Genomic DNA, 53,840 nt, shown 5'->3' on the forward strand with positions numbered 1-53,840 from the left:
ACTCGCCGGCAGATGGCTACCATCGACAATGCGCAGCCGATAACCCGGCACCATGGGCGGTTCGTTCTTCATCATCGGCGCCAGTACATCGCTTAGGCGCGCTGCACTACCGCTCACCAATGCACGCACCAGGCCCGGTTCGGTGTGCTTGACCTTGTCATAGAGTGCCTGGACCGATACTGACAACTCCGGGCATGCCCGCGCAGCAGCATGAAGCGATGGACTTGATCCAACCGCTACCAATGACATCAGCTCTACTGTCGTCGAAAACAACAGTTCCCTTTGATACTGGGTACCGCGCTCGCGCTCGAATAACTCATCGATCCAGGCTGGTTCCAATGCATGCTGTAGCGCTAGCCGCGCCATTACCGTTAAAGGACTATTCCGCGCGCAATGCGCTATCAATGCATTCATCACCATGGCACATTCCTCCTGTACCACTTGGATGTCGTCCAGGGACGATAGTGCCGCTCAGCTGTAGTTGCTCTACAGAGACACCTTTAAAGAACTGGCATGAATGCCCACCCTACAAAAAAAACGGCGGTCCGAAGACCGCCGCAAAATACGGAAACCCGGGCGTGCTCCCCGCCCGCTCGCGGATCAGTAGATCGCACCGCCCGACGCGTCCTTCAGCTGCGCTTTCCACGCGCCCTGCACCAGCTTGACGACCGATTCCGGCATTGGCACGTAGTCCAGCTCGGCCGCGGCGGCATCGCCGTTCTTGAAGGCGTAGTCGAAGAACTTCACGACTTCCTTGCCCTTGTTGGCGTCGGCCTGCGACTTGTGCATCAGGATGTAGGACACGCCCGTGATCGGCCAGGCGTTCTTGCCGCCGGCGTCGGTCAGGATCACGGAGAAGCCCGGGGTCTTGGTCCACTCGGCGTTGGCGGCGGCGGCCTTGAAGGCTTCGTCGTCGGGCTGCAGGAACTGGCCTTCCTTGTTCTTCAGCTGGGTGTGCGACAGCTTGTTTTTCTTGGCGTAGGCCCACTCGACGTAGCCGATCGAACCCTTCACGCGCTGGACGTAGGCGGCGACGCCTTCGTTGCCCTTGCCGCCCATGCCGGTCGCCCACTTCACGGTGGTGCCGGCGCCGACCTTGTCCTTGAATTCCGGGTTCACTTTCGACAGGTAGTCGGTGAACAGGAAGGAGGTGCCCGAGCTGTCGGCGCGGTGCACGACGGTGATGTCGGCGTCAGGCAGTTTCACGCCCGGGTTCAGGGCGGCGATCGGCTGCGCGTTCCACTTGGTGATCTTGCCGAGGTAGATGTCGGCCAGGACCGGGCCGGTCAGCTTCAGCTGGCCCGGGGTCACGCCTTCCAGGTTCACCACGGCGACCACGCCGCCCATGATGGCCGGGAACTGCATCAGGCCCGATTCGTCCAGGTCGGCGGCTTTCAGGGGCATGTCCGAGGCGCCGAAGTCGACGGTCTTGGCCTTGATCTGCTTGATGCCGGCGCCCGAGCCGACCGACTGGTAGTTCATCCCGGTGCCGGTGGCGCCCTTGTACATCTCGGCCCACTTGGCGTAGATCGGGTACGGGAAGGTCGCGCCCGCACCGGTCACGTCGGCGGCGAACGAAGAGGACATCACCATCGCGGCAGCAGCGCCGGCGATCATCGTTTTGAACATGTGCTTGATTTTCATTTTGTGGTAGCTCGGGGTTGGCGAGGTTGGTTGAGTGACGAGCGCAGTCTAGCGAGCCAGTGTGACGGCTGTGTGACCGCCGGATGACGGTTGTATGACTGGCATTTGCGCCGCGGCCGTGGCGTTTTTGCTATGCTCGCCACACCTCCCCTTCCCTCTCGAATCCATGACCCGATCCGCCACCGTCCTCGCTTGCGGCCTCACCCTCTCCATCGTCCTGCACGCGCCGCTCGCGCTGGCGAAAACCCCGGTCGCCACCGGCACCGGCGGCGCGGTCGCCACCATCAGCGAGCAGGCCTCGCAGTCGGCACTGGCCATCCTCAACAAGGGCGGCAACGCGGTCGACGCGGCCGTCGCCGCGGCAGCCACGCTGGGCGTGACCGATCCCTTCAGCTGCGGCATCGGCGGCGGCGGCTTCATGGTGATTTATCTGGCGAAGGACAAGCGCGTGGTCACGATCGACAGTCGCGAAACGGCCCCGGCGTCGTTCACGCCGGCGGTATTCCTCGAAAACGGCAAGGAGATCGATTACGAAAAGGCGATCGCCAGCGGTGCGGCGGTCGGCGTGCCCGGCACCGTGCGCGGCTGGCACGAGGCGCTCGAGCGCTACGGCACGATGGGCTTCAAGACGGTGCTGGCCCCGGCCATCGACGTCGCCACCAGGGGCTTCAAGGTGAGTGAAACTTTCTATCATTTGACGCAGCAAAATGAAAGGAAATTTCAGCAGTTCAGCACGACCGGCGCCCTCTACCTGAGGGGCGGCAAGGCCGTCAAAGCGGGCACCCTGCTGCGCAACCCGGACATGGCCAGGGCCTATCGCGAAATCGCCGCCCGCGGCCAGCGCGCGTTCTACGAAGGCCCGATGGCGCGCGCCATCGTCGACGCCGTCAACCGGCCGCCGATGGCCGCCAACGCGACGGTGCGCCCCGGCCGGATGACGCTGGCCGACCTGGCCAACTACGAGGCGCGCATCCGCCCGCCGGTGATGAGTACCTACCGCGGCTACGAGATCGCCGGCATGCCCCTGCCGAGCAGCGGCGGCGTCACGGTGGCCGAGGCACTTAACATCCTCGAAGGCTATGACCTGAAAGCCATGCCGCGCGCCCAGGCCGAGCACCTCTACCTGGAAGCGAGCCGGCTCGCTTTTGCCGACCGCAACGCCTACCTGGCCGACCCGGAATATGTCGAGGCGCCGGTCGCCGGGCTACTGTCGAAGGACTATGCCAAACAGCGCCGCGCGGCGATCGACCTGCGGCGCGCTGCCCTGAACGTCCCGGCCGGCGACCCGTACGCATACCAGCAGGATCCGAGCGTGCCGCTGCGCCCTCAACCCCCTCGTGCACAACCGCGCCCCCTCGGCCAGGAAAGCGCCCACACGACCCACTTCACCGTCTCGGACAAGGACGGCAACGTCGTCTCCTACACCTTCACCATCGAGTCCTGGGGCGGCAGCGGCATCGTGGTGCCGGGCTACGGCTTCCTGCTGAATAACGAGATGACCGACTTCGACTTCTCAAGCCCGCACCCGAACGTGCCAGAAGCGGGCAAGCGCCCGCGCAGCAGCATGGCGCCCACCATCGCCTTCAAGGGCGGCAAGCCCGCCTTCACCATCGGCAGCCCGGGCGGCTCGACCATCATCACGACGGTGCTGCAGACCATCGTCAACCACCTCGATTTCGGCATGCCCATGGACCAGGCGCTAAACGCGCCGCGCCTGTCCGAGCGCAACGGCGCGACCACCTCGGTCGAGCCGGGCTTTACGGGCACGCCGCAGGCCAAAGCGCTCGAAGCCTTCGGCCACAAGTGGGGGAATGCACCCGACAACCCGCCGGAGGAAATCGGCGCGGCGAACGCCATCGTGTTCAACCCGGACGGCACCGTGACGGCGGTCAGCGAAGGACGCCGGCACGGCGTGGGCAGCGCGCTGGTGCAGAAGCGCGCTCACTGATCAGGCAAAGCGCCCGGCCGGGAAGGCGTGCGGGGCGGCGACGGCGCTACGCCAGCGCCATACGGTGACGATCAGCGCCAGCACGATGCTCGCGCTCGCCGCGACAGGCAGCACCGGCGTACCCGCCAGCTCCCGCGCCAGCAGGGCCGAACCCAGGCTCGTTGCCACGGCCGCCAGCAGGCCACCGACCAGGCGCAATAGACCGGAGCTGCGGTGGCGCGCATGATCGCGCACATTCGCGGCAACCAGCGGCAGCGTCAGGCAGCATAGCTGCGCCGTGAGCAGCAAGCCCTCCCGGGGGATCCCGGCAAACGCCGAGATGCCCAGCAGCGCCGCCACGAGGGCCGCCCAGTCGAGCAGCGCCATGCGCAGCAGCGATGCGTTCAGTTGCCGGTTGAAGCGATCGGCCGCTGCCGGCGTTGGCGGCGCCATCCGCAACAGGGCCTGCTCGGTGCGGGTATCGGACAGGCGCACGTTGCGCTGTTCGTAGGTGAACAACTGGGCGAACAGCATTCCCTGGCAGAGCAGGACCAGCCACTTGGTTTCGGCGACCGCATCGCCGACGAAGACCCGGACCAGGGTCAGCACCGCCGCCACGAACATCACCAGCACCAGCAGCGGCAGGTAGCGCTGCGACCAATGCATGGCCGGACCGAGCACGGAAAGCTGGAAAGCCGGTGCGCGCGGCGTCGTGGAATGGCGGCGCAGCGCGGCTGCATACAAGGCTCCCCCGAAGCGCATGCCGGATGCCTGGCGCATCAGCCCCTCCGGTTTGGTGCGCTCCAGCGCGCGTGCCTGTGCACCGCGCCGTTCCCAATGCCGGTCGCCCCCGTTCGGGAACATCAGGCCGAGCGTACGTGCCGCCAGCGCCAGCAGCAGCAGGGCAATCCCGTTCGCCATCGGCTGTTCGAACAGGCTGGCCGGTACGTGCATCCTGAAGATGACGCCAAACAGCAGGCTGACCTGGACGATCATGCCGGCCTGATAGCCTGCCGATGCCAGCCCCAGCCCGGCCAGCCATGCCAGGGTCGCCATCGCAACCAGCGCGGCCGGCAGCGGCGTGCCCCATGCCATCAGTACGGCAGCCGCCGTGAAGACCACCCACACCAGCAGCGTGAGTTCGACCAGGCGGCGGCGCATGCGCGGCACCAGGCGGGCATTGGCCGGCGTATTCAGGCGGATGGCGCCGGGCACGTAAAAGGTCAGCGCCGCGAACATGAAGATCGCGACGGGCACGCGCACCGCAAAGCCGAAGGCCTCGAACACATCGCCGGTGCGATTCCAGACGAGAAAGCCGACGGTCAGCGGGACGACGACCGCAAGCAGGCGAAACGCCCATGCGGCGCGCGCATCGCGCGACGCCAGGGCCGTCGACCACAGCAAGGCATAGTCGCGCAGGGCCGGCATCATTGCGTCACCTCGATGAACAGGTCTTCCAGGCTGAGGCTCTCCAGGCGCACGCCCGGCGTCGCCTGCAGGGCCGCGATGCCGGGCCCGCCCTGGGTCACGACGCTGGTGAACCCGTCGCCGCTGCGCTGGCGGCGCACCTCGCCGGCGACCTTCATCGAGTCGAGCACGGCGCTCGGGCCGACGACCCGGCGCGCGCCTTCGAGGAGTTCGTCCAAGGGGCCCTGCAGGGCGATCCTGCCGCCCTTGAGGAAAGCGACGTCGAGCGCCACCCGTTCCAGGTCGGACAGGATATGCGTCGAGAACACGACCGTGGTGCCGTGCTCGATCACGCCGTCGATCAGCTCGCGCAGGAAGTCGCGCCGGCCGACCGGGTCGAGCGCGGAGACGGGTTCGTCGAGGATCAGCAGTTCCGGGTCGGACCCGAGCGCGCGGATGATCGACAGGCGCTGCTGCTCGCCGCCCGACAGCTTGCTGATCGCCTTGGCCTGCATGAGCGCGTCGAAGCCCCAGCGCTCGAGCAGCGCATCCACCTTGGCGTCGTTCCAGCGCGGGTACAGGGCCTTGAAATAGTCGAGCATCTGGCGCGGCGTCAGCCAGTCGAACAGGTCGCATTTCTGCGGCACGTAGCCGATGCGCGCCCGGGTCGCTTCCGACAGCGCGGCCACGTCTTCGCCGAACACGGTCACGCTGCCCCCGTCCGTCTCGCGCAGGCCAAGCAGGCATTCGAGCAGGGTCGACTTGCCGGCGCCGTTGCGGCCCAGCAGGCCGATGACCTGGCCCGGCATCACCTGCCAGTCCAGCCCATCGAGCACGGACTGGCTGCCAAAACGTTTGCTGGTCGACGACATGCGGATGATCGGAACTCTCATGGTTGCTCTTTCAGGATTTGGATGAAAAGGGAAACAACGGTATCGGGGTCAAGTTCGAGCTGGCGTGCTTCGAGGGCGGCACGTTCCAGGGTCGGGCGCAGCAGCGCGGCGCGGTCGGCGGCAGCGGCGCCGCTGCGTTCGGCAACAGTCATGCCCATCCCGCGCCGGCGCGCCAGCAGCCCTTCCATCTCGAGCAGGTTGTAGGCCTTCGAGACGGTCATCGGGTTCAGCGCCAGCGCCTGCGCAACCTCACGCACCGAGGGCAGCGCATCGCCCGGCGCCATCTGGCCGGCGGCGACCAGGCGGCGCACCTGCTCGACGAGCTGGCGGTAGATCGGCTCGGGGGAGCCGGTGGTGATCGAAAACAGCTGGGCGGTGTGGGAGGTCATGGTGTCTACTGTATTAGTTAATTAATACAGTAGATGCATTTTGATGTGATGTCAACAAGAAAATTTAGACATGCTTGTTCCGGCACAGCCCATCAGGCGTATGCTGGGCAAGCCATTTCCCTGACGGAGACGACCGACATGACCCGACTGACAGCACACGATTTCGATCCCGAGGTATTGCAGCTCTTCGACGGCTACGTCCATGGCCGCCTGTCGCGCCGCGAATTCCTGGCCGGCGCTTCGCGCTATGCCGTCGGCGGCCTGACGGCGGCGGGTTTGCTGGCGCAGCTGTCGCCCTCTTTCGCCGCACCCCTGGTCCTGCCTGACGACAGCCGGCTGAAGACGAGCCGCGTACAGTTTCCGTCGCCGAAAGGCTACGGCACGGTCAGCGGCTACCTGGCCCTGCCTGCGCATGCCAGGGGCAAGCTGCCGGCGATCCTGGTCGTCCACGAAAACCGCGGCCTCAATCCCCATATCGAAGACGTGACGCGCCGGCTCGCGCTGGAAGGGTTCATGGCCTACGCGCCGGACGCGCTGCATCCGCTGGGCGGCTATCCGAAGAGTGAGGACAATGCGGAAGACAAGGCGCGCGCGCTGTTCCAGACGCTGGACCAGGCGAAATCGCGCGCCGATTTCGTGGCCGCGGCGAACGCGCTGAGAACCCATGCGCAGTCGACGGGCAAGGTCGGCGTGGTCGGCTTCTGCTATGGCGGCGCCATCGCCAATTACCTGGCTACCGTGATGCCCGACCTGGCGGCCGCCGTGCCCTTCTACGGCAGCCAGCCGAACGCCGCCGACGTGCCGAACATCCGTGCGCCGCTGATGATCCACGATGCCGGCAAGGACGCGCGCATCCTGGCCGGCTGGCCGACCTACGAGGCCGCGCTCAAGGAGAGCAAGGTGGATTACCAGCACTTCGTGTACGAAGGCGCCGAGCATGGGTTCAACAACGACACGACGCCGCGCTACGACGAGGCGGCAGCGAAGCTGGCCTGGGGGCGGACGGTAGGGTTTTTCAAGGCCAAGCTGGGGTAAAACCACACTGTACGGCTGCGCTGGCTTTCCAAACGCGTGGAGTCAGGAGGCTCGGCGCCCCCCTCACACCCTACGATTCGCGCCAGATGTAGGGTGGAGTCCCGACTCCACGCGTTGCAGTTCCTCGCCCAGCAGAGCTACGCAGGCCGCCGGCGATGGAAGGTCAATGGGCTGTACGCCACGGCGGACGGCGGCGGCGAGCGCAGGATGCCCGGCTTCATGGCCCCGACGACGTGCATCTCGCACGGCTTGCAGTCGAAGCGCAGCGTGTAGGTGTCGTCGCCCGTGCTCAAGGTCATCGGCTCGGCCTTCACCTGCCCCTGCACGCCCTGCACGCCCTTGGCCTGTTTCGGGCACAGGTTGAACGAGAAGCGCAGGCAGTGCTTGGTGATCATCAGCGACACCTCGCCCGCCTCCTGGTGCGCCTCATACGCCGCGTCGATCAGGCCCACGCCATGCTTGTGGTAGAACGCGCGCGCCTTCTCGTTATAGACGTTGGCCAGGTAGGACAGCTGGGTCGCCGGATACACGGCGGGCGGCTCTGCCGGCGCCTTGCGCTCCGGTCGCTCCCAGGCAGCCAGCCGGGCCGCCTCGTGCGCCGCCACGGCGTCGCGCCGCAAGCCGTTGATGGCGGCGGCGGGCACGAACCAGGGCTGCGACAGCGCCAACTCGATGCCGTCGGCTTCGAACATCGTGTTGCCGAGTTTGGTCAGGCTGGTGCGCAGCGCCGCGTCGGCCTGCTCGGCGTTGTGCGCGGGTTGCAGGGCCAGCTGCGCGTGCGTCACGGTCTCGATGCCGTCCTCGTCGCGCAGGGTCAGCGCGAGGCCGCCATCGGTTTCCCGCAGGCTCAGGTGCAGCGCCACCTTGCGGTCGGCTGAGCGTTTCGTGAGCGCCGCTTCCCACTGGTGGTCGCGGTTGCGGTGGATCCGGGTGCCCGGCTTCAGGCCGGGCAAGGCGCTGACCGGCTCGTTCGGAAAGACGCGCCAGCGCTGGCCTTCGTCGCTCTCTCCCAGCTTCTGCACCGTGTTGACCCCGATGCCGACGGTCGTGCGCTTGTTCATGTAGTTCAGGCCGTCGCCATTGGCCAGCGGCGCCTCGGTCAGCATGTCGAAGTGGTCCGCGCCCACCTTGCTGACACCCCCTACTTCCACGCCCAGGTACTTCGGCGAATCGAAGGCGCCGATGTCTTCCTGGCGGCCCTGGGCGAAATAGTCGGTGTGGCCGCGGTTGAAATTCTTGTCGACGTCCGGCGTGAAGAAGATCTGCGTGTGTCCGCTGGCCGCCCGCACGAAGCCCGCGCGACGCTCGAGTATCTCGTCGAGCAGCAGGCGGTAGTGGGCCGTGATGTTCTTCACGTAGCCCATGTCCTTGTAGCGGCCCTCGATCTTGAACGAGCGGATGCCGGCGTCGATCAGCGCCTCCAGGTTGCGGCTCTGGTCGTTGTCCTTCATCGACAGCAGGTGCTTGTCGTAGGCCACGACGCCGCCCTTGCCGTCCGTCAGCGTGTAGGGCAGCCGGCAAGCCTGGGAACAGTCGCCGCGGTTGGCGCTGCGGCCCGTGTCCGCATGCGAGATATAGCACTGCCCGGAAAACGCGACGCACAGGGCGCCATGAATGAAGTACTCGAGCGGCGTATCGACTTCCGCGCGGATCTTGCGGATTTGCTCGATCGTCAGCTCGCGCGCCAGCACCAGCTGGGAGAAGCCGACGTCGCCCAGGAACTTCGCCTTCTCCACGGTGCGGATGTCGCACTGCGTGCTGGCATGCAGCTGGATCGGCGGCAGGTCGAGCTCCAGCAGCCCCATGTCCTGGACGATCAGGGCATCGACACCCGCCTCGTACAGCTGCCGGATCTGCTGCTGCGCAAGCTCGAGCTCGGCGTCGTGCATGATCGTGTTCATCGTCACGAAGATGCGCGCGCGGTAGCGGTGGGCAAACTGCACCAGGCCGGCGATATCTTCCAGCGTGTTGCTGGCATTGTGGCGCGCACCGAAGGCGGGGCCGCCGATATAGACGGCGTCGGCGCCATGCAGGATGGCCTCGCGGCCGATCTCGGCGGTTTTGGCGGGCGACAGCAGTTCGAGCTGGTGGTCAAGTAGAGACATCGCGCATTCCTCTGGGACGAAGGCGCAAATTATAGCTTTGCAGTTCGCGCGTGTCATGGTTGCCGGGACGGGGCACTGGCGCTTGCGATGACCTGGCCGACTCTACTCTATTTGAGCATTGAGAATTGCTAGTTAATAGCAATTGATGTGCTATTCTTACCCTACTTCTTTGCCTTATTGATGAAGTGATTGTTTCTGATTTGCCGATCGAACATTAAAACCGTGTGCCGCACTCAGAGGAAAAAAATGAACAAGAAATGGATTGTCATACCGTCTTTGCTGATGCTAACTGTGACAGGAGCAATCGCCAGCCCGCCGGCCGTAGAGCCGAATCGCGCCACCCAGGTAGAGGTCGTCGATACACTCATTGCCAAGCTCAATGCCCACTATGTTTTCCCAGACAAAGCGAAACAAGTCGAGTCTGTCCTGCGCCAGCGCCAGCGCGAGGGCAAGTACGACGGGATCACGGACGGCAAACAGCTGGCGAAACAGCTGACGGATGACATTCACGGCGTTGTTCAAGACAAGCATATGATGGTAGGCTTCAGCGCCCGGCCGGTGCCGTCCGAGGATGCACTGCCGCCGCCGCCCGAGACGCGGGCAGAGTGGGAAAAACGGGCGCCGCCTGCGGTGCGCGACAAGGTCCTCGCATCGAAACTTGGCGTGGAAAAGATTGAACGCCTGAGCCCGAATATCGGCTACCTGGAGATTTCCTCGTTCGCGCCGGTCTTCTTCGCGTCCGACAAGTTTGCCGCGGCGATGAATGAACTCGCCGACACGGATGGCCTCATCATTGATATGCGCAACAACGGCGGCGGCGGGGGAGACTCATCGGCGCTACTGGTCAGCTATTTTTTTGACGAGCGCACCCGCCTGAACGACACCTGGGAGCGTACGACGGGCGTCACCAGGCAGTACTGGACGATGGATAAGCTCGACGGCAAGCGCTATGGCGGCAAGAAGCCGGTCCTCATCCTGGCAGGCCCCGAAACGAAGTCGGCCGCCGAAGCATTCGTGTACACGATGCAAGCGTTGAAACGCGCGACGGTGATCGGTGAGCGGACCTGGGGTGGAGCCCACGGCGGGCGCCTTTATCGGCTCGGCGACCATTTTTTTGCCGCGATACCTGACCGGCGCACCATCAGTCCCATTACCGGTACGAACTGGGAGGGGGTAGGCGTCGTTCCAGACATCGCAGCGGCTCCGGACAGCGCGCTTGCGGTGGCGAAGGACCTGCTGCAGCGCCGATTTCAAGGCACCGCTTCGCGGGGCGCCGGGGAACATTGACGGAGTCGCTGCGCTCTTCCGTTTTCATAACAAGCAGGCACTCCTCGGACGCCTGGATTCAAAACGAAAAAACCGGGGACGCATCCCCGGTTCTTCTCCAACGCCTGCGAACAACGATTACAGGTGCGGCGTAATCGACGGCATCAGGTCGTCAAACGTGCGGCCGCTGGCGTTTTCGCCGATCGCATGCATCTTCCACTCGCCGTTGTGGCGGTACAGCTTGGCCATCACCTGGGCGGTGTGGGCGCCCTGCACCGACAGGTCGTAGCGCGCGACTTCCTTGTTGCCGGTGGCGTCCATCAGGCGGCAATAGGCGTTCTGCACTTGCGAGAAGTTCTGGCCCGTGAAGCTGTTCACGGTGAAGACCAGCGACTTGACGTTGCCCGGCACGGCGGACAGGTCGACGTTGATCTGCTCGTCGTCGCCGTCGCCGGCGCCGGTGCGGTTGTCGCCCGTGTGCTGGACGCTGCCGTCCTTGCTCTTCAGCTGGCGGAACCAGACCGTGTCGACCGGGCGGTTCGATTCGTCGAACATCACGACGGAGGCGTCGAGGTCGACCGTTTCGGTCTTGCCGCCGAAGCCGAAGAAGCCCTTCGACTTGATGGCGTCCCAGCCGAGACCCATCGTGACGCGGGTGAGCGCACCGCCGCCCTCTTTCGAGAGCGAGATTTTCTGGCCTTTTTGCAGGTTGACTGACATTGCGTTACTCCTTAGTGTTGGGCTTGACTCAGCGGACTTACTTGGCGGGCGTTTGCATCCAGGCCTTGAAGGCGTTGCGGTTACGCGAGCACACGTAGACCTTGCCCTTGCCCGAGAAGCGCAGGACCATGCCCTCGCCGCTGGTTTGGCTGTTGATCAGGTTACCCAGGAAGCCGCCGCTGGTGCCGGTCGTGATCGAGATCTCGTAACGCAGCGTGCTGTCCCAGCACACGACGTGCGCGTTGTCGATGATCGCGTCCTTGCCCGGCTCGACTTCCAGCATCGACATCGATCCGAAGCCCGACACCACCACCTGCCCCTGGCCGGACGTTTCCGTCACGAAGAAGCCGCCGCTGTTGGCGAAGAGCGCATTGCCGATGTTCTGGGTGCGCACGTTCAGGCCGACGTTGGACGAGGCGGCGACGAAGGCGCCGTCGCTGATGATGTAGTTGTTCGGGCCGACGTCGACGATCTGCATCGCGCCCGGCAGCGTCGGCGAGAGCAGGCAGTCGCCGGCGCCGCGCGTCGCTTCGATGTGCTGCTGGAAGAAGGACTCGCCGTTGGCGAAGGTGCGCATCAGAGCGCTGCCGAGCCCGCCCCGCATCTTGCCTTTCAGGTCGAGGGTCGATTCCATCATCACCATCGCGTCGGATTCGCAATAGATGGTCTCACCCTGCCGCATCGACACATGCAGGAAGGGATCGACGTCCCCGGTCACGGTAAAAGTAGGCATTTTTTAGTAGCTTCCCTTAGTAGCGGCCCCCGGTCGTGGGGACCGCGAACCTGTTGAATTAAACGTTGACGCCGTAGTTCTTGGCCAGTGGGCCCAGGCCGCCCTGGAAGCCCTGGCCGATGGCGCGGAATTTCCAGTCGGCGCCATTACGATACACCTCGCCGAAGATCATTGCCGCTTCGGTCGAGCCGTCTTCCGACAGGTCGTAGCGGGCGATTTCCGCGTCGCCGTTAGCGTTGATGCAGCGGATAAAGGCCTTGCCGACCATGCCGAAGTTCTGGCGGCGGGTCTCGGCGTCGTGGATGGTCACGGCCAGCACGATCTTGTCGACGTCGGCCGGCACCTTGGTCAGGTCGACCGCCACGACTTCGTCGTCGCCCGCGCCTTCGCCGGTCTTGTTGTCGCCCGAGTGCACGACCGAGCCGTCGGTCGACTTCAGGTTGTTGTAGAAGATGAAGTCGGCGTCCGAACGGACCTTGCCGGACGAGTTCAGCATGAAGACGGCACCGTCGAGGTCGAATGCGGCGCCGTCGGTGGCGCGGGTATCCCAGCCGAGGCCGACCTTCAGGTTGGTCAGGCCAGGAGCTTCTTTCGACAGGTTGACGTTGCCGCCTTTTTGCAGACTGATTGCCATGATGTGTTTCTCCTAAGTGGAAACTAAGTGGATAACTTATGGTTGAACACCGTTTTAACCACGCGCAGCGAGCTGGTGTTCTGCCGCTCGCCGTGCGGTTCGTTGTGCGGGGCGCTTGTGGCGCTGCCGCGAAATTTGTTATCGCGTCGTTGGGTGGACGGGTTTCCCGTCCACCCTACCTTGCTTACGCTACCTGCTTCTCGTGGCCTTCCAGCGCCGCATGCTTCTTCTTGTACTGGATCGACGACCACAGCGAAGCAATGATGAATGCCACGCCGGTCAGGCCGGTCACCAGCTCGGGCACGTGGACGTGCATACTGGCGAGCATGATCACGGCCAGGATACCGATCGCGTAGTGCGCGCCGTGCTCCAGGTAGACGAACTCGTCGAGCGTGCCCTTCTTGACCAGGTAGACCGTCATCGAACGCACGAACATCGCGCCGATGGCCAGGCCCAGCATGATGATCACGACGTCCGAGGTGATCGCGAAGGCGCCGATCACGCCGTCGAAGGAGAACGATGCGTCGAGCACTTCGAGGTACAGGAAGCCGCCGATGCCGCCCTTCTTGACCATGTCGCCGACGTCGCTGCCTTCTTCGGCCTCGCTCTTTTCGAGCAGGCTGCTGATCATGTCCACGCCGACGTAGACCAGGATGCCCCAAATACCGGCGACCAGGACGATCATGCGCTGCACGTCAGGGACGAAGGTCGAGGCGAACAGCAGGGCAGCCAGCGAGATCATCACCGAGATCGAGGAGACCTTGCCCAGCGAACCGAGCTTCTTCTCGAAGTTGCCCAGCCAGTGGGTTTCCTTTTCATCGTCGAGCAGGAAGTTCAGGAAGACCAGCAGCAGGAACATGCCGCCAAAGGCCGCCACTTCCGCATGGTGCTGGGTCAGGTGGCCCGAAAACTCCTTCGGATTGGTCAGCGCCAGGTTCCATACCTCGGTGACGCCCAGGTCGGCCGCGACTGCGACGATGACCAGCGGGAACACCAGGCGCATGCCGAACACGGCGATGATCATGCCCAGGCCGAGGAACAGCTTCAGCCAGAATTCGTCCCAGCCCTTCAGTACCGAAGCGTTCACCACGGCATTGTCGAACGACAGCGATACTTCCATGATCGACAGGATGGCTGCGACGCCAAGCGCCGTCATCGCGCCGGGCCAGCCGTTGTGCTCGTAACCCCACCAGGCCGCCAGACTCAGACAGACGATTGCGACGAGGAATGATCCCCTGAAGTGCTTCATATGTGATTCCCCTTTTTTGGTTATGAAATTGCTAGCGCGTAGTCTAAACGCAACCGAACTATTGAAAAAGCGAAGATAATGGGAGACTTACTTCGGAAAAACGGAAGACATGAAAAACGCCAGCACGAATTTTCGGCATCTATATTACTTCTGGGTGGTTGCCAAAGAGGGAAGTATTACGCGCGCGGCCGAACGGCTGGGCCTGGCCGTGCAGACGGTCAGCAGCCAGATCACCCTGCTCGAGCAGTCGGTCGGCAAGGTCTTGTTTACCCAGCAGGGGCGGCGCCTGGTGCTGTCGGACGCCGGAGAAGTGGCCCATAAATATGCCGACCAGATTTTTCTCCTGGGCGAACAGATGCAGGAAGCGCTCGACGGTTCCGGCAACCTGCGTACCAGGCTCACTGTCGGCATTGCCGACTCGCTGCCGAAACTGACCGCCTACCGCCTGTTGGAGACCACCACCCGGCTCGCGCTGCCGGTGCGCCTGGTCTGCTACGAGGACCAGCACGACGCCCTGCTGGCGGACCTGGCCCTGCATAAACTCGACGTGGTGCTGACCGACCGCGCCCTCTCCACCGGCAGCACCCTGCGCGTGTTCAGCCACCAGCTGTTCGAGAGCGAGATGACGGTGGTCGGGACCAGCGCCCTCGCCGCTGCGTACGCCGAGGGCTTTCCGAAAAAGCTGAACGGCGCGCCTTTCCTGCTGCCGACGCGCAATAACGCCCTGCGCACCCGGATCGACGAATGGTTCGAGCTGCAGGGCGTGCACCCGGACATCGTCGGCGAGTTCGAGGACAACGCTTTATTGACTACCTTCGGCCGGCGCGGCCTGGGCCTGTTCTTCGCGCCGGCGGCGCTGGCGTCCGACCTGCTTGAACAGCTGCAGGCGGTGGTGGTCGGGCGCGTGCCGCAGGTGCGCGAACAGTTTTATGCGATCTCGAACGAGCGCAAGATCCAGCATCCGGCGGTCGCCGCCATTCTCGCCTCGGTGCATCACGGGATGCTGGGAGGCGGTTGAGTTGTACAATGCACATCGCTGTGCCTTTTATCAACTCATCCTTTATATGGAAAATATTTTATTTGTCGTTCTGGCGCTCTTCCTCGTGGCGCTGAATGGCTTCTTCGTCGCAGCGGAATTCAGTATCGTCACGCTGCGCAAGACCCGCGTGCGCGCGATTGCCAAAACCAGCGGCCTGCGCGGGCGCATCCTGGCCAAGGTCCACGGCCAGCTCGACGAATACCTCTCGGCTTGCCAGCTCGGCATCACCCTCGCCTCCCTCGGCCTGGGCTGGGTCGGCGAGCCGGCCTTCGCCAGCATGCTCGAACCCGTCTTCGCCATGCTGGGCGTGACCTCGCCGCAGGTGATCCACGGCGTGTCCTTCATCGTCGCCTTCAGCGTCATCTCCTTCCTGCACATCGTCGTCGGCGAGCTGGCGCCGAAGTCGCTGGCGATCCGCATTCCCGAAGTGGTCGCGATGTGGTGCGCCCTGCCCCTGTATGGTTTCTACTGGATGATGTATCCGGCGATCTGGCTGCTCAATGCCAGCGCCAACGGCGTGCTGCGCCTGGCCGGGCTGGCCGGCGCAGGCAGCCACGACACGCATTATTCGACCGAAGAACTCAAGCTCATCCTGCGCACCAACACCAGCACCGGCAAGGAAAAATTCACCCACGACGAGCGCCACATCCTGGCCCAGTCGCTCGAGTTTTCCGAGATGGCCGTGTCCGACCTGATGCGCCCGATTAACGAAGTCATCGCCCTGCACGAAGACCAGACGATCGCGGAAAACCTTGAGACCGTGCGCCGCAACCGCTTCTCGCGCTACCCGTATTTCGACGAGGAAGGCGAGGAAGTGCTGGGCGTGATCCACCTGAAGGACCTGTTCTTCGCCCAGCAGTCGGGCAAGGACATCACCGACCTGACGCAATACCTGCGCCCGGTCGAGACGATCTCGGCGCGCACGCCGGCCCAGGAAATCTTCCGCCGCTTCCGCGCCGGCGCGCCGCACTTCGCCCTGATCGGCGAAAAGGGCAAGCGCCCGGTCGGTTTCATCACGCTCGACAACCTGCTCGGCGCGATGGTCGGCGAGATCCGCGACGAGTTCCGCATGAACGAGAACGACTGGCTGCCGCAGGCTGACGGAACCTACATCGGCAAGGCCAGCCTGCCGATCTATTCGCTCGAACGCCTGCTCGGCATCGACATCGACAACGAAGAGATGGGCCTGGACGACGTCGAATCGGTCGGCGGCCTCCTGATGGCCAAGCTCGGCGACATCCCGAAACAGGGCCAGCGCATCGGGTTCCCGAAGTTTGACGTGGTGGTCAAGAAAACCAATGGCCCGCGCATCCTGCTGGTGAAGGTGATTCCGCAACTGACGCGCGGCGGCGACGACGACGAGGATTGAGGCCGCAGGATTGTCGACCGGCGCTAAATTGCGCGCGTATAATGTTTCCTTTGTAAGTTTTGATTTTACAATCGACATCGACCCAGGGGAGACTGTATGGACGTGCGTCGCCGCAATAACATCACCGTCTCGGGCGATGGTCCCGTCACCCTCGTTTTCGCCCATGGGTTCGGTTGCGACCAGGTCGTGTGGCGTTTCATGGCCCCGGCCTTCGAGGACCGCTGCCGCGTGGTCGCCTTCGACCTGACCGGCAGCGGCGATTCCGACCTCGGCGCCTACTGCCGCACTCGCCACGCCAGCCTGCACGGCCACGCCGACGACCTGCTGGACATCCTCGACGCGGTCGCCGACGGCCCGGTGGTGTATGTCGGCCATTCGGTCAGCGCCATGATCGGCCTGCTGGCCGCAAACAAGGCGCCCCACCGTTTCCTGGCCCAGGTGATGATCGCGCCCTCCCCTTGCTACATTGATGGCGACGGCTACCGGGGCGGCTTCGGGCGCGGCGACATCGACGAGCTGCTCGAGACGATGGACGCGAACTACCTCGGCTGGTCGAGCAGCATGGCGCCGGTGATCATGGGCGCGCCCAATTTGCCCCACCTCGGCATCGAACTGACCAATAAATTCTGCCGCAACGATCCCGAGATCGCCCGCCACTTCGCGCGCGTGACCTTCCTGTCGGACCACCGCGCCGACCTCGCGCATGCAAGCGTGCCGACGCTCATCGTCCAGTGCAGCGACGACCTGATCGCGCCGCTCGAAGTCGGCAGCTACCTGCAGCGCCAGCTCGCCGGCAGCCGGCTCGAGGTGGTGACCAACATCGGCCATTGCCCGCACATGAGCGCCCCGCAGGAATGCGCGCGCCTGACCCGCGCCTTTCTGGGCGAATTGGAAATCGCCGCTTGAGCCACCTCAGCCACCCGAGCAGCCCGGGCGGCCTGCCCGCCGACGACACGCTGTACCAGGATGCTCCCTGCGGGCTGCTGCTGACCGACGTCGCCGGCACCATCCTGCGCGCCAACGCGACGCTCTGCCGCTGGCTCGGCTATTCGAGCGCGGCGCTGACCGGGAAGGTGCGCATCCAGGATTTCCTCACCGTCGGCGCGCGCCTGTTCCACCAGACGCACTGCCTGCCCATCCTGCAGATGCAGGGGTCGGTGGCCCAGCTCCAGATCGATATCCGCGACAGCAGCGGCCAGCGCACGCCGGTGCTGGTGAACATCGTGCGGCGCACGGTCGACGGCAGCGTCTTCGACGAGTGGGCGCTGCTCGCCATCAACGAACGCCGCTCCTACGAACGCGAGCTGCTGGCCGCGCGCCGCGGCGCGGAACAGGCGCTGGGCGCCCGGCTCGAGGCCGAAGCCCAGCTGCGCGCCCTGAACCAGGAACTGTCGGACGCCGACCGCCGCAAGGACGAATTCCTGGCGACCCTGTCGCACGAGCTGCGCAACCCGCTGGCGCCGATGCGCAGCGCCCTGGAAGTGCTCAAGCTCGATCAGGGCACGGGCGGCCGGCGCCCGCTGCTGGAGGTCTTCGACCGCCAGCTGCACCACCTGACGCATCTGGTCGACGACCTGATGGACGTCTCGCGCATCACCCAGGGCCGCATGGAACTGCGCCACGCGCAGGTAGCGCTGGCCGAGGTCGTGCGGGGCGCGGTGGAAGACGTCGGCGCCGCGCTGCGCGCCGCCGGGCACACCCTCGCCGTGACGATCGCCGCGCCCGACGCCATCGTGCGGGGCGATGCGACGCGCCTGTTCCAGGTGGTCGCCAACCTGCTGGCCAACGCCTGCAAGTACACGCCGGACGGCGGCCAGCTCGCGCTCGAGCTGCGCACCGAGGGGCTCGATGCGGTGATCCAGGTGCGCGACAACGGCATCGGGATCCCGGGGCATGCGCTGGGCACCGTGTTCGGCATGTTCTCCCAGCTCGAACCGGCCCTCGACCGTGCCAAGGGCGGCCTGGGCATCGGCCTGGCGCTGGCGCGCGGCATCGTGGTCCTGCATGGCGGCAGCATCAGCGCGCACAGCGAGGGCGAAGGCCGCGGCAGCACCTTCACGGTGCGGCTGCCGCTGGCGCAGGCGCAGCCGGAGACGCTGTCCGCAGCGGCCGCCGCGCCAGGCGCCACGAGCGCCGCCACCGTGCTGGTGGTGGACGACAACATCGATGCGGCCGACATCCTCGTCATGTTCCTGGAAATGCACGGCTGCACGGCGCGCGCCGCCCACACCGCCGGCGCGGCCCTGGACATGCTGGGAGACTTCCTGCCGCAGGTCGCCCTGTTCGACATCGGCCTGCCCGACATGAACGGCTACGAGCTGGCACGCCGCGTCCGCCTGCTGCCCGGCGGCGAGCGCATCCTGCTGGTCGCGGCCACCGGCTGGGGCCAGGACGCAGACAAGAAGCTGGCATTCGATGCCGGGTTTGATCATCACCTGACCAAGCCGATTGATTTCGATGTGTTGCGTGGGCTGCTGGCGCAGGCCGGAACGTAACGCGGCGTGATGTTGGCCGTGCATGCGTCAACACGACGCACACATTCGCGTGGAGTTGGCATTGAAGCCCCCGGCTTCAATGCCTCCACCCTGCGTTCATCCTCCCGGTTGCTTCACGATCGGGTCGCGCGTCCCGGTCCATTCGCTGATCAGGGAGTAGCCCACCGCCAGCAGCACCGGCCCGATGAACATCCCGACGAAGCCGAAGGCGATCACCCCGCCCAGCACCCCCAGCAGGGTCAGGAGGAAGGGCAAACTCGTCCCGCGGCTGATCAGCATCGGCCGCACCACGTTGTCGACGCCGCTGATCAGGACCGCGCCCCAGATCAGCATGAACACGCCCCAGGCCGTACTGCCCTGCGAGAACAGCCAGATCGCCGCCCCGCCCCAGATGATCGGCGGGCCGACCGGCACGAGCGAGGTCAGGAAGACCAGCACCGACAGCAGCGGCACGGCCGGCACGCCGGCAATCGAAAAGCCGATCGCCGCCACCAGCCCCTGGGCCAGCGCCGTGCCGAGCAGGCCGTACATGACGCTGCGCGTGGTGCGGCCGATGATGTCCGATACCTCCTGCGCGCTCTCGCCCATCACCTTCGCCATCATGCTGGAGGTGACCGCTATCAGGGCCTGGCCGTCGCGGTAGAGGAAGAAGCTGACAAAGGCGGCCAGGCTCATTTGAATGACGCCGCCGCCCAGCATCAGGCCGCCCGCCATCAGGTAGCGCCGCGCCGGTTCGACCATGCGCTGGGCCAGCGCCAGCATCTGGTCGCGGCTGGCGACCAGCTGGCGCAGGTAGGTGTCGAAGGATTCGCCGACAAACGGCAGCTCGCGCACCCAGGCGGGCGGCAGCAGCTCGCCGTGCTCGATCGCATCGCGCATGTGGCCGAAGGTGGTGGCGACGTCGTCGGCCAGGTTGTAGGCGACGCTGGCAAGCGGGATGACGACCAGCAGGGTCAGCGACAGCGTCATCGTCAGCGCCGCCAGCGAGCGGCGGCCCTTCATCCGGTACAGCACCCGCAGGTACATCGGCCAGGACGAGATGACGACGGCGGCCGCGAACAGGATCGCGGGCAGGAAGGGTTTCAGGACGTAGAGGCAGCCCAGCGTGAGCAGGACGACGGTCGCAATGCGGGTGTAGTTCCTGCCTGGACGTGTTTCCATGCCTTCCCTGTCAAAGTATCAGAAGCCTGAGAAACCGTAGCGAGCGGAAGGAGGTTAGGCCGAGAAGCGCAGCTGTACTTACTGTACAGCGAGCATCGCAGGCCTAACCTACGACGCGCAGTAGGTTTATCAGGCTTCCATCTGAGAAATCATAACAGCTGGCGGAGATCGTGGACGATGGGTGCGGGGCCTTGGCCATGACGCAGGAACAGGCGCACTCTCCCCTCCTTGTCGAACACATAGCTGCCGGCCGTGTGGTCGACCGTATAGCTGCCCGGTTCCGTGCCCTTCACCTTCGAGACGAAGACCTTGAACTCCTTGGCCGTCTGCTCGGTCTGTTCCGGCGTGCCGCGCAGGCCGAGGAAGCGCTTGTCGAAGGCCGGCACGTATTCGGACAGCAGCTGCTGGGTGTCGCGCTCGGGGTCGAGGGTGACGAACAGCACCTGCACCTCGTCGGCGGACGGACCGAGTTCCTTCATCACGGCGGCCATCTCGGCCATCGTGGTCGGGCAGACGTCCGGGCATTGGGTGTAGCCGAAGAACAGCACCACCACCTTGCCCTTGAAGTCGGCCAGGGTGCGCGGCTTGCCGGTGTGGTCGGTCAGCGAAAAGCCCTTGGCGTAATCGAGGCCGGTCAGGTCGGTGTTCTGGAAAGCGGCGGGCTTGGAGGCCAGTTTGTCGCAGCCGGCGGCCATCAGGGCCAGCGCCATCATCGACGCCATCATCAATTTTTTCATGTCGGAATTTGCGAATTAAAACCGAAAATAATGGTCGACCAGCAGCGCCGCGAACAGCAGCGACAGGTAGAGGATCGAATAGGCAAAGGCCTTGCGCGCCGTCTGGTCGCTGTAGTGCTTGTGCACGCGCCAGGCATGGCGCAGGAACAGGGCATTCAGGACCAGGGCCGACACCAGGTAGATCAGGCCGCTCATGCGCACGGCGTAGGGCAGCAAGGTGGTCGCGGCCAGCGCCAGCGAGTACAGCCAGACCTGCTGGCCGGTGTAGGCCATGCCGTGGGTGATCGGCAGCATCGGCAGGCCCGAGCGCGCGTAATCGTCGCGGCGGTACATCGCCAGCGCCCAGAAATGCGGCGGGGTCCACACGAAAATGATCAGCACCAGCAGCCAGGCTTCCATCGGCACGTCGTTGGCGACCGCGGCCCAGCCGAGGGCCGGCGGCATCGCGCCCGACAGGCCGCCGATGACGATGTTCTGCGGCGTGGCCGGCTTGAGGTAGATGGTGTAGACGACCGCGTAGCCGACGAAGGTGACGAAGGTCAGCCACATGGTCAGCGGATTGACGAGCGTGTACAGGACAAGCATGCCGAGGCCGCCGATGATGGCGGAGAACACGAGGGTCTGGTTGCGCGTCAGCTCGCCCCTGGCGGTGGCGCGGCGCGCCGTGCGGGCCATGCGCGCGTCGATCTCGGCCTCGATCAGGCAGTTCACCGCGAAGGCGGCGCCGGCCAGCAGCCAGATGCCGGCGGTGCCGGCGATCAGGACGCGCCAGCCGGGGAAGCCGTCGGTGGCGAGGAACATGCCGATGACGGCGCAAAACACGGCAAGCTGGGTGACCCGTGGCTTGGTCAGCGTCCAGTACTGGGCGATGCGGCTGGTCGGTTGGAGGGCGGTCTGGGTGGTCATCGATACGAGTTCGCAGGAGCGTCCGCATTCGCGGGGCTGCGCTGCGACACTGCGATTAAGGTCTTGACCTTGTAGTTTAACATGGTCACCAGCACCACGAGGACAGCGGCCCCGGCGTTATGCAACACGGCGATGGCGAGCGGGAAGTCGAAGAACACCGTCGCCACGCCCGTGAAGAGCTGGATGAACAACACCAGCGCAAGCCCGCGCGCATTGCGGCGCAATGCCGGTTCGCGCCATGCGCGCCATGCCGTCCAGCCCAGCACCAGCGTCACGAGGATCGCGAAGTTGCGGTGCACCCAGTGGATCGCCACCAGCGCCGGGAATTGCAGGTAGTCGCCGGCCGCCGTCATGCCGAGCTGGCGCCACAGCGTGAAGCCGTGCTCGAAGTCCATCTCCGGCACCAGCTTGCCGTCGCAGAGCGGGAATTCGTCGCAGGCCAGGGTCGCGTAGTTAGTGCTCACCCACCCGCCGAGCGCGATCTGGACCACCAGCACCACGGCGGCCAGCAGGCCCAGCGTGCGCAGCCCATGCAGCGCGGCCGGGTTGCGGCTCGGCGCCGGCGGCTTCAGCAGCTCGTTCTCGCGCTCGCCCAGCCAGACCAGCATCGCCAGCAGCAGCATGCCCAGCAACAGGTGGATGGTGACGATCACCGGCTGCAGTTTCAGGGTCACGGTCCAGGCCCCGAAAGCGCCCTGGATGCAGACAAAAACGAACAGGGCGACCGGCATGGCCGGGGCAAAAGCGGCCCGGTGCGTCTTGCGCCACTGGCGGATGGACTGGAACATCAGCGCCATGATCAGCACGCCGATGCCCATCGCCAGGTAGCGGTGGATCATCTCGATCCAGGCTTTCACTTTCGTCACCGGCCCGGTCGGCATGAGCGCCTCAGCCGCTGCGATCTGCTCGTGGGCGATGAAGGGATTGGCCGCGCCGTAGCAGCCCGGCCAGTCGGGGCAGCCGAGGCCCGAATCCGTCAGGCGGGTGAAGGCGCCGAAGACGATCAGGTCGAAGGTGAGGAAGGCCATCACCCAGACCAGCTTGCGGTACTTATTGACGTCGGAGGACAGCCAGACCATGGTCAGCGGGATGCTGGCCACGAACAGGCCCATCAGGGCCAGCTGGAACAGCGAGGAGGCGGTCATGCTCATTGCGACATCATCCGATCGCCGAGGCCTTGAGCAGCTTGGCGATGTCCTTGTGCACGCGGGCCGGGTCCGGGTTCTTCGGGAAGCGCATCATGAGGTTGCTGCGTGGGTCGATCAGGAAGATGTGGTCTTCCAGCTTGCCGCCCTGCTCGACCGGCAGCCATTTCGCCAGCGCCTCGGGCGCCACGCGCAGCATGTGCATGTCGTCGTACTGGCGGATCAGCATGGTGTCGATCGGCTCCTTATCGGTGATGAGCCAGACGCGCTCGACGCGGTCCATGTTCTTGCCCTGCATGGTGCGCCACTGGCGCATCGAGAACAGCTGCTTCAGGCAGGCCTCGTCGCAGGCGCCGCCGCCGACTTTCACCATGACCCACTTGCCGGCCAGTTCCTGCAGCTTTTCCGGGCGGCCGTCGAGCGTGGTCGTGGCCAGGTCGGGCATCAGGTGGGCGCGCTGGTCGATGAAGGCGCCGTAGTTGGTGCGCCCGGTCGGCTTGATGATGTAATAGGTGACGTAGGAGGCGATGATCGGTGCCGCGCACACCAGCAGCACGGCGAACAATTTGAGGCGGCCCGACATGCGGCGCCGCTCTGCGTTCGCGGTGTTTGCGGTAGTTGCGGTATTGGCCGCCCGCTCAGACAACTTGTTTTCTTCCACTTCGAAATCCCGTTATCACGAAAAATAAAACCGCCATCAGGGCCAGCGCATACCACTGGAAGGCATACCCATGGTGCTTGTCGACGCCGCTGCCCGGCACCGGCCAGTCGCGCACCAGGCCCTCGCCCGGCGCCGCCGGCCCGGCCTGCTGCACGAAGAAAGGCCGCAGGCGCAGGCCGCTCGCCTGCTCCATCTCTGCAGTCGTCAGGTTCTGCACGATGGCGCCGGGTGTCAAGGCACCCGGCGTGCCGAGCTGCATGACGTTCCCGGCACCCAGCGTGGCGATGCCCTCGATCGTCACCGTTCCCGCCGGGGTCGCAAACTGCGGCAGGCGCGTGTACTCGCTCGGATCGCGCGGCAACCAGCCCCGCAGCACCAGCACATGTGCGTCCGAACCCGCTATTTTAAACGGCATTGCCAGGTAGAATCCGGCCCGCCCGCCCTGCGGCCGGTTATCGAGGAAGACCGGCCAGCCGGCGACCCATTCCCCCGTCATCTGCACCCTTCGGTACTCGATGTCCGTAGGGTGGGCACTCGTGCCCACGCGGTCGTGCGCCTGCACGCCACTGGCGCCACCCAACACCACCGGCTCGGAATGCCCCCGCTCCGCAATCCGCGCCGCAACCGCCATCTTCTCGTCGGCCCGCCGCATCTGCCAATTCCCGAGCGCAATCCCCAAGGTCACCAGCAGCACCGTCGCCACGAACGGAATGGTCCTAAAACGAAATGCCAAACGCATTACAATGAAACCCTTACTGAAACTCCACTTTCGAACCCACCGGGCCGACCATGAAAATCTTCGTTGCCATCGCCTTCATCCTGATCATCGCCAGCCTTGGCTCGGCGCTGTTCTTCCTGATGAAGGACAAGGGCCGAAGCAACCGCACGGTGCACGCGCTGGCGATGCGCGTCGGCCTGTCGATTACCCTCTTCCTGATCCTGCTCGCGTCGTACAAGATGGGCTGGATCCAGCCGACCGGTATTCGCTGACCAACATGTGACACGGGGACAGCCACTCGCGTGGACTGTCCCCGCTTCAACAGATCGACGACCCGATTACAGCCAGTACACGACGACGTACAGACCCAGCCAGACAACGTCGACAAAGTGCCAGTACCAGGCCGCGCCTTCGAAACCGAAGTGGTTGTCGGCAGTGAAGTGGCCGCGCAGGACGCGGTACAGGATCACCGACAGCATGATCGCGCCCAGGGTCACGTGGAAGCCGTGGAAACCGGTCAGCATGAAGAAGGTCGAGCCGTAGATGCCCGAGTTCAGCTTGAGGTTCAGGTCCTGGTAGGCGTGGATGTATTCGTAGGCCTGGAAGCCCATGAAGATCGCACCCAGCAGGATGGTGGCGAACAGCCAGACCGCCGTGTTGCGGCGGTGGCCGGCGCGCAGCGCGTGGTGCGAAATGGTCAGCGTCACGCCCGACAGCAGCAGCAGCGCGGTGTTGATGGTCGGGATAGGGAACGGGCCCATCGTGTTGAAGCTTTCGACCACGCCGGCCGGGCCGGTGTTGCCCCACTGGCCGGCGAAGTCGGGCCACAGCACCTTGTGGTCGAGGTCGGCCAGCCAGGGCATCGAAATCGCGCGGGCATAGAACAGCGCGCCGAAGAAGGCGGCGAAGAACATCACTTCCGAGAAGATGAACCAGCTCATCGACCAGCGGTAGGAGACGTCGATGTTGCGGCTGTACTGGCCCGATTCCGACTCGCCGATGGCGTCGCCGAACCAGAAGTACAGCACGGTCAGCATCGCGACGATGCCGGCGATGCAGACGGCCGGGCCCCAGGATGCGCTGTTGACCCAGGCGGATGCGCCGACCATGGTCACCAGCATCGAAATGCCGCCGGCCATCGGCCACATGGAAGGGCCCGGCACGAAGTAATGCGGCGCGGTTTTTGACACACTCATCTTCATCTCCTAGATCATTCTTCTAATGCGTTGAATTGCGATGCTTGAATCTTGATGCCTGAATCTTTTATTGCGAGACGGCCAACCTCACCAGCAGTACCAGGGCGCCGATGAAAATCGCCAGTCCCAGGAGGGCGGCGATGATCACGTGGAACGGGCTCAAATTCGCCGCGTCATCCTCGTAGTCGCGGCGCTTGCGCACCCCGAAAAACGACCAGAACACGGCCTTCATCGATTTGCCGAAGGACGACTTGCGTGGTCCGGGCTGCTCGTTCGTCATGGATTGGCGGCCACCGCGCCGCCGATTTCAAAGAAGGTGTACGACAGGGTGATCGTCTTCACTTCCTTCGGCAGCTTCGGGTCGATGAAGAATACCACCGGCATCTGCCGCGCCTCGTTCGGCTTCATGGTCTGCTCGCGGAAGCAGAAGCACTCGACCTTTTTAAAATGCGGCGTCGCCACCTGCGGCGCATAACTCGGGATCGCCTGCGCCTTGACCGCGCGCGGCTGGGTGTTCACGACTTCGTACACCACCGTCGCCAGTTCGCCCGGATGCACCTGGATGCTGCGGGTGGTCGGGCGGAAGCGCCACGCGCCCTGCGAGTTGCCGTCGAGTTCCACCGTGATCGTACGGGTGGTGTCGACCTGCGTGTTCTCCGGGCGCTCGACGGTGCCGTCCTGCTGGGTCAGCACGTTAATGCCGAGCACCTCGCACATCTGGCGGTAGACCGGCACCAGCGCGTAGCCGAAGCCGAACATCATCACCGCCACCACCACCAGCTTGCCGAGGGTGGAGCGGTTCAGGCGCAGGCGCTCGCTGGGCGTATAGCTCATCTTTAACCCAGGTCACATCCAGAGGCGCTTGAGGATGACCGCCGCGAAGAAGAACGCGGCGATCACGCACAGCACCAGGGCGGTCTTCTTGTTCGACTTTTTCTGCGGAGTCATCACTTCACCAGCGGCGGATTCTCGAAGGTGTGGAACGGCGCCGGGCTCGGCACGGTCCACTCGAGGCCTTCCGCGCCTTCCCATGGCTTGGCTTCCGCTTTCGCGCCGCCGCGGATGGTCGGCAGCACCACCGCGAACAGGAAGTACACCTGCGACAGGCCGAAACCGAAGGCGCCCACCGAGACGATCATGTTGAAGTCGGTGAACTGCACCGCGTAGTCGGCGTAGCGGCGCGGCATGCCGGCCAGCCCCAGGAAGTGCATCGGGAAGAAGGTGACGTTGAAGGTGATCAGCGACAGCCAGAAGTGGATCTTGCCGCGGCCTTCCGGATACATGTGGCCGGTCCACTTCGGCGCCCAGTAGTAGAAGCCGGCGAACAGCGCGAACAGGGAACCGGCGACCAGCACGTAGTGGAAGTGCGCCACCACGTAATAGGTGTCGTGGACCTGGATGTCGATCGGGGTCACGGCCAGGATCAGGCCGGTGAAGCCGCCCATCGTGAACACGAAGATGAAGCCGACCGCGAACAGCATCGGGGTTTCGAAGGTCATCGAGCCCTTCCACATGGTCGCGACCCAGTTGAACACCTTCACGCCGGTCGGCACCGCGATCAGCATGGTGGCGTACATGAAGAACAACTGGCTCGTCACCGGCATGCCGGTGGTGAACATGTGGTGCGCCCAGACGATGAAGGACAGCACGGCGATCGAGGCGGTCGCGTAGACCATCGAGGCGTAGCCGAACAGCGGCTTGCGGGCAAAGGCCGGGATGATCTGCGAGACGATGCCGAAGGCCGGCAAAATCATGATGTAGACCTCAGGGTGGCCGAAGAACCAGAAGATGTGCTGGTACATGACCGGGTCGCCGCCGCCGGCGGCGTTGAAGAACGAGGTGCCGAAGTGGCGGTCGGTCAGGGTCATCGTGATCGCGCCTGCCAGGACCGGCATCACGGCGATCAGCAGGAAGGCGGTGATCAGCCAGGTCCAGCAGAACATCGGCATCTTCATCAGGGTCATGCCGGGGGCGCGCATGTTCAGGATGGTGACGATGATGTTAATCGAGCCCATGATCGACGAGGCGCCCATGATGTGCATGGCAAAAATCGCCATGTCCATGCCCGGGCCCATCTGGGTCGACAGCGGTGCGTACAGCGTCCAGCCGGCTGCGGTGGCGCCGCCCGGCGAGAAGAAGGAACCGGCCAGCAGGATCGCAGCCGGCGGCAGCAGCCAGAACGAGAAGTTGTTCATGCGCGCGAAGGCCATGTCCGACGCCCCCACCTGCAGCGGGATCATCCAGTTGGCGAAGCCGACGAAGGCCGGCATGATCGCGCCGAAGACCATCACCAGGCCGTGCATCGTGGTCAGCTGGTTGAAGAACTCGGGGCGGAAGAACTGCAGGCCGGGCTGGAACAGCTCGGTGCGGATCATCAGCGCCAGCACGCCGCCCGAGAGCAGCATGATGAACGAGAACCACAGGTACAGGGTACCGATGTCCTTGTGGTTGGTGGCGAACAGCCAGCGGCGGGCGCCGGTCGGCATGTCGTGCGCGTGGTCGTGGCCGTGGTGGTCGTCGTGCGCGTGATCGAGAGTGCTGGTAGTCATGTCAGTATCCTGAAAACTTTACTGGGTTACTTGCTGCGTGCAGCCATAACCTCGGCCGGTTGAACGATGTTTTCCGCGGCCTTGTTCGACCAGGTGTTGCGGGTATAGGTGATGACGGCGGCGATCTCGGTGTCCGACAGCTGCTTCCAGCCCGGCATGGCCGAGGCGTAGCGCGGCGTGTCCTGGCCGTTCAGGAGAACGTCGATCTGCGGGTGCTTCGGACCGTTGACCACTTCCGAACCGTCGAGCGGCGCGAAGGCGTTCGGCACGCCCTTGCCGTTGGCCTGGTGGCAGGCCACGCAGTTGGCGGCGTAGACCTGCTCGCCCTTGGTTTTCAGTTCGTCGATGGTCCAGACCTTGTTCGGATCGTCCGCCAGCGCGGCCATTTCCTTCTTCTTGGTGTTGACCCAGGCGGTGTAGTCCTCGTTCGAGACGACGCGCACGACGATCGGCATGAAGGCGTGGTCCTTGCCGCACAGCTCGACGCAGTTGCCGCGGTAGACGCCGACCTTGTCGGCCTTGAACCAGCCGTCGCGGACGAACCCGGGGATCGCATCCTGCTTGATGGCGAAGGCCGGGATGGTCCAGGCGTGGATCACGTCGTTGGCGGTGAAGACCATGCGGATCTTCTTGCCGACCGGGACCACCATTTCGTTATCGACTTCGAGCAGGTAGTTTTCGCTGCGCGCTTCGGTCGGGGCGACGCCCGGCTCGCCGATCTGGGCGCGCGGGGTAGCCAGGTTCGACAGGAAGCTGATGCCCTCTCCCTCGCCTTTCAGGTAGTCGTAGCCCCATTTCCACTGCATGCCGGTCGCCTTGATGGTGAGGTCGGCGTTCGAGGTGTCTTTCAGGGCGATGACGGTCTTGGTGGCAGGCAGGGCCATGCCGATGACGATCAGGAAGGGAACGACGGTCCAGGCGATTTCGACGGCGGTCGATTCGTGGAAGGTGGCGGGCTTGTGGCCGAGGGCTTTGCGGTGCTTGAACACCGAATAGAACATGACGCCGAAGACGGCGACGAAGATGACGAGGCAGACGATCATCATCCAGTTGTGCAAGCTGTAGATGTCCGCGCCGATACCAGTTACCGGAGGCTGCATGTTCAACTGGTATTCCACCGGCCGGCCCGTGATTTCCGGGGCTGCCAGTGCCGGGATACTGGCCGATACCGCGAGACCGAGCATCAAGGCGTGAAGTCGCATTGCATATGTCATGAATTGTCCCCAACCACCAAATATAGAAATATTTTTAAACGGTCAGCAATTCCATGAACGAACCGCCGCCGCTCCGAAACCAAATACAAGCAAGGGTCCCGGCGGCGCGGTTTGCAGACGCGCTACGGTGACAAAACACGCGCGTCTGGAGCAAAGCAAAACACACTGACGGGCGCGAAACTTGCTGATGCTGCTCTTTCAATTTTCTATTTCTTCGGCCGATTTGCCTGTTTCGTCAGCGATTCAGGCCCGCTGGGCGAAAAAATAGTCATTGATTATACTCAAATCGCTAATTTTTATTCAAGGAAAATTCTTGCTGCGGCCGCGTTAAATCGTGCGTTCGGGCACGGCTTGTTGCTGTACGGGTCTTGCCGTATGGATGCAGCCGTGCTAGTCCAGAGTCCGCTTGTAACGTGGTCGTACGTATATCAAACTCCGTTAGTATCGTAGGGTGAGCCGGGCGGCGCAAGGGGCTTGTGGCGACACCGCTGATGTGCAACGGCGGTGTAGGGTGGACGGCTACACCCGGACGGCCGCGTTCCCGCGACGATGACGCCGTCCACGCGTTCAACCATCCTGTGAAACCACGCGTCGGATCGGGCACTGTTTGACGCGTGGAGTTGCCTTGGATGCCCCCGGCATCCAAGGCTCCACCCTACGACTTGCGCGGCTGGAAGCGTACGATGGACTCTCCCGCCGCCGTGGTCTTCGGCACCGGCCGGAACGCATGCCCGTAGATCACCTCGAAGGTGAGCGCGATCTTGCCGTCCGCCCCACGCCCGGCTTCCAGCGCGTCGACCATCCGTTGCCAGGCCGCACGGCCGATCAGCCCGCGCCGGCGCGTCGCCAGCGGATTGCCGCCGATCGCACGCACGTCGGCCAGCAGCGCCTCGACCGTGCCGTAGGTGACGGTGATGCGCTCGGCATCCATCACCGGCGTCGAGAAGCCGGCCTCGACCAATTGATCGCCGAAGTCGTGCATGTCGACGAAGGGCAGCGTGTGCGGCGTTTCGTCCATCAGCGCAAAGGCGGCGCGCAGCTCCTTGAAGGTATCGGGGCCGAAATTCGAGAACATCAGCAAGCCGTCCACCCGCAGCACCCGGCGCCATTCGGCGAACACGCGGTCCGGCTGGGGATGCCAGTGCAGCGCCAGGTTCGACCACACCAGGTCGAGCGAGTTCGGCCCGAATGGCAGGCTGCCGAAGTCGCCGCAAAGCAGGTCGACGCCGGCCTTGTTCGGCATCAGGCGGCTGAGCATCTGGTTGAACGCGCCCATGGCCGGCGCCGGCGCCTTCGCACCGGCCAGCATGGCGCTGGACGCGTCGAGCCCGACGATCTGGGCTGCCGGATAGCTCTTCTGCAAGGCGGCCAGGTCGGCTCCGCCGCCGCAACCGGCATCGAGCACGCGCTGCGGCACGATTTTCACCAGGCTCAGGCGCTCGTGCATGCGTTCGGCGATCTCGCGGCGCAGGAAGTCGGCCGGGGCCACGCGCGACGGTTCCGCAAACAGCGCACGCACGCGCTGCCCGTCAATCGGCGCGCTCATTTTCGATGGGGACGAGGGAGAAGCCATAGTTCTGTTGCGTTCAAATGAGATAATGGCGGGAGTGTACACGCTCATGAGGATGCGAGCCGATGCTTGAACGCCTGCGACGATGGACGAACAATCCGCTGCCGGCGCTGGTGCGCGCTTCGGTCCGCGCCTCGGTCCAAACACTGCTGCCCTGCTCCTGCGCGCTCTGCGGCGAGCAGGCCGCCGACGTGGTCTGCGCGCCCTGCCGCCTGCGTTACGCCGCGCCGCGCGGGCCCCGTTGCCCCTGCTGCGCCAACCCGCTCGGCGGCATCGACACCGCCGCGCAGCGCTGTGGCGCCTGCCTGGCCGAGCGCCCGGCCTTCGACGCCACCGTCGCCGCCATCGACTACGCGCCGCCGCTCGATACGCTGGTGCTGGGCCTTAAGTTCGGCGCCCAGCTGCCGCTGGCGCCCTGGTTCGCCGCATTGCTGAGCAAAACGGTGCAGATGCAGCCTGGCTGCATCCTGCCCGATGTGCTGTGCCCGGTGCCGCTGGGACCGCGGCGCCTGGTCGAACGCGGCTTCAACCAGGCGCTCGAGATCGCCCGGCCGCTGGCGAAGTCGCTCGCCATCGAACTGCAGCCGCGCCTGGCGGCGCGGGTGCGCGAGACGACGGCGCAGTCCGGCGTATCGCCGCGTGAACGCGCCAGCAATATCCGCGGCGCATTCGAAGTGCCGGCCGACATGATGCATCTGATACACGGCCGCCACGTCGGCGTCGTCGACGACGTCATGACCAGCGGCCACACCCTGAACGAACTGGCAGGCACGCTGAAGGCGGCTGGCGCGGCGCGGGTGTCGAACCTGGTGTTCGCGCGCACGCCGCCGTCTTGACGCGCCCCCGCATTAACATTGCGCAATCAATTATTGAGGAGAAGTTTCTTGTTTCACGTCGTCCTGGTCGAACCCGAAATCCCGCCCAACACGGGCAACGTCATCCGCCTGTGCGCCAACACCGGCGTGCAGCTGCACCTGATCGAGCCGCTCGGTTTTCCGCTGGACGACGCCAAGATGCGCCGCGCCGGCCTCGACTATCACGACTACGCGACCATGAAGGTGCACAAGAATTGGGAAGCATTCCTGGCTGATGCGCAACCCGATCCGTCGCGCATGTTCGCCCTGACAACCCACGGCTCCTCCCCCTTCGCCGACGCCGCTTTCAAGCCGGGCGACGTGTTCGTCTTCGGCGCCGAGTCGCGCGGTCTCGATCCGGCCCTGCGCGAAAGCTTCCCGCCCGCCCAGCGCATCCGCCTGCCGATGATGCCGGACAACCGCAGCCTGAACCTGTCGAATACGGTGGCAGTCGTGGTGTACGAGGCATGGCGCCAGAACGGGTACGCGGGCGGGGTCTGATCGCGCGGTGGGCAGTCACCGCGACTGCTACTGATCCGTTTTCGCCAGCGAATACTCGTCTTCTCCCTTCTCGCGGTCGAACACCTGGCCGGTCAGCGAATGCGCATTCTGCTCGCGCACGCGGGCGGCTGCTTCGTCGTAGAAGAAAGGCAGGAAGGCAAACCGCTCGCCGCTGGTGACCGGGCTGGCTTCGTGCAGCAGCGCGCACGAGAACACGACGGCCCCGCCGGTCGGCGCGCGGTAGGTACGCGGCCCGAATTCCGGGAAACGCAAATCGCCGCCCGTATATTCGTCCGCATTGAGGTTGATCGTGCAGGCGAAACGCCGGTGGGCCGTGCCCAGCGTCGTGTTGTCCTTGTGGGGGCGAAAAAAGCCGCCGCTGTCTCCATCGTAGCGGGCGACGATGTAGCGTTCCATGCGCGTGACCTCGAACTGGAAGGCGCGCTTGATCTCGGGCAGGACGCGGCGGCGGATGCGGTCCTGGATCGTCGCCCTGAGCGCCGCCAGTTCCGGGCGGCTGTCGAACTCGAAGTCCTCGCGCCGCTTGAAGCTCGCTTCCCTCACCTCCACCGTCTTGCCGCCGACCTCGCGCATGAAGCCCGATTCGGTGCCGCCGTACCGGCGATACGTTGCGATCAGCTCGCGGCAGAGCGCATCCTCGAACACCCGGGGCAGGATCAGGACAGGGGCATTCAAGGCCGACTGCGCGTGCTCCGCCACGGGCGGAAGCCCGTCCAGCACGTCGTCGAGCCTGCGGCAATGCTCATCGGCGGGCATGAGCGGAATCTGGGCCAGCACCCGCAGCATGGGATCGAGCACCAGCGTAAAAGGCCGGTACACGGTATTGGCCGAGCCATCGGGACTAATGGCGGAAAACAGCTTGCTGATCTTCTGGTCGGTATCCCAGAAATACCGGATTCCCGGAATCATGGTGCGCAGGCGGCCCTGGCTCTCGTCCGCCGGGTCGATCGACACCCCGAAAAAGCTGAGGTGCCGGTCGTCGAAGCGGGCGCGCCGCTCCTCGACATAGCGCACCAGTTGCCTGGCGCTGTCGTGGGCCCCACTGCCCAGGAAACTCAGGACGACATAGCGGCCAGCCGCCGTATAGAACGCATAGCGCGGATTGTTCGCGGAGCGCGCCACGAATTCCGGTATCGGATCGCCTGGTAGCCACATGTTTGGCCCGCTGGTTTGTTTATGTATTGACAAGTCTAGCGAACACGGCCGTTTGTGCCAAGCGCGGAATCGTCGTTTTTTTGGCGCGCCCTACCGTGCCCACTGCAGCGCCGGAACATACGCGGCAGTCTCGGAAATCGCGTTATGCCCAACCCCGTTGATCACCTTCATCGTTGCCACCCCATCCGCAAAGCGCGACAGCAGCAGCCGCGTACTGGCAGCCGGAATGATCTCATCCTGCTCGGCGGCGACGATGAGGGTAGGCGCCTTGACCTCGGGCGCGTATTTTCCGGAGTCATACCGGTCCCTCAGCAGCCAGCGCACCGGGAACACCGGGAACTGCCGGGCAGCGAGTTCTTGCAGGCTGTCGAAGGGCGTCACCAGCACCAGTTTGCCGACCGGGCGCAGCGCGGCCACCTGCACGGCGATGCCGCTCCCGAGACTGCGCCCGATCACGACGACGTCGCTGTGCTCGGCGCGCACCCGGTCGAACAGCGCCAGCGCATCCGCCACTAGCGCCTTCTCGGACGGCTTGCCCGAACTGCCCGCATAGCCGCGGTAATGCATGAGGTACAGCGCGCGTTCGGGAAAGGCGCTGTCCAGCAGGGGCAGGCTGGCCGACACATCCTCCGCATTGCCGCCGAAGTAGATGACGGCCTTGTTGCCCCGCAGCGGCCGCTCCGACACTTTAATCGAGGCGCCCGGCACCGCCAGCGTCGACGTCCGCGGCGCCTGCAGGGCCGGGTGCAAGGGAGGAAAGTAGATGAAGGAACGCTGGAAGACAAACAGCGCGATGCAGGCGGCAGCATAGCCGGCCAGGACAAGGAGCAGGAGGAAAGCGATGGTTTTTTGCATGCCCCGCCCTGTTGAAATCGATCAGGCGTGCAGGCCGCGCAGAGCCGGTATCACCTCATGCAGGCTCGCCACTTCGCAGCTGGGCAGCGCGGGCGAGTCGTTGGCCAGGCCGCCGGGATTGAACCAGCAGCTGTCGATCCCGAAGCGGTTCGCGCCGAGGATGTCGGCATCGAGCCGGTCACCGACGATGACTGTCTCCGCGTGCGCGAAGCGACGGGCCATGTTCACCGTGTAGTCGAAGAAGCGGCTGTCCGGCTTGGCGTGGCCGCAGGCTTCGGAGGTGGCCACGAAAGAGACATGGGCATGCAGCATGGAGGCGGCAATGCGGCGGTGCTGGATGTGCTCGACGCCGTTGGTGATGATGCCGATTTCGCCGATGCCGGCCAGGGTCTCGCACAGCTCCTGGGCGCCCTCGACCAGGACCACGGTGTCCGCCAGCGATTCGAGGTAGAGGCGGCTGGCCGCCTCCGGGTCGAGGTCGAGCCGGTCCTCTGCAAAAGTGCGGCGAAAGCGTTCCACCTTCAGGAAATCCTTGGAGACGGCGCCCGCTTCGAACGCCTTCCACAGCCCGATGTTGATGGCCTGGTAGCGGCCGAACAGGCCGGCGGGCGGCGCGTCCAGTCCGAGGGCGCGCATGGTGCGGTCAAAGGAGAGCTGCTCGGACGCCTTGAAGTCGAGCAGCGTGTCGTCCAGGTCGAAGAGAAAGAGCCTGTGTTTCATGCGTCGGAACAGCGCTCAGCCGCGTATCCGCGCCACCAGCTTGGTGGTCGATCGGTCGTGCTCGAAATCGATCGCCACGGCACGCCCGCCATAGGCCAGCACGGCCTGCCCTTCCGGAATCGCGTCCATCTGGTAATCGCCGCCCTTGGCGTAGATCTCGGGCCGCGCCTCCAGCACGGTTTCCAGCGCCGTGTCCTCGTCGAACTCGACCACCAGGCTCACCGATTCGAGCGCCGCCAGCACCGCCATGCGGTCGTGCAGCGTGTTCAGGGGCCGGTCGTCGCCCTTGCCCAGGCGCTTGACCGAGGCATCGGTATTCGCAGCGACCACCAGCGACGCGCCCAGTTCGCGCGCCTGCGCCAGGTAAGTCACGTGGCCGCGGTGCAGGATGTCGAAGACGCCGTTGGTCAGCACGACCGGTTTCGGGAGGGCGGCGACGCGCGCCTTGAGCTCGGCGCGCGAGCAGATCTTGTTTTCAAAATTCGGCATAAGGGCTTAAGTAGGTGTAGGCGAGCGTGTGAAAAAGCTTCAGGACAAGGCGCATCGTCGAAGACAGTACGCTAGTACGGCGAGACGAATGCAACGCAGTCATGGAGGTTTTTCACACGCTCGCAGGAGGATCTTCGGGTTCTTCTTCGAGCATCATCGACAGCGAGCTCGCCTTGGCGCCGCCCTCCTCGACCTCGCGGCGCTCGCCCGACAGCTTGATCTGCAGGCGCAGGCCGTTCGCGGAGTCGGCATTGCGGATCGCCTCGTCGTAGCTGATGTAGCCCTTATTGTAGAGCTCGTACAGCGCCTGGTCGAAGGTGCACATGCCCAGTTCGCGCGACTTCTGCATGATCTCCTTGATGCTGTGGAAGTTCCCCTTCAGGATCATCTCGCCGATGGTCGGCGTGTTCAGCAGGATTTCGATGGCCGCCTTGCGGCCCTTGCCGTCTTCGGTGCGCACCAGGCGCTGCGAGACGATGGCGCGCAGGTTGGCCGACAAATCCATGAGCAGCTGGTTGCGCCGCTCTTCCGGGAAGAAGTTGATGATGCGGTCCATCGTCTGGTTGGCATTGTTCGCGTGCAGCGTGCCCAGGCAGAGATGGCCGGTTTCGGCAAAGGCGATCGCGTGCTCCATCGTTTCCGTGTCGCGGATCTCGCCGATCAGGATCACGTCCGGCGCCTGGCGCAGCGTGTTCTTCAGCGCGTTGTGCCAGGAATGGGTGTCGACGCCCACTTCGCGGTGCGTCACCAGGCAGTTCTTGTTCTTGTGGACGTATTCGACCGGGTCTTCGACCGTGATGATGTGGCCGGCCGAGTGGCTGTTGCGGTAGTCGATCATCGCGGCCAGCGTGGTCGACTTGCCGGAACCGGTGCCGCCGACGACCAGCACCAGGCCGCGCTTGGTCATCACCACGTCTTTCAGGACCTCGGGCAGTTCGAGCTTTTCGAAATTCGGGATTTCGGAAGCGATCGTGCGCACGACCATGCCCACGCTTTGCTGCTGCACGAAGACGTTGACGCGGAAGCGGCAGACGTTCGGCAGCGAGATCGCGAAATTGCACTCCATTTCGGCTTCGAACTCGGCGCGCTGGCGCTCGTTCATCAGCGACAGGGCCAATGCGCGCGTGACCTCGCCGGTCAGGCGTTGCTGGCTCATCGGCTTCATCGCGCCCTGGTGCTTCATGCTCGGCGGGAAGTCGGCGGAAATGAAGAGGTCGGAGCCGCCCTGCTGGTGCATGACGGTAAGCAGCTTCTGGATATAGGCCAGGGCATCGGCCGGGCCGAAGGAAGTGGACATGGTGACTTTCTGGACGTCGGGGGTCATATTGGGGACGATGCGCTAACGAATCCGCCCGCCCGGCAATTATATCGACTAAGATTCTCGTTAAAATACTTTTCTCGGCGGTCCAGGCCGAGACCCTGGCAGTATCGTGCAAACCGAGTGCAACCCGCGTGCAATCCGAGCATTGCACCCTGCAATTCCATTGACCATACGCCTATGACACTCACCGAGCTGAAATACATCGTCGCCGTCGCCCGCGCCAAACATTTCGGCCACGCCGCCGAATCGTGTTTCGTGGCGCAACCCACCCTGTCGGTCGCCATCAAGAAGCTCGAGGACGAACTGGGCGTCACCCTGTTCGAGCGCGGCGGCTCCGAGGTCTCGGTGACGCCGGTCGGCGCCCAGATCGTGGCCCAGGCCGAGCGCGTGCTGGAGCAGACGGCCGCGATCAAGGAGCTGGCCAAGCAGAACAAGGACCCGCTGGCGGGCCCGCTGCGCCTGGGCGTGATCTACACCATCGGCCCCTACCTGCTGCCGCCGCTGGTGAAAAACCTGATCGACAACGTGCCGCAGATGCCGCTCGTGTTGCAGGAAAACTTCACCGTCAAGCTGCTGGAACTGCTGCGCCAGGGCGAACTCGATGCGGCCATCATGGCCCTGCCCCTGCCCGACCACGGCATGCTGATGCAGACCCTGTACGACGAGCCCTTCGTGGTGGCGGTGCCGAAGGCCCACTCCTGGGCCAAGCGCCGCGACATTCCCGCCGACGATCTGAAGGCCGAAACCATGCTGCTGCTGGGCAGCGGCCACTGCTTCCGCGACCAGGTGCTCGAAGTGTGCCCGGAAATGGCGCGCTTCTCCTCGCCCGGCCACGGCATGCAGCGCACCTTCGAGGGCTCGTCGCTGGAAACGATCCGCCACATGGTGGCCAGCGGCATCGGCGTCACGGTCCTGCCGCGCGCCTCGGTGCGCGACATGGAAGACCCGAACGGCATGCTCTCCTTCGTCCCCTTCTCGACCCCGGCGCCCTCGCGCCGCGTGGTAATCGTCTGGCGCAAGAGCTTTACGCGGCGCGCGGCGATCGAGGCGGTGTGCAATGCGGTGGCGCAGTGCGATTTGCCTGGGGTGGATATGCTGGCGTTGGACAAGGCAGCGTAGCGTGGACGGCTCTGCCGTCCACGCGTTCAACTAACGTACGAACTTCCGGTCGCGTATCGGTTCACGTCCGCCTGTTGAACGCGTGGACGGGAAACCCGTCCACCCTACGCCCTCCGACATCGAACGCGAAATGCCAACGTCGCGTTCCCGGCACCAAACCCGTTAGAATCGCTGTCTTGTACACAATATTCTTGCAAGACAAGAAGCGAATCCATGAACAAGCTGGCGCTCTACTTCCGGCTGGTCCGCGCTGACAAGCCGATCGGCATCCTCCTCCTGCTGTGGCCGACCCTGTGGGCCTTGTGGATGGCGTCAGGCGGCAGCCCCGATCCGATGGTCGTCGTCATCTTCGTGCTCGGTACCGCGCTGATGCGCTCGGCCGGCTGCGCGATCAACGACTACGCCGACCGCGACTTCGACCGCCACGTCAAGCGCACCGTCGACCGGCCGCTGACGAGCGGGCGCATCAAGGGCTGGGAGGCGGTCATGGTCGCCGCCGTGCTGGCGATCGTTTCCTTCCTGCTGATCCTGCCGCTGAACACGCTGACCAAGCAGCTGTCCGTGCTGGCCGTGATCGTCGCCGGCACCTATCCCTACTTCAAGCGTTTCTTCGCCATCCCCCAGGCCTACCTCGGCATCGCCTTCGGCTTCGGCATCCCGATGGCCTTCGCCGCGATCCAGAACGCAGTGCCGGCAATCGCCTGGTGGCTGCTGGTGGCCAACGTGTTCTGGGCCGTGGCCTACGACACCGAATACGCGATGGTCGACCGCGACGACGACCTGAAAATCGGCATCCGCACCTCGGCCATTACCTTCGGCCGCTTCGACGTCGCCGCCGTGATGCTGTGCTACGGCGTCGCGCTGGCGATCGACCTGGTCTGCGGCTGGCTGCTGGGCCTGCGCTGGTGGTTCGTGGGCGGCGTCGTAGTGGCGGCCGGAATGGCGCTTTATCACTACACCCTCATTCGCGACCGCGACCGTATGCGGTGTTTCGCGGCCTTTCGCCACAACAATTGGTTAGGTGCGGCACTATTTCTCGGTGTCGCGTTAGACTATGCATTAGGATAATATTGTCCGAATTGCACGTCCTGTTGCTGTCCACAAGATGGCGGCTTCCCATTTACAGAAAGAGGTTCCCCCATGATGGAAAAAATCCCGACCCAGACCGGCGCCCGCGACCAACTGATGGCCGACCTGAAAACCGTGATCCAGGACGCCGAAGCCTGGCTGCGCCACGGCAGCTCGCTGACCGGCGAGCAGCTCGAGGCCGCCAAGGCCAAGTTCGAGACCGCCATCACGAGCGCCAAGGAAGGCCTGGCCAACCTGGAAGTCGTGGAAAAATCGAAGGCCGCGGCCAAGGCGACCGATGTCTACGTCAAGGAAAATCCGTGGAAAGCGGTCGGCATCGGCGCCGCTGTCGGCGTCGTGCTGGGCATGCTGATCAACCGTCGTTGATGGCCTTGTTCGAGACGGCCGGCCGCATCGGCGCCACGCTCGGCGCCATGGCGTGCACGCGCCTGGAACTGGCCGCCGTCGAGGTGCAGGAGGAAGCGCGCGCGCTGCTGGGCTTTGCCGCCTGGACGCTGCTGGCCGCCTTCCTTGGCGCCGGCGCGCTGATGCTCGTCGCGCTGTTCGTCATCGTCCTGTTCTGGGAAACGCACCGGCTGCTTGCGGTCGGCGCCATGGCCGGCGTGTTTGCGCTGGCCGCGATGGCCATCCTGCTGAAGGTACGCGCCGGTTTCCAGGCGCGCGGACCAATGCTGGCGGCGACCCGCACGGAGCTGGGCCGCGACATGGCCTTCATCAAAGGCACCGGAGCGCAAGCGGGAGGCACGTATGAATAGCCAGCATATGCCCCTGGCGGTACGCCGCGCCCACCTGGTGGCCGATTGCGCGCGTCAGCGCGGCGACCTGGCCGACCAGCTGAATGCGCTCAAGGCGCCGGCCGAACAGATCGGCGGCGCAGGCGGCTTCCTGCTCGAGCATAAGAAATCGGTGCTGGCGGGGGCTGGCCTCGCCGCGGGCCTGTTGATCGCGCGGCCGAAGTGGGTGCTCGGGCTGGCGGCGGGCGGTGTCTCGGCGTGGAAGCTCGTGAAAAATGCGCTGCCGCTGGTGCAGCGGGTGCTGCCGATGATGCGCGGCAGGATAGGCGGGCATCTGGAATAACGGCGTTGCGTAGGGTGGACGGCTACAACCCCTAACGTGTGCTCATTCGAGTGCTTGATGCCGTCCACGCGTTCAACTATCGTTTAATTCGCTGTCGCGTCGTCTCTTGCGGGGTTTGAACGCGTGGACGGCGCACCGGTTACCGGTATGCATGCCATCGGGTGAAGCCGTCCACCCTACTGGCCACCCAACTCATCCCCCAACTCGCGGCCACGGGCCGCCGCGGCCTTCATCGCCTCGACGATCGCCGCTTTCACGCCCGCCTCTTCCATGCTCGTGATGGCCGCATGCGTCGTGCCGCCCTTCGAAGTCACCCGCTGGCGCAGCAGCTCGAGCGGCTCGGCGGACTGCTGGGCCAGCTGGGTCGCCCCCATGAAGGTCGCCAGCGCCAGCTGCCTGCCCTGCTCCGGGCTCAGGCCCATCTCGGCGGCCGCCGCCTGCATCGCTTCCAGGAAGTAGAACACGTAGGCCGGGCCGCTGCCGGAGACGGCCGTCACCGGATCGATCAGGGCCTCGTCGTCCAGCCACACGGTCTGGCCGACCGCGCGCATCACGCCCTCGGCGACCGCGCGCCCTTCCTCGTCGACGCCGGCCGTCGCCACCATGCCCGTGATGCCCATGCCGATCAGGGCTGGGGTGTTCGGCATCGCGCGCACGATGAGCTTGTGGCCGCCCAGCCAGCGCGCCAGGTCGGCGCTGCGGATGCCGGCCGCGATCGACAGCACCAGCTGCGCATCGAGATGCGGCGCCAGCTGCGCCGCGACCTCGCGCATCTGCTGCGGCTTCACGGCTAGCACGACGACATCGGCGGAAGCGACTTCGGCGTCGATGGCGGGCGCCGTGCCCACGCCGTAGTCGGTGGCCAAACGGGCGAGTGCCTCCGGATTCGGGTCGACCACGTGGATCCGTCCTCGTTCGTCCATTCGTTTTGCCAGGCCGCTGATTAAAGCGGTGGCCATGTTGCCGCCGCCGATGAATGCGATTTTCATTGTGATCCTAGTCGTAGTTGCGGTCGCCGAAGATGGCGCTGCCCACGCGGACGATGGTCGCGCCCTCGAGGATGGCAGACTGCATGTCGGCCGACATGCCCATCGACAGCGTATCGATCAACAAACCGTCGGCGCGCAGGCTCTCGCCCAGCGTGCGCAGTTTGGCGAAGGCCGCGCGCTGCAGGGCCGGGTCGGTTTGCGGTTCGGGAATCGCCATCAGCCCGCGCAGGCGCAGGTTCGGCAGCTGCGCCACCTGGCGCGCCAGCTCGGGCAGTTCGTCGGGCCTGGCGCCGCTCTTGGTGGCTTCTCCGCTGATGTTCACCTGCAGGCAGATGTTCAGGAGGCCCATCTCGGGCGGGCGCTGCTCGGACAGGCGCTGGGCGATTTTCAGGCGTTCGACCGTGTGCACCCAGGCGAAGCTGGTCGCGATCGGGCGCGTCTTGTTGCTCTGGATCGGGCCGATAAAATGCCACTCGATGGGCATATCCAGTTGCGCCGGTTGCGCGCGCGCCACGGCGGCGATCTTTTCGACGCCTTCCTGCAAATAGTTTTCGCCAAAGGCGCGCTGGCCGGCCGCCATTGCCTCCAACACGGATTCAGCCGGGAAGGTCTTCGACACGGCAAGCAACTGGACGGTCGAACGGGGCCTGCCGGCAGCCTCCACGGCGGCCTTGATTGTCGCTTCGACAGCTTGCAAGTTGGCAGCGATTGTGGACATAATCTTTTCTGGTGGCAATATTCGAGACGGACGCGAGTAGCTGCACTTTTAACAGTACAGGGATTATAAATGGACATCTCAGAACTACTCGCCTTCTCGGTAAAGAACAAAGCCTCCGACCTGCACCTTTCGGCCGGCCTGCCGCCGATGATCCGCGTGCATGGCGACGTACGCCGCATCAACCTGCCGCCGCTCGAGCACAAGGATGTGCACGGCATGATCTATGACATCATGAACGACGGCCAGCGCAAGCAGTACGAGGAAGTGCTCGAATGCGACTTCTCGTTCGCGATTCCCGGCCTGGCGCGCTTCCGCGTCAACGCCTTCAACCAGGAGCGCGGCGCGGCCGCCGTGCTGCGTACCATTCCGTCGAAGATCCTGACGCTGGAAGAACTCAACGCCCCGAAGATCTTCGGCGAGCTGGCCCTGAAGCCGCGCGGCCTGGTGCTCGTCACCGGTCCGACCGGCTCCGGCAAATCGACCACGCTGGCGGCGATGATCAACCACCTGAACGAGAGCGAGTACGGCCACATCCTGACGATCGAAGACCCGATCGAATTCGTGCACGATTCGAAGAAGTGCCTGATCAACCAGCGCGAAGTCGGCCCGCACACCCTCTCCTTCAGTAACTCGCTGCGCTCGGCGCTGCGCGAAGACCCGGATGCGATCCTGGTCGGCGAGCTGCGCGACCTCGAGACCATCCGCCTCGCCCTGTCGGCGGCCGAAACCGGCCACCTCGTGTTCGGCACCCTGCACACCTCGTCGGCGGCCAAGACCATCGACCGTATCGTTGATGTGTTCCCGGCCGAAGAAAAGGAGATGGTGCGTGCGATGCTGTCCGAGTCGCTGCAGGCCGTCATCTCGCAGACCCTCCTGAAAACGAAGGATGGCTCCGGCCGCGTGGCGGCGCACGAGATCATGATCGGCACCCCGGCCATCCGCAACCTGATCCGCGAAGCGAAGATCGCCCAGATGTACTCGAGCATCCAGACCGGCAGCAACGTCGGCATGCAGACGCTGGACCAGAACCTGACGGACCTGGTGCGCCGCAATGTCATTTCCAGTGCGGCCGCCCGCTCGGCCGCCAAAATTCCGGAAAACTTCCCCGGTTAAGGGCTAAAAAATGGAACGCGACCAGGCATCCAAGTTCATGTTCGACCTGCTGCGCCTGATGGTCAGCAAGGGCGGTTCGGACCTCTTCATCACCGCCGGCTTCCCGCCCGCGATCAAGATCGACGGCAAGATGACGCCGGTCTCGAACCAGCCGCTCACAGCAAGTCACACGGCGGACCTGGCGCGTTCGATCATGAACGACAAGCAGACCGCCGGTTTTGAATTGACCCGCGAAGCGAACTTCGCGATCAGCCCGGGCGACCTGGGACGCTTCCGCGTCTCGGCGTTCGTCCAGATGAGCAGCGTCGGCATGGTGCTGCGCACGATCACGACCAAGATCCCGAAGTTCGAAGACCTCGACCTGCCGCACGTGCTCAAGGACGTGATCATGGCCAAGCGCGGCCTGGTGATCATGGTCGGCGCCACCGGCTCGGGTAAATCGACGACCCTGGCCGCGATGGTCGGCTACCGCAACGAGAACAGCTACGGCCACATCATCACCATCGAGGACCCGGTCGAATTCGTCCACCCGCACAAGAACTGCGTGATCACGCAGCGCGAAGTGGGCGTCGACACCGACAGCTTCGAAGCGGCCCTGAAGAACTCCCTGCGCCAGGCGCCGGACGTGATCCAGATCGGCGAAATCCGCGACCGCGAGACCATGGAACACGCGATCGCCTTTGCCGAAACCGGCCACCTGTGCCTGGCCACCTTGCACGCCAACAGCGCCAACCAGGCCCTGGACCGCATCATCAACTTCTTCCCCGAAGAGCGCCGGCAGCAGCTCCTGATGGATTTGTCGCTGAACCTGCGCGGCCTGATCTCGCAGCGCCTGATCCCGAAAAAGGAAGACAAGGGCCGCGTGGTCGCGATGGAGATCCTGCTGAACTCGCCGCTGATTTCGGACCTGATCTTCAAGGGCGAAGTCCACGAGATCAAGGAGATCATGAAGAAGTCGCGCGAGCTGGGCATGCAGACCTTCGACCAGGCGCTGTTCGACCTCTATGAGCTCGACAAGATCTCCTACGAAGACGCGCTGCGCAACGCCGACTCGGTGAACGACCTGCGCCTGACCATCAAGCTCAACAGCAAGCACGCGAAGAACCGCGATTTTTCGAGCGGGACCGAGCACCTCGGGCTGGTTTGACCGTAGGGTGGACGGCGAAGCCGTCCACGCGTTCAACCACAGTTTGATCCTTCGCGATTAATCACACGCGCGCTGGACGCGTGGACGGCGAAGCCGTCCACCCTACGGTATCATCTTGGCATGGACGTCTTCGACTTCACCGCCGCCCTGCTGGACGGCACCCCCATCGACCTGTCGCGCTACCGCGGCAAGGTCCTGCTCATCGTGAACACGGCCTCCGAATGCGGCTTCACGCCGCAATACCAGGGCCTCGAGCAGGTCTACCAGCAATTCCGCGAGCGCGGCGTCGAGGTGCTGGGTTTCCCCTGCAACCAGTTCGGCAAGCAGGAGCCGGGAGACGCCGCCCAGATCGGCGCCTTCTGCGAAAAGAACTTCGGCGTCAGCTTCCCGCTGTTCGCCAAGGTCGAGGTCAACGGCCCCGACGCCCATCCCCTGTACCGGCACCTGAAATCCGAGGCGCCCGGCCTGCTCGGCACCCAGCGCATCAAGTGGAATTTCACCAAATTCCTGGTCGGGCGCGACGGCAAGGTCGTCAAGCGCTATGCGCCGCAGACGAAACCCGACGAGATCGCGGGCGACATCGCGAAGCTTCTTTAAGGCCGCTCGAACCACGCCATGAAGGCGTCGTACTCCTTCTGCGCCTCCGGCATCGGCTTGCCATCCGGGGCCAGGCTGTGGCCCGCCCCCGGCACGCGCCGCATCGTCACGTCTTTGCCCTGGGTGCGCAGCTGGGCATACATCGCCTCGGTCGACAGGATAGGCACGCTGCTGTCCTGCATGCCGCTCGCCAGGTAGATGCGCGCCTTCGTGTGCGCGAGGTGCTCCATCGTGGACTGGGCGAAGAAGCTGCTCCAGCGCAGGTAGGGGTGGCCCCAGGCGAATTTGCTGGTGCTCGTGGGATCGGCGCTGATGGCGGTAAAGGTTGCGTCGAGCTTCTGCAGGCGCAGCAGCTTGGCGTCGTCGCTGTCGTTCGAGCGGTAGATGTCGGCGGCGAAGTCGTAGAGCTGGGTTGGCCCGTTGGCGCCCAGCAGCACGAGGTCGGTCACTTCCGGCAGCGCGCGCGCCAGGCCGGCGGCCATTGGGGCGCCCTCGGAACTGCCGATGACCAGCACGCGGCGCGCGTCGACTTCGGGCCGGGCCAGGGCGTGACGTACGGCCGTCTTGAGCGTCGCCAGCCAGGCGTCGTAGGAGAAGTGGGCGTTGAAATCGCCGGCGCAGCCGATCGCCGAGCCGAACGGTCCCTTTTGCGGTTCGTCCGACTGGTAGGGCTTGTCGACCGCCATCACGGCGTAGCGCCCCTGCTGCGCCAGCGGCAGCCAGGAATAGATGGTCGAATAGGGATTGGGCGTGCCGAGGCCCATGAAAGGCGGCACGCATCCCGATCCCTGGATGTAGAGCACCAGCGGCGCCTTCTGCGCGGGTTTGGACAGGTAGTAGCGCACTGGCGGGCCGCCATCGGCCTGCAGGGTCACGCGTGTCAGCGCCATCCCTTTTCGGTCGAAGATCTCCTCGCGCACAGTGGAAGCGGCCGAGGCGCAGGCCGGCGCGGCCAGCAGCAGCGCGGCAAGTGCAATCGAGGGTTGGTGCAGGGTCTTGAACATGGGTTTCCCGGGGCTCGATAAAGCCTGCGATGGTGCCATGAAACGGGGGCCGTAAAGCTATCGAAAACTCACGGCCCCGCCCCCTTTCAGCCCTGCGGCGTAAAACGGATCGCCTGCCCGCCGCCCGGCGCCAGGCGCAGCTGCAGCGCGTCCTGCGCCGTGACCGTACGCTTCTCGACCACGAAGTCGAAACGGCGTTCGCTGCGGTAATCGGCGGCGTCGCCGTCGCGGTAGATCTCGGCAAGGTAGCGCTTGCCCGGCTCGAGGAAGTCCAGCTTCACGTCCAGCGTGCGCGCCTGGCCGTCGGTCACGGCGCCGAGGTACCAGTCCTGCGAGTTGCGGTCGCGGCGCACGATGGTCGCGTGCTCGCCCACTGCCCCGTTCAGCACGCGCGTATCGGCCCAGTCGGTCGGCACGTCGCGGATGAACTTGAAGGCTGCCGGGTATTTGTCGTAGTTCTCCGGCAGGTCGGCCGCCATCGCCAGCGGCGAATAGATGACGACGAAATTGGCCAGCTGCTTGGCCTGGGTCGAATTGAAGGTCTTGCCATCCGCACCGACCAGGCTCAGGACGCCCGGCGTGTAATCCATCGGGCCGCTCAGCATGCGCGTGAAGACCAGCTTTGCCTCGTGGTCGACGGCGTTGGGCGGGTTGCCCCAGGCGTTGTACTCGACGCCGCGCGCGCCTTCGCGCGTCATCCAGTTCGGATAGGTGCGGCGCAGGCCGGTGTCCTTGACCGGCTCGTGGGTGTCGATGGCGATGCGGTACTTCGCCGCTTCGGTCACGGCTTTCAGGAAGTGGCGCACGCCGTCCTGCGAATCGTAATGGCCGTAGCGCGGCTTGCCGTCGCGCCCGGTGAACAGCATGCCGCCCGCTTCGTGCACATAGCCCGACTTGATGCTGTCGACGCCGTGCTTCGAATACAGTTTATAGGCCGCGTCCATCTGCTTTTCGTAGGACGGCAGGTTGCCGCCGGTCTCGTGGTGGCCGATCAGGCGCACGCCCTTCGACTTCGCATAGGCGGCGAGGCCAGGCAGGTCGAAGTCCGGATAGGACTGCGTAAAACTGAAGTCGGCGCCGCCGTGGCCCCAGTCGCTTTCCCAGCCGCGGTTCCAGCCCTCGACCAGCACGCCGCGGAAGCCGTTCTTCGCCGCGAAGTCGATGTAGCGCCTGGTGTTGGCCGTGTTGGCCGCATGCTTGGGGCCCGCGTTCCAGGTCCCCTGCTGCAGGTGCATCTCCCACCACACGCCCACGAATTTCGAGGGCTTGACCCAGGAGACGTCGCCCAGCTTGTTCGGCTCGTTCAGGTTGAGCACCAGGTCCGACATGTACAGGCCGGCCGCGTCGCCCGCGATCTGCATCGTGCGCCACGGCGTGCTGAAGGCGCCGCTGCGCACCACGGCCGGACCATAGGAAGACGGCGCCAGCATGGCGCGCAGCTTCTGGCCGTCCACCTTGCGCAGCCACATCGTGGCGTAGTCGACCAGGGCCGCTTCGTGGAAGGCGATGTGGGTGCCGTCCTTCAGGCGCATCGTCAGGGGGGTGTTGGCGATGCCGATTTCGCTCAGGGGCGCCTGGCGGATCTCTTCTTCCAGGCCGGGCAGCTCGGCGGCCGGGATCCACCAGGCGGTGGCCGGCTGGGCGACCGTGAATTCGGTCAGCTCGTCGAGGATCTCGACCTTGTCCAGCTGCGTCTGGTTCGGGAATTCGTAGCGGAAGCCGACGCCGTCGTCGTAGATGCGGAACACGATGGCCAGGCGGCGCTTGCCGTGCCGCTTCTGCTCGACCTCGACGCGCAGCTCGCGGTAGCGGTTGCGCACGAACTGGCGCTCGCCCCAGGGCTGCTCCCAGGTCGAATCGTGGTCGGTCACGGTCTGCTTGTGCAGCGCGAAAGCACCGTCGAGACGGGGGCCGTTGGCCAGGTTGAAGCCGAGGCGCGACAGGCCGATGACTTCCTTGCCGCCGCGCTTCACCGTATAGCCGAGCTTGCCGCTACCGTCGACCTGCACCTCGACGTCGATCAGCTTGCCGGGCGAAGCCGCGCCGGCGATCACCTGTTGTGCCCATGCATTGAGGCTGAGCGTGAATGAAGCGGCCAGGACGGCGGCGATGCGGCGTAGGGTCATGCGGTGGTCTCCTGTCGCTATCCGGCAAGAAATAGCAGGTAGCAAAACTACGTGTTTTTGGGTCAAATCAGGGACGATGATAAGACAAATCGTGTAGCTCGACTACCAAAATATATGTACATACAGGCAACATTAAACCGATGGGCGAAAAAAAGCCCGCGATGACGCGGGCCTGTGTTTGCCTTGAAAAACGGCTTACTTGGTCTGGGCGGTCGCCGAAACGTGGGCGCCGTGGTTCTCCGGATGGGCCGCGGTCGTTGCCTTGGCATCCGCTTTGACATCCGCTGCCGCAGCCTTTACGTCGGCCTTGGCTTCCTTGGCATCCGCCTTCACGGCCGCCTTGGCGTCCTTGGCTTCCGCTTTCACTTCTGCCTTGGCGTCTCCCTTGATGTCCTTGTTGGCGGTCTTGGCGACGACCTTGCCCTTGGTGTCGGCCGTTGCCGCTTTCTGGGCTTCCTTGGTCGTGGCCTTCAGGTCAGCCTTGGCATCCTTGGTGTCCACCAGTACCGCGGTTTTCGCATCCTTGGTGTCGACATTCGTTTTCGCAACTGGCGAATCCGGCACTTGAGCGAATGCGGTGGTAGCGAACAGACCGGCGATCAGGGTGGCGGTGATTTTTTTCATGTTGCAGCTCCTCGGTTAGTTGTCGTCTCAGTGCACATTTTCCTGCGTCACTGAACCATCAACGGGCCTCATCCGGAAGCTGTTGACCGGTTTAACAAATTCTTACAATGGTGGCAATTGCTTACAAGTAATGCAATGAGTGTTCCGCGCAGGCTCAACTGGAAGCAGCTTCGTGCGTAATTGGTTTAGTCTTGTCGGATGCAGTTACAATGAAATTTCTATAAAGCAACTCAACAAGACTCGCTTAGCCCTATGACCAGCCTGAGAGAGACAGCAGGAAAGCATCTCGGATATGTCGTCCTCACGACGGTGGTTTTTCTTGTGCTCAACCGGATCAATGAACTGATGTTCATCCAGTTCGAGCAGAGTGCCGGGATCAACTGGGTGTTCATCCCGGCCGGGATCCGCCTGCTGGCCACGCTGCTGTTCGGATTTGCCGGCTTCGTCGGCTTGCTGCTGGCAAGCCTCTACCTCAACTTCTTCCATTTCGTCTTCGAGACCGAGTTTCGTGCCTTGAGCGGCGCGCTGGCCGGCTCCCTCGCTCCCTACCTCGCCTACCTGTTCGCGAAACACTGGTTTTTCCTGGGCCCGCGCCTCGAAGGGCTGACCGTGCCCCGGCTCTTGTTCACCGCCTTGCTGTGCGGGCTCCTGAGCCCCATCGTCCACCACGCGTTCATGTGGGTGCAGTCGGGGACGGTCGACTGGTTTGCGCTGATGGTGATGATCATTGGGGACGTCGTCGGCATCCTGATCGTGCTGTTCTCCGCCAAGGGTTTGCTTGCGCTGGCCGACCGGCACCAACCGGCCGCCCGCTTCCTGCGCCGCTGGCTGCCCTAGGCCTGTGAATCCATGTCGTAGCGCCAGTCGATGTCCGCGCGCGGCACCCCGGCGTGGAGCACGAAGCGTAGCGCATTGACCAGTGGCCGGGCTTGCCCGAACGACGCAGGGCTGTCGCTCGCGAGCGCAATGCGCCAACCCGCGTCGCTGCCGGCGGCATTCACGCACCGGAGCTGGAAGGCAGCGCCCTCCTCCACCTCGTATTCCAGCAACCAGCAACCGTCCCCCGCCACCGGGTAGCGCGTCACCACGCCTTGTTGTGCGAGCTTCCCCGCCAGCCAGAACGCCAGCTCCGCCCCGTACACCCCCGGCCTGAGCTGGCTTGCCTCGGGCAGGATGGGCAGGAAGCGGCGGCTCCTGAAGGTGGCGACCTCGCGGACGGCCTTCATCCGACGTTCAGGCCCATCGCCCGCACCAGTTCCGCCGCCTGGCGTGGCGAGATCGTGGCGCCCGCGAACAGCTTCGCGTTGACGAGTTTCAGACCGCCGAGGTCCGCTTCGCGCAGGTCGGCGCCGTCGAAGCGGGTGTCCTTGATGTGGGCGTCGCGCAGGCTGCCGCCTTCGAACACGGCTTCGCGGAAATCGCAGCCGGACAAATCGGCGTCGGCGAAATCCAGGCCCGTCAGTTTCATTTTGCGGAAGGACATGCGGCGCAGGTCGGCGCCGATGAGCAGGCTGTCTTCGAAGGAGAGGCCGAGATAGCTGACTTCCTCGAAGGCGGCGCCGGTCAGCTTGCAGCTGCGGAAGGAGCACGAGGCCAGCTTGGCGCGGCGCCAGCTGGTGTTGTTCAGGTCGCAGGATGCGAACTGCGCATCGACCAGGTCCCCCGACTCGAAATCGGCATGCCCCGCCCGGCAGCGCTGCCAGCGGGTGCGCGCCAGGTTGGCGGCGTAGAACGAGGTTTCGAGCAGGACGCAGTTGCGGAAGCTGGCGTCCTGCAGGTTCAGGCGCGAGAGGTCGGCGCCCGAAAAATCGCAGTCGTCTAAGACGAGGATAACGTCTTCCAATAGCAGTTGTTCGATGCGGCTACGGTCGGGCGTTTCGCCGCTGAGGGTGATGGTGTGACGTGGCATGGCGCTCAGGATACACGGGCGTGCCGCGCCGGCACAGGGCCTTCCCTTGAAGCCTGGCTCCAGAGGGCCGTTAGCGCGTCTCGATCTGCGCCGTGCCGTGGATCACGCAGGCGCGGTTGACGTCTTCCAGGAAGCGGATCGCTTCACCCTGCGAGAGCGAGGCCGGGATCAGGCGGGCGAGCGCCATTTCTTCGCTGACGCGGTCGAGGCCATGGGCGATGCGGCGCGAGACTTCCTTCGCCGGCTTGCCGTCGCTGTTGTAGAGCGCATCGTAGACGCCGACTTCCTCCCACAGCGGGACGAAACCGGGGCTGGTCGAATCCTCGAACATGACGACGGGCGCGTCGCCGCCCCCTTCTCCGCCCTCTTTGCGCACGAGGCGAAATACAAAACTCATTGCCTGAATCCGGATAAAAATGAATGGAAAAGGATGCTATCACGAGCGCGCGCACAGCCGCGCCTGGGTCCACGCCCACTCCTAACGCTCGCGTACGAGCCCGAACTGGACGGCTTGCCGGTTATAGCCGGCGACGGCCCCCTTGATGTAGCGGGTGAGCGCGTCGCCAGTCAGCGAGAACGGGTACAGCCCGGCCTCGGCCTGCATCCGTGCGAATTCGGGCTGCAACTGCGCGCGGCCGAAGGCCGCCACCCAGCGACGGTAGTCGGCGTCCGGCACGTCGGGCCCCATCCACACGCCGCGGATGACCGGCCACACCACGTCATAGCCCTGTTCGCGCGCGGTCGGCACCCCGGCCAGGATGCCCGGCAGCCGCCGTTCGGACAGCACCGCCAGCACCCGCACGGTGCCGGGACCGGCGTACAGCAGGGCTTCGGAGGTATCGCCGGAAATCGCCTGCACGTGGCCCGCCTGCATGGCGACGGCCTGCTCGCCGCCGCCTTCGAGCGCGACGAAGCGCATCTTGCGCGGGTCGACGCCGCCCTGGCGCACCAGCAGCGCCATCTTCATCCAGTCCTGGCTGCCGATGGTGCCGGACATGCCGATCAGGACACGCCGCGGATCGAGCCGCATCGCCTTGATCAGGTCGCCCAGCGTGCGGTAAGGGGAGTCGGCGCGCACGGCGACCATGCCGTAATCGGTGCCGAAGGCTGCGACCCAGCGCACGTCGTCCGCGCTGGCCTTGCCGAATTTGCCGCGCGCCAGGTTCAGCACCGAGCCGCCGGAAAAGGCCACCAGGGTATTCGGTTCGCTGCGGCGCTGCGACACCAGGGTATGCCATGCCACCGCACCGACGCCGCCGGGCAGGTAGCGCAGCTGCAGGTCGGGGGCGCCGGGCGTGTCGTGCAAGGCCCTCCGGGCCAGCTTGCAGGTCAGGTCCATCGCACCGCCGGGCTTGGAGGGGATCAGGCATTCGCCCCGGGCCGGCGGTGCGGCGCCGGCCGGCAGGCAGGCCAGCGCCAGGATGGACAACAGAGAGGTGCGCAGGATGTTCACGGCATCCATGATAGCCGCGTCGGGACCTGCGCGTCAGAAACGGTGTTGGATGCCGGCCGTGATGCCCGATTGCGTGTTGCCGCTGCCCTCGTCGTCGCGCGACAGGCCGACGGGCTGACCGTTGCCGGCCCTGGCATGGGCTGCCGACACATAGAGCTGGGTACGCTTGGACAGCGCATACAGGGCGCGCACCACGACCATGGTCGGGTCGGCGTCCTGCGCTGCCGGCAGCGCCCTGGTATTGATGTGGTAGACGGCGCCGGTCAGGGTCAGCTTGTCGATCGAGCGGGTGATCCCGCCCCAGTACGTGTCGCCGCGCAGGTCGGCGCCGGCCGGGGCGGCGAGATCGAAGCGGTAGCGGCGCATGCCCGCCTGGTAGCGCCAGGGACCGGTTTCATAGCTGGCCGCGAGGTGGGTGGCGGTGGTCTGGTCGCGCCGGCCGCCAGCCGCAGGCGTGTTGCCGTTGACCTGCTCGTGGGCCGCCATCAGGCCGATGCCGTTCGCATGCCAGGCGCCGCCGAGCGCGTACTTGCGGCCGCCGGCCGTGTCGCCGGCCTGCTCTCCCAGGCCGAGCGAGGCGCCGTAGGTGAAGTTGCCGCTGCGGCCGGTGTACTTGACCAGGTTGTCGAACGAGGTCGTCATGCCGTACTTGGACGGCCCGGTGGCGCCGCCGCTGGTGGCCCAGGAGTAGTTCGGGGCGAAGCCCATCGGGTCGAACTTGATCACCAGGTCGTAGGTCGTGGTGAAGGAGCGCCCGACGATCACGCGGCCGAAGCCGCCCTCCAGGCCGACGTTCGCCTGGCGCTTGAAGAGCGGGCCGTCGGAGGCGCCGGTGTCCATGTCGATGCCGCCTTCGAGGTTGAACACGGCCTTCAGGCCGCCGCCCAGGTCTTCGCTGCCGCGCAGTCCCCAGCGCGAGGTGTTCTTGCCGCCCGAGACGACGCGTACCACGCTGCCGTCGTCCGGGCCGGCATGGTTCACGAGCTCGACGCCGGCGTCGATCAAACCATATACCTGGACGCTGCTCTGGGCCTGGGCGAAATGGATGGGGGAAAGCGCTGCCAGGACGGCGAGCGCGAGGGCCGAATGCTTCATGGTGTCTCCGCGTATGTGGTCGTTATGTGTCGCTGTTTGGGCCGACTATATGTGCGCCCAGCTTTCAGTTCGCTTTCAGCGGGCTTCGTGTGTTGCTGAACAGGCAGGCGCGGCGCCTGGCCTGAGCGCGGCGCCGGGTTTGCGCTTACACTGGCGCGATGAGAATCCTGTTAGTCGAAGACCATGTCGAGCTGTCGCACTGGGTATCCAGGGCGCTGCGCGACGCCAAGCTGACCGTCGAATGCGCCGCCACCGGGGCCGATGCCGACGCCCTGCTGCACACCCAGGACTACGCGCTGGTGATCCTGGACCTGACGCTGCCGAAGATGGACGGGCTGGACGTGCTGCGCCGCCTGCGCGCCCGCGGCGGCGCGCGCGGCGGCACGCCGGTCCTGATCCTGACCGCGCGCGGCGGGCTTGAAGAAAAGGTGCAGGGCCTGAACCTGGGCGCCGACGATTACCTGGCCAAGCCCTTCGAGCTGGCCGAACTCGAAGCGCGCGTCAAGGCCCTGCTGCGCCGGCGCAGCGGCAACGAAGCCCTGGTGCACCGCTGCGGCGGGCTCAGTTTCGACACGGTCTCGCGCATGTTCCATTACTGCGGCGAGCCGCTGGCCCTGACGCCGCGCGAGCATGCGGTGCTGGAAGCGCTGATCGCGCGCCCGGGCCGCGCGCTCTCGAAAGAAAAGCTGTTCGACGAAGTGTTCGCGCTCGACGACGACACCAACCTCGACGCCATCGAGCTCTACATCCACCGCATCCGCAAGAAGCTCGAACGCTCGCCGGAGGGCGGGGCCGCCATCGTCACGCTGCGCGGGATCGGCTACCTGTTGCAGGAAAACCCGGCTTGAGGCAGGCATGGGCGTGAACGCGGTCAAGGCGCCGGGCAGCCTGCGCAACCAGCTGCTGCGCTGGCTGATCCTGCCGCTGGTGGCGCTGGTCGCGCTCAACGCGCTCTCGCTCTACCGCGACGCGCTGGAAGCGGCCGACATCGCCTACGACCGTTCGCTGCTGGCCTCGACGCGGGCGCTGGCCGAACGGGTCTCGGTACGCGACGGCAAAGTGGCGGCCGACGTGCCCTACGTCGCCCTCGACAGCTTCGAGA

At 64.9% G+C, this 53,840-nt stretch carries 58 protein-coding genes and 1 pseudogene (1 of these 59 running past the window's edge); 21 read left to right on the forward strand and 38 right to left on the reverse strand.

Annotated elements, in window-relative coordinates; genetic code table 11:
* Both ACWCIA_RS14675 and pstS read right to left on the reverse strand, forming a co-directional pair.
* A pseudogene (locus ACWCIA_RS14675) lies at positions 1-420 on the reverse strand (IS4 family transposase); the annotation flags it as partial.
* Between the two features lie 180 nt (positions 421-600).
* Positions 601-1,644 carry a phosphate ABC transporter substrate-binding protein PstS gene (pstS, locus tag ACWCIA_RS14680; RefSeq protein ID WP_454164420.1) on the reverse strand — a complete coding sequence of 348 codons (1,044 nt, stop codon included), beginning with the start codon at positions 1,642-1,644 and terminating at the stop codon, positions 601-603.
* Between the two features lie 166 nt (positions 1,645-1,810).
* Here pstS and ggt point away from each other — a divergent pair, with 166 nt between their 5' ends.
* Positions 1,811-3,592: a gamma-glutamyltransferase gene (ggt, locus tag ACWCIA_RS14685; protein ID WP_454164422.1), complete on the forward strand. Its 1,782-nt coding sequence runs from the start codon at positions 1,811-1,813 to the stop codon at positions 3,590-3,592.
* On the opposite strand, the gene ACWCIA_RS14690 is transcribed toward ggt, so the two are convergent.
* From ACWCIA_RS14690 to ACWCIA_RS14700, 3 genes are read right to left on the reverse strand one after another with little or no spacing between them, the layout of a single operon-like run.
* A complete protein-coding gene (locus ACWCIA_RS14690) occupies positions 3,593-5,002 on the reverse strand; it encodes a hypothetical protein (RefSeq protein WP_454164423.1) in 1,410 nt (469 codons plus the stop codon). It abuts the gene before it with no gap.
* Positions 4,999-5,871, reverse strand: a complete 873-nt coding sequence (locus ACWCIA_RS14695) for an ABC transporter ATP-binding protein (RefSeq protein ID WP_454164425.1) — start codon at positions 5,869-5,871, stop codon at positions 4,999-5,001. Before ACWCIA_RS14695 ends, ACWCIA_RS14690 begins: the two co-directional genes overlap by 4 nt.
* Positions 5,868-6,260 (reverse strand): GntR family transcriptional regulator, encoded by a 393-nt coding sequence (locus tag ACWCIA_RS14700; RefSeq protein ID WP_454164427.1) that lies wholly within the window; start codon positions 6,258-6,260, stop codon positions 5,868-5,870. Before ACWCIA_RS14700 ends, ACWCIA_RS14695 begins: the two co-directional genes overlap by 4 nt.
* 138 nt (positions 6,261-6,398) lie before the next feature.
* On the opposite strand from ACWCIA_RS14700, the gene ACWCIA_RS14705 reads away from it, so the two are divergent.
* Positions 6,399-7,295, forward strand: coding sequence for a dienelactone hydrolase family protein (locus ACWCIA_RS14705; RefSeq protein WP_454164429.1), 897 nt, complete (start codon positions 6,399-6,401; stop codon positions 7,293-7,295).
* A gap of 137 nt (positions 7,296-7,432) precedes the next feature.
* On the opposite strand, the gene ACWCIA_RS14710 is transcribed toward ACWCIA_RS14705, so the two are convergent.
* Positions 7,433-9,400: a peptidase U32 family protein gene (locus tag ACWCIA_RS14710; RefSeq protein WP_454164430.1), complete on the reverse strand. Its 1,968-nt coding sequence runs from the start codon at positions 9,398-9,400 to the stop codon at positions 7,433-7,435.
* 246 nt (positions 9,401-9,646) lie between these two features.
* Here ACWCIA_RS14710 and ACWCIA_RS14715 point away from each other — a divergent pair, with 246 nt between their 5' ends.
* Positions 9,647-10,687, forward strand: coding sequence for a S41 family peptidase (locus tag ACWCIA_RS14715; protein WP_454164432.1), 1,041 nt, complete (start codon positions 9,647-9,649; stop codon positions 10,685-10,687).
* Positions 10,688-10,804: 117 nt separating this feature from the next.
* Here the strand turns inward: ACWCIA_RS14715 and ACWCIA_RS14720 are convergent, their stop codons facing one another.
* The 4 genes from ACWCIA_RS14720 to ACWCIA_RS14735 form a co-directional block, all read right to left on the reverse strand.
* Positions 10,805-11,386 carry a TerD family protein gene (locus ACWCIA_RS14720; RefSeq protein WP_454164434.1) on the reverse strand — a complete coding sequence of 194 codons (582 nt, stop codon included), beginning with the start codon at positions 11,384-11,386 and terminating at the stop codon, positions 10,805-10,807.
* A 37-nt stretch (positions 11,387-11,423) separates the two neighbouring features.
* The gene (locus tag ACWCIA_RS14725) at positions 11,424-12,119 is read right to left on the reverse strand and encodes a TIGR00266 family protein (protein ID WP_454164436.1); all 696 of its coding nucleotides are present in this window, start codon (positions 12,117-12,119) and stop codon (positions 11,424-11,426) included.
* Between the two features lie 58 nt (positions 12,120-12,177).
* Positions 12,178-12,753, reverse strand: coding sequence for a TerD family protein (locus tag ACWCIA_RS14730; RefSeq protein ID WP_454164437.1), 576 nt, complete (start codon positions 12,751-12,753; stop codon positions 12,178-12,180).
* Between the two features lie 184 nt (positions 12,754-12,937).
* Entirely contained in the window at positions 12,938-14,002 is a 1,065-nt protein-coding gene (locus tag ACWCIA_RS14735; RefSeq protein WP_454164439.1) for a DUF475 domain-containing protein, read from the reverse strand.
* 109 nt (positions 14,003-14,111) lie between these two features.
* On the opposite strand from ACWCIA_RS14735, the gene nhaR reads away from it, so the two are divergent.
* The 4 genes from nhaR to ACWCIA_RS14755 all read left to right on the forward strand — a co-directional run bounded on the left by nhaR (position 14,112) and on the right by ACWCIA_RS14755 (position 18,905).
* On the forward strand, positions 14,112-15,020 hold the full coding sequence (gene nhaR / locus ACWCIA_RS14740; protein WP_454164441.1) for a transcriptional activator NhaR: 909 nt from the start codon (positions 14,112-14,114) through the stop codon (positions 15,018-15,020).
* A 46-nt stretch (positions 15,021-15,066) separates the two neighbouring features.
* The gene (locus tag ACWCIA_RS14745) at positions 15,067-16,410 is read left to right on the forward strand and encodes a hemolysin family protein (protein ID WP_454164443.1); all 1,344 of its coding nucleotides are present in this window, start codon (positions 15,067-15,069) and stop codon (positions 16,408-16,410) included.
* A gap of 96 nt (positions 16,411-16,506) precedes the next feature.
* Positions 16,507-17,316, forward strand: a complete 810-nt coding sequence (locus ACWCIA_RS14750) for an alpha/beta fold hydrolase (protein WP_454164444.1) — start codon at positions 16,507-16,509, stop codon at positions 17,314-17,316.
* Positions 17,313-18,905, forward strand: coding sequence for a hybrid sensor histidine kinase/response regulator (locus ACWCIA_RS14755; RefSeq protein ID WP_454164446.1), 1,593 nt, complete (start codon positions 17,313-17,315; stop codon positions 18,903-18,905). The genes ACWCIA_RS14750 and ACWCIA_RS14755 overlap by 4 nt, the downstream gene beginning before the upstream one ends.
* Before the next feature lie 96 nt (positions 18,906-19,001).
* On the opposite strand, the gene ACWCIA_RS14760 is transcribed toward ACWCIA_RS14755, so the two are convergent.
* The 6 genes from ACWCIA_RS14760 to ACWCIA_RS14785 form a co-directional block, all read right to left on the reverse strand.
* Positions 19,002-20,066 carry an AI-2E family transporter gene (locus tag ACWCIA_RS14760; protein ID WP_454164448.1) on the reverse strand — a complete coding sequence of 355 codons (1,065 nt, stop codon included), beginning with the start codon at positions 20,064-20,066 and terminating at the stop codon, positions 19,002-19,004.
* 149 nt (positions 20,067-20,215) lie between these two features.
* On the reverse strand, positions 20,216-20,803 hold the full coding sequence (locus tag ACWCIA_RS14765; RefSeq protein ID WP_454164449.1) for an SCO family protein: 588 nt from the start codon (positions 20,801-20,803) through the stop codon (positions 20,216-20,218).
* Positions 20,804-20,818: 15 nt separating this feature from the next.
* Entirely contained in the window at positions 20,819-21,709 is an 891-nt protein-coding gene (gene cyoE / locus ACWCIA_RS14770) for a heme o synthase (RefSeq protein WP_454164450.1), read from the reverse strand.
* Entirely contained in the window at positions 21,706-22,854 is a 1,149-nt protein-coding gene (locus tag ACWCIA_RS14775) for a COX15/CtaA family protein (RefSeq protein ID WP_454164696.1), read from the reverse strand. The genes cyoE and ACWCIA_RS14775 overlap by 4 nt, the downstream gene beginning before the upstream one ends.
* A 13-nt stretch (positions 22,855-22,867) precedes the next feature.
* Positions 22,868-23,437, reverse strand: a complete 570-nt coding sequence (locus tag ACWCIA_RS14780; protein WP_454164451.1) for an SCO family protein — start codon at positions 23,435-23,437, stop codon at positions 22,868-22,870.
* 55 nt (positions 23,438-23,492) lie between these two features.
* A complete protein-coding gene (locus ACWCIA_RS14785) occupies positions 23,493-24,254 on the reverse strand; it encodes an SURF1 family protein (protein WP_454164453.1) in 762 nt (253 codons plus the stop codon).
* A 50-nt stretch (positions 24,255-24,304) separates the two neighbouring features.
* Between ACWCIA_RS14785 and ACWCIA_RS14790 the strand changes: the two genes are divergently transcribed.
* On the forward strand, positions 24,305-24,505 hold the full coding sequence (locus ACWCIA_RS14790; RefSeq protein WP_454164455.1) for a twin transmembrane helix small protein: 201 nt from the start codon (positions 24,305-24,307) through the stop codon (positions 24,503-24,505).
* Positions 24,506-24,571: 66 nt separating this feature from the next.
* Here the strand turns inward: ACWCIA_RS14790 and ACWCIA_RS14795 are convergent, their stop codons facing one another.
* From ACWCIA_RS14795 to ACWCIA_RS14825, 7 genes are all read right to left on the reverse strand, one after another.
* Positions 24,572-25,429 carry a cytochrome c oxidase subunit 3 gene (locus ACWCIA_RS14795; protein WP_454164457.1) on the reverse strand — a complete coding sequence of 286 codons (858 nt, stop codon included), beginning with the start codon at positions 25,427-25,429 and terminating at the stop codon, positions 24,572-24,574.
* 67 nt (positions 25,430-25,496) lie between these two features.
* Positions 25,497-25,709 carry a DUF2970 domain-containing protein gene (locus tag ACWCIA_RS14800; RefSeq protein ID WP_454164459.1) on the reverse strand — a complete coding sequence of 71 codons (213 nt, stop codon included), beginning with the start codon at positions 25,707-25,709 and terminating at the stop codon, positions 25,497-25,499.
* Complete coding sequence (locus tag ACWCIA_RS14805) at positions 25,706-26,263, reverse strand: cytochrome c oxidase assembly protein (RefSeq protein WP_454164461.1); 558 nt, start codon at positions 26,261-26,263, stop codon at positions 25,706-25,708. Before ACWCIA_RS14805 ends, ACWCIA_RS14800 begins: the two co-directional genes overlap by 4 nt.
* Positions 26,264-26,275: 12 nt before the next feature.
* The gene (locus ACWCIA_RS14810) at positions 26,276-26,377 is read right to left on the reverse strand and encodes a cytochrome oxidase small assembly protein (RefSeq protein ID WP_454164462.1); all 102 of its coding nucleotides are present in this window, start codon (positions 26,375-26,377) and stop codon (positions 26,276-26,278) included.
* A complete protein-coding gene (gene ctaD, locus ACWCIA_RS14815; RefSeq protein WP_454164464.1) occupies positions 26,377-27,978 on the reverse strand; it encodes a cytochrome c oxidase subunit I in 1,602 nt (533 codons plus the stop codon). The genes ACWCIA_RS14810 and ctaD overlap by 1 nt, the downstream gene beginning before the upstream one ends.
* A gap of 26 nt (positions 27,979-28,004) precedes the next feature.
* On the reverse strand, positions 28,005-29,192 hold the full coding sequence (gene coxB, locus ACWCIA_RS14820) for a cytochrome c oxidase subunit II (protein WP_454164466.1): 1,188 nt from the start codon (positions 29,190-29,192) through the stop codon (positions 28,005-28,007).
* Between the two features lie 655 nt (positions 29,193-29,847).
* Positions 29,848-30,738 (reverse strand): methyltransferase domain-containing protein, encoded by an 891-nt coding sequence (locus ACWCIA_RS14825; protein WP_454164468.1) that lies wholly within the window; start codon positions 30,736-30,738, stop codon positions 29,848-29,850.
* An 89-nt stretch (positions 30,739-30,827) separates the two neighbouring features.
* Between ACWCIA_RS14825 and ACWCIA_RS14830 the strand changes: the two genes are divergently transcribed.
* Complete coding sequence (locus ACWCIA_RS14830; protein ID WP_454164470.1) at positions 30,828-31,598, forward strand: phosphoribosyltransferase family protein; 771 nt, start codon at positions 30,828-30,830, stop codon at positions 31,596-31,598.
* Between the two features lie 48 nt (positions 31,599-31,646).
* On the forward strand, positions 31,647-32,117 hold the full coding sequence (gene trmL, locus ACWCIA_RS14835) for a tRNA (uridine(34)/cytosine(34)/5-carboxymethylaminomethyluridine(34)-2'-O)-methyltransferase TrmL (protein ID WP_454164472.1): 471 nt from the start codon (positions 31,647-31,649) through the stop codon (positions 32,115-32,117).
* 27 nt (positions 32,118-32,144) lie between these two features.
* Here trmL and ACWCIA_RS14840 read toward each other — a convergent pair whose 3' ends face one another.
* The 5 genes from ACWCIA_RS14840 to ACWCIA_RS14860 form a co-directional block, all read right to left on the reverse strand.
* Entirely contained in the window at positions 32,145-33,293 is a 1,149-nt protein-coding gene (locus tag ACWCIA_RS14840; RefSeq protein WP_454164474.1) for a 2OG-Fe(II) oxygenase, read from the reverse strand.
* Positions 33,294-33,383: 90 nt separating this feature from the next.
* Positions 33,384-34,148 (reverse strand): alpha/beta hydrolase, encoded by a 765-nt coding sequence (locus tag ACWCIA_RS14845; RefSeq protein ID WP_454164476.1) that lies wholly within the window; start codon positions 34,146-34,148, stop codon positions 33,384-33,386.
* Positions 34,149-34,169: 21 nt separating this feature from the next.
* Entirely contained in the window at positions 34,170-34,868 is a 699-nt protein-coding gene (locus ACWCIA_RS14850) for a YjjG family noncanonical pyrimidine nucleotidase (protein WP_454164478.1), read from the reverse strand.
* Positions 34,869-34,883: 15 nt separating this feature from the next.
* Complete coding sequence (gene rfaE2, locus ACWCIA_RS14855; RefSeq protein ID WP_454164480.1) at positions 34,884-35,357, reverse strand: D-glycero-beta-D-manno-heptose 1-phosphate adenylyltransferase; 474 nt, start codon at positions 35,355-35,357, stop codon at positions 34,884-34,886.
* A gap of 112 nt (positions 35,358-35,469) precedes the next feature.
* Positions 35,470-36,654, reverse strand: coding sequence for a PilT/PilU family type 4a pilus ATPase (locus ACWCIA_RS14860; RefSeq protein WP_454164481.1), 1,185 nt, complete (start codon positions 36,652-36,654; stop codon positions 35,470-35,472).
* A gap of 201 nt (positions 36,655-36,855) precedes the next feature.
* On the opposite strand from ACWCIA_RS14860, the gene ACWCIA_RS14865 reads away from it, so the two are divergent.
* The 5 genes from ACWCIA_RS14865 to ACWCIA_RS14885 all read left to right on the forward strand — a co-directional run bounded on the left by ACWCIA_RS14865 (position 36,856) and on the right by ACWCIA_RS14885 (position 39,963).
* Positions 36,856-37,797 carry a hydrogen peroxide-inducible genes activator gene (locus ACWCIA_RS14865; RefSeq protein ID WP_454164483.1) on the forward strand — a complete coding sequence of 314 codons (942 nt, stop codon included), beginning with the start codon at positions 36,856-36,858 and terminating at the stop codon, positions 37,795-37,797.
* 213 nt (positions 37,798-38,010) lie between these two features.
* The gene (gene ubiA, locus ACWCIA_RS14870) at positions 38,011-38,865 is read left to right on the forward strand and encodes a 4-hydroxybenzoate octaprenyltransferase (protein WP_454164485.1); all 855 of its coding nucleotides are present in this window, start codon (positions 38,011-38,013) and stop codon (positions 38,863-38,865) included.
* Positions 38,866-38,937: 72 nt separating this feature from the next.
* Positions 38,938-39,252 carry a DUF883 family protein gene (locus ACWCIA_RS14875; protein ID WP_454164487.1) on the forward strand — a complete coding sequence of 105 codons (315 nt, stop codon included), beginning with the start codon at positions 38,938-38,940 and terminating at the stop codon, positions 39,250-39,252.
* On the forward strand, positions 39,252-39,641 hold the full coding sequence (locus ACWCIA_RS14880; RefSeq protein ID WP_454164698.1) for a phage holin family protein: 390 nt from the start codon (positions 39,252-39,254) through the stop codon (positions 39,639-39,641). The genes ACWCIA_RS14875 and ACWCIA_RS14880 overlap by 1 nt, the downstream gene beginning before the upstream one ends.
* The gene (locus ACWCIA_RS14885; RefSeq protein ID WP_454164489.1) at positions 39,634-39,963 is read left to right on the forward strand and encodes a YqjK family protein; all 330 of its coding nucleotides are present in this window, start codon (positions 39,634-39,636) and stop codon (positions 39,961-39,963) included. Before ACWCIA_RS14880 ends, ACWCIA_RS14885 begins: the two co-directional genes overlap by 8 nt.
* A 176-nt stretch (positions 39,964-40,139) precedes the next feature.
* Here the strand turns inward: ACWCIA_RS14885 and proC are convergent, their stop codons facing one another.
* Together proC and ACWCIA_RS14895 are read right to left on the reverse strand one after the other, a co-directional pair.
* Complete coding sequence (gene proC, locus ACWCIA_RS14890) at positions 40,140-40,952, reverse strand: pyrroline-5-carboxylate reductase (protein WP_454164491.1); 813 nt, start codon at positions 40,950-40,952, stop codon at positions 40,140-40,142.
* 7 nt (positions 40,953-40,959) lie between these two features.
* Positions 40,960-41,670, reverse strand: a complete 711-nt coding sequence (locus ACWCIA_RS14895) for a YggS family pyridoxal phosphate-dependent enzyme (RefSeq protein ID WP_454164492.1) — start codon at positions 41,668-41,670, stop codon at positions 40,960-40,962.
* Positions 41,671-41,739: 69 nt separating this feature from the next.
* Between ACWCIA_RS14895 and ACWCIA_RS14900 the strand changes: the two genes are divergently transcribed.
* From ACWCIA_RS14900 to ACWCIA_RS14910, 3 genes are all read left to right on the forward strand, one after another.
* Entirely contained in the window at positions 41,740-42,783 is a 1,044-nt protein-coding gene (locus tag ACWCIA_RS14900; protein WP_454164494.1) for a type IV pilus twitching motility protein PilT, read from the forward strand.
* A gap of 10 nt (positions 42,784-42,793) precedes the next feature.
* Entirely contained in the window at positions 42,794-43,930 is a 1,137-nt protein-coding gene (locus ACWCIA_RS14905; protein WP_454164496.1) for a PilT/PilU family type 4a pilus ATPase, read from the forward strand.
* Positions 43,931-44,050: 120 nt separating this feature from the next.
* A complete protein-coding gene (locus ACWCIA_RS14910) occupies positions 44,051-44,527 on the forward strand; it encodes a glutathione peroxidase (protein ID WP_454164497.1) in 477 nt (158 codons plus the stop codon).
* Here the strand turns inward: ACWCIA_RS14910 and ACWCIA_RS14915 are convergent.
* The 3 genes from ACWCIA_RS14915 to ACWCIA_RS14925 all read right to left on the reverse strand — a co-directional run bounded on the left by ACWCIA_RS14915 (position 44,524) and on the right by ACWCIA_RS14925 (position 48,281).
* On the reverse strand, positions 44,524-45,531 hold the full coding sequence (locus ACWCIA_RS14915; RefSeq protein WP_454164499.1) for an alpha/beta hydrolase family protein: 1,008 nt from the start codon (positions 45,529-45,531) through the stop codon (positions 44,524-44,526). The genes ACWCIA_RS14910 and ACWCIA_RS14915 overlap by 4 nt on opposite strands.
* Before the next feature lie 86 nt (positions 45,532-45,617).
* Complete coding sequence (locus ACWCIA_RS14920) at positions 45,618-47,657, reverse strand: glycoside hydrolase family 97 protein (RefSeq protein ID WP_454164501.1); 2,040 nt, start codon at positions 47,655-47,657, stop codon at positions 45,618-45,620.
* Positions 47,658-47,852: 195 nt separating this feature from the next.
* Positions 47,853-48,281 (reverse strand): hypothetical protein, encoded by a 429-nt coding sequence (locus tag ACWCIA_RS14925; protein WP_454164503.1) that lies wholly within the window; start codon positions 48,279-48,281, stop codon positions 47,853-47,855.
* A 252-nt stretch (positions 48,282-48,533) separates the two neighbouring features.
* Here ACWCIA_RS14925 and ACWCIA_RS14930 point away from each other — a divergent pair, with 252 nt between their 5' ends.
* Positions 48,534-49,118, forward strand: a complete 585-nt coding sequence (locus tag ACWCIA_RS14930) for a hypothetical protein (protein ID WP_454164505.1) — start codon at positions 48,534-48,536, stop codon at positions 49,116-49,118.
* On the opposite strand, the gene ACWCIA_RS14935 is transcribed toward ACWCIA_RS14930, so the two are convergent.
* The 5 genes from ACWCIA_RS14935 to ACWCIA_RS14955 all read right to left on the reverse strand — a co-directional run bounded on the left by ACWCIA_RS14935 (position 49,115) and on the right by ACWCIA_RS14955 (position 52,738).
* Complete coding sequence (locus ACWCIA_RS14935) at positions 49,115-49,507, reverse strand: hypothetical protein (RefSeq protein ID WP_454164507.1); 393 nt, start codon at positions 49,505-49,507, stop codon at positions 49,115-49,117. The genes ACWCIA_RS14930 and ACWCIA_RS14935 overlap by 4 nt on opposite strands.
* Complete coding sequence (locus ACWCIA_RS14940; protein ID WP_454164509.1) at positions 49,504-50,190, reverse strand: pentapeptide repeat-containing protein; 687 nt, start codon at positions 50,188-50,190, stop codon at positions 49,504-49,506. Before ACWCIA_RS14940 ends, ACWCIA_RS14935 begins: the two co-directional genes overlap by 4 nt.
* Before the next feature lie 70 nt (positions 50,191-50,260).
* Positions 50,261-50,587, reverse strand: coding sequence for a hypothetical protein (locus ACWCIA_RS14945; protein WP_454164510.1), 327 nt, complete (start codon positions 50,585-50,587; stop codon positions 50,261-50,263).
* 81 nt (positions 50,588-50,668) lie between these two features.
* Positions 50,669-51,652 (reverse strand): Bug family tripartite tricarboxylate transporter substrate binding protein, encoded by a 984-nt coding sequence (locus ACWCIA_RS14950; RefSeq protein WP_454164511.1) that lies wholly within the window; start codon positions 51,650-51,652, stop codon positions 50,669-50,671.
* 24 nt (positions 51,653-51,676) lie between these two features.
* Positions 51,677-52,738, reverse strand: coding sequence for a porin (locus ACWCIA_RS14955; protein ID WP_454164513.1), 1,062 nt, complete (start codon positions 52,736-52,738; stop codon positions 51,677-51,679).
* Positions 52,739-52,896: 158 nt separating this feature from the next.
* Between ACWCIA_RS14955 and ACWCIA_RS14960 the strand changes: the two genes are divergently transcribed.
* Complete coding sequence (locus ACWCIA_RS14960; protein ID WP_454164515.1) at positions 52,897-53,586, forward strand: response regulator; 690 nt, start codon at positions 52,897-52,899, stop codon at positions 53,584-53,586.
* Positions 53,587-53,593: 7 nt separating this feature from the next.
* Positions 53,594-53,840: the start of a sensor histidine kinase gene (locus ACWCIA_RS14965; RefSeq protein ID WP_454164517.1), read on the forward strand. It continues 1,220 nt past the right edge of the window; 247 of the gene's 1,467 nt are visible here — the first part of the coding sequence; the start codon lies at positions 53,594-53,596; the stop codon falls past the right edge of the window.

This window comes from Massilia sp. SYSU DXS3249 (assembly GCF_053668055.1).

Coding starts and splice junctions, on each gene's coding strand:
- ubiA (WP_454164485.1), top strand. CDS start 38,011: ATGAACAAGCTGGCGCTCTACTTCCGGCTGGTCCGCGCTGACAAGCCG.
- ACWCIA_RS14760 (WP_454164448.1), bottom strand. CDS start 20,066: ATGGAAACACGTCCAGGCAGGAACTACACCCGCATTGCGACCGTCGTC.
- ACWCIA_RS14795 (WP_454164457.1), bottom strand. CDS start 25,429: ATGAGTGTGTCAAAAACCGCGCCGCATTACTTCGTGCCGGGCCCTTCC.
- pstS (WP_454164420.1), bottom strand. CDS start 1,644: ATGAAAATCAAGCACATGTTCAAAACGATGATCGCCGGCGCTGCTGCC.
- ACWCIA_RS14825 (WP_454164468.1), bottom strand. CDS start 30,738: ATGAGCGCGCCGATTGACGGGCAGCGCGTGCGTGCGCTGTTTGCGGAA.
- ACWCIA_RS14805 (WP_454164461.1), bottom strand. CDS start 26,263: ATGAGCTATACGCCCAGCGAGCGCCTGCGCCTGAACCGCTCCACCCTC.
- ACWCIA_RS14775 (WP_454164696.1), bottom strand. CDS start 22,854: ATGACCGCCTCCTCGCTGTTCCAGCTGGCCCTGATGGGCCTGTTCGTG.
- cyoE (WP_454164450.1), bottom strand. CDS start 21,709: ATGACCACCCAGACCGCCCTCCAACCGACCAGCCGCATCGCCCAGTAC.
- ctaD (WP_454164464.1), bottom strand. CDS start 27,978: ATGACTACCAGCACTCTCGATCACGCGCACGACGACCACCACGGCCAC.
- ACWCIA_RS14790 (WP_454164455.1), top strand. CDS start 24,305: ATGAAAATCTTCGTTGCCATCGCCTTCATCCTGATCATCGCCAGCCTT.
- ACWCIA_RS14780 (WP_454164451.1), bottom strand. CDS start 23,437: ATGTCGGGCCGCCTCAAATTGTTCGCCGTGCTGCTGGTGTGCGCGGCA.
- coxB (WP_454164466.1), bottom strand. CDS start 29,192: ATGACATATGCAATGCGACTTCACGCCTTGATGCTCGGTCTCGCGGTA.
- ACWCIA_RS14885 (WP_454164489.1), top strand. CDS start 39,634: ATGAATAGCCAGCATATGCCCCTGGCGGTACGCCGCGCCCACCTGGTG.
- ACWCIA_RS14725 (WP_454164436.1), bottom strand. CDS start 12,119: ATGCCTACTTTTACCGTGACCGGGGACGTCGATCCCTTCCTGCATGTG.
- ACWCIA_RS14845 (WP_454164476.1), bottom strand. CDS start 34,148: ATGCAAAAAACCATCGCTTTCCTCCTGCTCCTTGTCCTGGCCGGCTAT.
- ACWCIA_RS14900 (WP_454164494.1), top strand. CDS start 41,740: ATGGACATCTCAGAACTACTCGCCTTCTCGGTAAAGAACAAAGCCTCC.
- ACWCIA_RS14960 (WP_454164515.1), top strand. CDS start 52,897: ATGAGAATCCTGTTAGTCGAAGACCATGTCGAGCTGTCGCACTGGGTA.
- ACWCIA_RS14945 (WP_454164510.1), bottom strand. CDS start 50,587: ATGAGTTTTGTATTTCGCCTCGTGCGCAAAGAGGGCGGAGAAGGGGGC.
- ACWCIA_RS14700 (WP_454164427.1), bottom strand. CDS start 6,260: ATGACCTCCCACACCGCCCAGCTGTTTTCGATCACCACCGGCTCCCCC.
- ACWCIA_RS14925 (WP_454164503.1), bottom strand. CDS start 48,281: ATGAAAAAAATCACCGCCACCCTGATCGCCGGTCTGTTCGCTACCACC.
- ACWCIA_RS14860 (WP_454164481.1), bottom strand. CDS start 36,654: ATGTCCACTTCCTTCGGCCCGGCCGATGCCCTGGCCTATATCCAGAAG.
- ACWCIA_RS14935 (WP_454164507.1), bottom strand. CDS start 49,507: ATGAAGGCCGTCCGCGAGGTCGCCACCTTCAGGAGCCGCCGCTTCCTG.
- ACWCIA_RS14955 (WP_454164513.1), bottom strand. CDS start 52,738: ATGAAGCATTCGGCCCTCGCGCTCGCCGTCCTGGCAGCGCTTTCCCCC.
- ACWCIA_RS14830 (WP_454164470.1), top strand. CDS start 30,828: ATGCTTGAACGCCTGCGACGATGGACGAACAATCCGCTGCCGGCGCTG.
- ACWCIA_RS14800 (WP_454164459.1), bottom strand. CDS start 25,709: ATGACGAACGAGCAGCCCGGACCACGCAAGTCGTCCTTCGGCAAATCG.
- ACWCIA_RS14765 (WP_454164449.1), bottom strand. CDS start 20,803: ATGAAAAAATTGATGATGGCGTCGATGATGGCGCTGGCCCTGATGGCC.
- ACWCIA_RS14810 (WP_454164462.1), bottom strand. CDS start 26,377: ATGACTCCGCAGAAAAAGTCGAACAAGAAGACCGCCCTGGTGCTGTGC.
- nhaR (WP_454164441.1), top strand. CDS start 14,112: ATGAAAAACGCCAGCACGAATTTTCGGCATCTATATTACTTCTGGGTG.
- ACWCIA_RS14940 (WP_454164509.1), bottom strand. CDS start 50,190: ATGCCACGTCACACCATCACCCTCAGCGGCGAAACGCCCGACCGTAGC.
- ACWCIA_RS14735 (WP_454164439.1), bottom strand. CDS start 14,002: ATGAAGCACTTCAGGGGATCATTCCTCGTCGCAATCGTCTGTCTGAGT.
- ACWCIA_RS14705 (WP_454164429.1), top strand. CDS start 6,399: ATGACCCGACTGACAGCACACGATTTCGATCCCGAGGTATTGCAGCTC.
- ACWCIA_RS14840 (WP_454164474.1), bottom strand. CDS start 33,293: ATGTGGCTACCAGGCGATCCGATACCGGAATTCGTGGCGCGCTCCGCG.
- ACWCIA_RS14880 (WP_454164698.1), top strand. CDS start 39,252: ATGGCCTTGTTCGAGACGGCCGGCCGCATCGGCGCCACGCTCGGCGCC.
- rfaE2 (WP_454164480.1), bottom strand. CDS start 35,357: ATGCCGAATTTTGAAAACAAGATCTGCTCGCGCGCCGAGCTCAAGGCG.
- ACWCIA_RS14905 (WP_454164496.1), top strand. CDS start 42,794: ATGGAACGCGACCAGGCATCCAAGTTCATGTTCGACCTGCTGCGCCTG.
- ACWCIA_RS14710 (WP_454164430.1), bottom strand. CDS start 9,400: ATGTCTCTACTTGACCACCAGCTCGAACTGCTGTCGCCCGCCAAAACC.
- ACWCIA_RS14930 (WP_454164505.1), top strand. CDS start 48,534: ATGACCAGCCTGAGAGAGACAGCAGGAAAGCATCTCGGATATGTCGTC.
- ACWCIA_RS14910 (WP_454164497.1), top strand. CDS start 44,051: ATGGACGTCTTCGACTTCACCGCCGCCCTGCTGGACGGCACCCCCATC.
- ACWCIA_RS14915 (WP_454164499.1), bottom strand. CDS start 45,531: ATGTTCAAGACCCTGCACCAACCCTCGATTGCACTTGCCGCGCTGCTG.
- ACWCIA_RS14695 (WP_454164425.1), bottom strand. CDS start 5,871: ATGAGAGTTCCGATCATCCGCATGTCGTCGACCAGCAAACGTTTTGGC.
- ACWCIA_RS14690 (WP_454164423.1), bottom strand. CDS start 5,002: ATGATGCCGGCCCTGCGCGACTATGCCTTGCTGTGGTCGACGGCCCTG.
- ACWCIA_RS14715 (WP_454164432.1), top strand. CDS start 9,647: ATGAACAAGAAATGGATTGTCATACCGTCTTTGCTGATGCTAACTGTG.
- ACWCIA_RS14750 (WP_454164444.1), top strand. CDS start 16,507: ATGGACGTGCGTCGCCGCAATAACATCACCGTCTCGGGCGATGGTCCC.
- ACWCIA_RS14730 (WP_454164437.1), bottom strand. CDS start 12,753: ATGGCAATCAGTCTGCAAAAAGGCGGCAACGTCAACCTGTCGAAAGAA.
- ACWCIA_RS14875 (WP_454164487.1), top strand. CDS start 38,938: ATGATGGAAAAAATCCCGACCCAGACCGGCGCCCGCGACCAACTGATG.
- proC (WP_454164491.1), bottom strand. CDS start 40,952: ATGAAAATCGCATTCATCGGCGGCGGCAACATGGCCACCGCTTTAATC.
- ACWCIA_RS14920 (WP_454164501.1), bottom strand. CDS start 47,657: ATGACCCTACGCCGCATCGCCGCCGTCCTGGCCGCTTCATTCACGCTC.
- ggt (WP_454164422.1), top strand. CDS start 1,811: ATGACCCGATCCGCCACCGTCCTCGCTTGCGGCCTCACCCTCTCCATC.
- ACWCIA_RS14850 (WP_454164478.1), bottom strand. CDS start 34,868: ATGAAACACAGGCTCTTTCTCTTCGACCTGGACGACACGCTGCTCGAC.
- ACWCIA_RS14745 (WP_454164443.1), top strand. CDS start 15,067: ATGGAAAATATTTTATTTGTCGTTCTGGCGCTCTTCCTCGTGGCGCTG.
- ACWCIA_RS14865 (WP_454164483.1), top strand. CDS start 36,856: ATGACACTCACCGAGCTGAAATACATCGTCGCCGTCGCCCGCGCCAAA.
- ACWCIA_RS14895 (WP_454164492.1), bottom strand. CDS start 41,670: ATGTCCACAATCGCTGCCAACTTGCAAGCTGTCGAAGCGACAATCAAG.
- ACWCIA_RS14950 (WP_454164511.1), bottom strand. CDS start 51,652: ATGGATGCCGTGAACATCCTGCGCACCTCTCTGTTGTCCATCCTGGCG.
- ACWCIA_RS14785 (WP_454164453.1), bottom strand. CDS start 24,254: ATGCGTTTGGCATTTCGTTTTAGGACCATTCCGTTCGTGGCGACGGTG.
- ACWCIA_RS14720 (WP_454164434.1), bottom strand. CDS start 11,386: ATGTCAGTCAACCTGCAAAAAGGCCAGAAAATCTCGCTCTCGAAAGAG.